The sequence below is a fragment of the Actinacidiphila sp. bgisy167 genome (assembly GCF_057707665.1).
The window spans coordinates 56,356-113,128 of sequence record NZ_JBYIQP010000005.1 but is presented as its reverse complement, the minus strand read 5'-3'; the positions used below and the strand labels follow the sequence as shown (position 1 = coordinate 113,128).

The following is a 56,773-nucleotide window of genomic DNA, read 5'->3' as shown; positions in this document are numbered from 1 at the left end:
GAGCCGCAGGCCACGTGGACCACCGACGGCTCGACAGGCCCCTCCAGCCGCGTGTCGAGGCGCGCGGCGATGCCCTCGTTGCCCAGCACCTCCACGATGCGGGACGCCGGGCCGTGCCCCTCGGTGACGAAGACGACCCGCCAGCCGTCGGCCAGCCAGCCCTTGGCGTCGGCGAGCGCCCGGGCGGTGTCGCCCCGGTAGACCTCCGGGGCGTGCATACCGAGCTTGAGGGTGTCGGCGTCCAGCTCGTCATCGGCCGCGAACGGGCTCACCGACCACCAGGGAACGCCCAGCTCGCGGGCGCGCTCCCGCACGTCGGCGATGCTCCACAGCGATGCCGCGCCCAGGTCGATCGGCGCCTCGCCGCCCCCGGCGGAGGCGGCCCAGGAGGCCTCCAGGAACTCCCTGCTGGTCGCCACCAGGTCTGCGGCCCGGGTACGGACCCGCTCGGGGTCGCAGACCACGGTCAGCGACCCGGCCGGCAGCACGTCCAGCAGCAGCTCCATGTCGTCCACGAGCACCGGGGCGAGGGACTCCATGCCCTCCACGGCGATGCCCTGGGCGATCTTGTCCAGCAGTTCCCGCAGCTGCGGGTGCTCCTCCGCCAACTCGGCGGCGCGGGCCTTGACCTCGTCGGTGAGCAGCAGCTCCCGGCAGGGCGGCGCCCACAGGCCGTGCTCGGCGACCTCCAGCGAGCGCTGGTCGGCCACCTTGAAGTAGCGGATCTCCTCGACGTCGTCGCCCCAGAACTCCACCCGCAGCGGATGCTCCTCGGTGGGCGGGAAGACGTCCAGGATCCCGCCCCGCACCGCGAACTCGCCGCGCTTCTCCACCAGCTCCACCCGGGCGTACGCGGCGGCGGCGAGCGCGTCGACGACGTCGTTCAGATCGGCGGTCTGCCCGGTCCGCAGCGCCACCGGCACCAGGTCTCCCAGGCCCTTGACCTGCGGCTGCAGCACGGAACGGATGGGGGCGACCACGACCCGCACCGGGCCGGCGGTCGGGTCGTCCGCGCTGGGGTGCGCCAGCCGGCGCAGCACGGCCAGACGGCGGCCCACGGTGTCCGAGCGGGGGGAGAGCCGCTCGTGCGGCAGCGTCTCCCAGGCCGGGTACTCCACGACGGAGTCCTCGGGCAGCAGCGACCGCAGCGCCGCCACCAGGTCCTCGGCCTCACGGCCGGTCGCCGTCACGGCCAGCAGCGTGCGGCCGGTGCGGGCCGCGAGCGCCGCCAGCGCCAGCGGCCGGGCGGCGGGCGGACCCACCAGGTCGACATGCGGGCGGTTGCCGTCCGCGGCACCGCGGACCGCCTCCGCGAGCGCGGGGTCGTCCACGACGACGTCGAGCAGACCGTTGAGGCTCATGTGGCTTTCCGTCCCAGGGGCAGACATGCGGGTCAACGCGAACAGCCCGACACGTCGAACGAGCCGGGGTGTCCCAGCGTACGACGCTCCGCGGGTGGGCGGTGCGTGACGTTGTGTGCGGCGCCGTTGCGGCTGGGTCTGCGGTTGTCTCCCCGCCCGCCCTCCCCAGCCTTCGGCCGGGGGACCGCCACCCCGAAGGGCAGCCGGAGGGGGTGGGGTCGTAGGGGTGGATGTTCTGGACGATGCGGCATATCTGTGTGCGGCATCCGGGGCACAACACATACCGCCCGCACGCACGGAAACATGCCAGTCCAGGATGTCCAGCCCAGGAGGCCCCGCCCCCGGCCCCGGCCCCGGCCCCCAGGGAACGTGCGAGGCGGCCACTGAACGCGCGGGCGCCGGGTGGGAGGGAGGGAAAGCACCCACCCCCACCACCACGGCGCCGCACACACCGCGCGCTCCGCGCGCTACTCCGTCGCGATCGCGCCCAGCACATTCATCCGGGCCGCCCGGAACGCCGGCACCAGCGCCGCGACGAGTCCGACGAAGGCCGAGCCGATGAAGACGGTGATGATCGTCGGCCAGGGGATCTCCAGGACGCCGAGCCCCTGGAGCGCCAGCAGCTGCTGGGCGGAGGCCCCCCAGCCCATGCCGAGGCCGAGGCCGAGCACCGCGCCGAAGAGGGCGATGACGATCGACTCCAGGCGGATCATGCGTCGCAGCTGCCGCCGCGACATGCCGATCGCCCGCATGAGGCCGATCTCCCGGGTGCGCTCCACCACCGACAGGGCGAGGGTGTTCACGACGCCCAGGACCGCGACGATGATCGCCAGGGCCAGCAGGCCGTAGATCAGGTTGAGCAGCTGGCCCATCTGGTCCTTGAGCATCTGCTTGTAGTCGGCCTGGTTGCGGACCTGGACCTGCGGGAAGTCGTGCAGCGCCTTCTTCAGCCCCGCGTAGGCCGCGTCCTGCCGCCCGTCCTTGGCGGCGGCGAACATGATGTCGTTGACCGGCATCCGGTCGGCCGGCACGTAGCGCGCCGCGGTCGTGATGCTGGTGTACATCGCGCCCTGGTCGAAGACGGTGTCCGCGGAGGTGATGGCGGCGACCGTCAGCCTGGCGGTCTGCCCGTGCTCGAAGTGGACGGAGAGCGTGTCGCCGAGCCCCACCTTGTGCTTGTCGGCGAAGCTCTCGCCGACCGACATCGCGTTCGGGCCGTACGCGGCCGACAGCTCGCCGGCGACCGTCTTGGCCTGGAGGTCCTCCGCGTACGTCGGGTCCGCGGCCGTCAGGGAGGTGTCGGACACCGACCCGTCGGGGGCGGTGAGCTTGACGTCGAGGGACTTGTAGTCGGTGACGTGGGCGAGGTCGGGCGCGGCCTTGATGGCCCGCTCGATCTGCGGGGTGATCGGCTGACCGCTGTTGGACTCGATGATGAAGTCCGCGCCGACCGACTTGTCGAGCTGGTCGGTCGCCGAGGCCACCAGTGAGGAGCCGACCACCGACAGGCCCGCGACCAGCGCGAGGCCGATCATGAGGGCGGCGGCGGTGGCGCCGGTACGGCGCGGGTTGCGGAGCGCGTTGCGCTCGGCGAGGCGGCCGACCGGGCCGAACCCACGCAGGACGCCCGCGCTGATCACCCGGACGACGACGCCGGCGAGCAGCGGCCCGACGACCACGAAGCCGACCAGGGTGAGCAGGACGCCGAGGCCGAGGAACATCGAGCCGTCCGCGGCCTTGGTGGCCTGCACGGCGGCGAGGAGCGCGGCGCCGCCCGCGAGGGTGAGGACCAGGCCGATCGCGGCGCGCACCCTGCCGGCCCGGCCGTCGGCGGGGGTGCCGGCGTCGCGCAGCGCGGCCATCGGCGAGACCTTCCCGGCCCGCCGGGCGGGCAGGTAGGCGGCGAGCACGGTCACCACGACGCCGAGGACGAGCCCGATGACGGGCGTCGTGGCCTTGATCGTCAGGGACGAGGTGTCGAGGTTCATGCCCACGCTGCCCATGAGGTTCATGAGCAGCACGGCGAGCCCGACGCCGCCGCCGATGCCGAGCACGGAGCCGACCACGCCGAGCAGCAGCGCCTCCACCAGCACCGAGCGGTTGACCTGGCGGCGGCTGGCGCCGATCGCCCGCATCAGGCCGATCTCCCGGGTGCGCTGGGCGACCAGCATCGAGAAGGTGTTGACGATCAGGAAGACGCCGACGAGGACGGCGATCCCGGCGAAGCCGAGCATCGCGTACTTGATGACGTCGAGGAAGCCGGCGATGTCCTTCTGGTTCTCGGCGGTCCACTCGGCCTGGGTCTGCACCGTGTAGCCGGCGGTGGCGCCGAGGGCGGCGGTGACGTTCTTCTTCAGCTGCTCGTCGGTGACCCCGGGCTTCGCGGTCAGGCCGACGCTGCTGAAGACGTCCTTGGCGCCCAGCAGCCTGGTCTGGATGGTGGGGGTGTCGAAGTAGAAGATCGCCGCGCCGGGGTTGGTGACCTTGAAGGTGGCGATGCCGCTGATCCGGGCGCGGAACTCCCCGGGGATGGCGATGACGCGCAGCTCGTCGCCGATCTCGAGGTGCTTCTTGCCGGCGGTGTCGGCGTCGACCATCACCTCGGTGGGGCCGCGCGGGGCGTGGCCGGAGGTGACGTCGACCGAACGCAGCTCGGTGGCGTCCCAGTTGGTGGCGATGGTGGGGGCACCGGAGGTCGGGCCGAGGTTCTCGCCGGCGGCGTCGGTGACGGTCAGGGTCTGACTGCCCGCCTCGCCCGTCGCGGACTTGACGCCGTCGACCTCGCGCAGCTTCGCGACCGTGGCGGCGGGCATGGTGGCCGCCTTGGCGGTCGTCTGCAGTTCGTCGTCGCTCGGCGCGCCCTTGGGAGTGACCGTGACGTCCGACGCGGTGGCGGCGAAGAGCTTGTCGAAGGTGGAGGTCATGGTGTCGGTGAAGACGAGCGTGCCGCAGACGAAGCCCACCGACAGCAGGACGGCGACGGCGGACAGCGCCATACGCCCCTTGTGCGCCAGGAAGTTGCGCATCGAGGTCTTGACGACGGTCACGACGTCCTCCCGCGCGCGTCGAAGTCCTTCATGCGCTCGAGGACGGATTCGGCGGTCGGGTCCCGCATCTCGTCGACGATCCGGCCGTCGGCGAGGTAGAGGACGCGGTCGGCATAGGAGGCGGCGACCGGGTCGTGGGTCACCATGACGATGGTCTGGCCGAGTTCGTCGACGGAGCGGCGCAGGAAGCCGAGGATCTCGGCGCCGGCGCGCGAGTCGAGGTTGCCGGTCGGCTCGTCGCCGAAGATGATCTCCGGGCGGGCGGCGAGGGCGCGGGCCACGGCGACGCGCTGCTGCTGGCCGCCGGAGAGCTGGCCGGGCCGGTGCTTGAGGCGTCCGGCCAGACCGACGGTCTCCACGACGCGCTGCAGCCACTGGGGGTCCGCCTTGCGGCCGGCGATGTCCATGGGCAGCGTGATGTTCTCGGACGCGTTGAGGGTCGGCAGCAGGTTGAAGGCCTGGAAGATGAAGCCGATCTTGTCCCGCCGCAGCTGGGTGAGCTTCTTGTCCCTCAGCGTGGTGATCTCGGTCTCACCGACCCAGATCCGGCCCTCGGTCACCGTGTCGAGACCGGCGAGGCAGTGCATCAGGGTCGACTTGCCCGAGCCGGACGGCCCCATGATCGCGGTGAACCGGCCGGCGTCGATGTCGACGTCGACCGCGTCCAGGGCCACGACCCGGGTCTCCCCCGAGCCGTACGCCTTGGTGACCTGACGGGCCCGGGCGGCCACGGCCGTACGTTCTCCGCTGCCCCCGGACGTGGGGATCGTTACTGCCGTTGTCACTGACCTGCTCCTGTCGGGTGTGTGGTCGCCGCCGTCTCGGGGCGTGCTGCGTCGCGTACCAAGACTGGTGTGGGGGAGGGGGCTGGAACGATGGTGCGGGTCTCCGTATCGGCCCGGGGGTTAGCCCCACCAGAAGGTTAGGGAGCGCGGGAGGGCCCCCTCGTCCTCCGCCGGTACGAACCTGGAGTCGGTGGAAGTCGGGTGCGTCCCCTAAGGGGTCTGCGCCTTTCGATGGACCCGGCTCGGGGTCGGGAGCGGGCCGCGCGGTCCGGGGTGCTTCTGCCCGGCCGTCCGACCTGCGGGAACCGTGCGCGCGGAAGCCGGGCATAATCGTGCGTTGTACACACAAACACCAGGGGGGACCCGTGGAGCGCACCGAGCAGACCGCGACCGCCGCCGCCGCACCGTCGTCGGCCGACGGGCCGCGGCGGCGCGGCCCGGTGGTCGCCGCGCTGATGCTGGCCATGGCGCTGGCGGCGATGGACTCCACGATCATCTCCACCGCGGTGCCGCAGATCGTCGGCGAGCTGGGCGGCTTCTCCGTGTTCTCCTGGCTCTTCTCCGGCTACCTGCTCGCGGTCACGGTGACCCTCCCGGTCTACGGCAAGCTGGCCGACACCTTCGGCCGCAAGCCCGTGCTGCTGGCGGGCATCGGGATCTTCCTGCTGGGCTCGGTGTTGTGCGCCGGGGCGTGGAACATGGCCGGCCTGATCGCCTTCCGCATCGTGCAGGGGCTCGGCGGCGGCGCCATCCAGGGGACCGTGCAGACCATCGCCGCCGATCTGTACCCGCTGAAGCAGCGCGGCCGCATCCAGGCGGCGATCTCCACGGTCTGGGCGGTCTCCGCCGTCCTCGGCCCGCTGTGCGGCGGGCTGCTCGCCGGGTACGCCAGCTGGCGCTGGATCTTCCTCATCAACCTGCCGATCGGCGCGGTCGCGCTGCTGCTCATCTCCCGCCACCTGCGGGAGCGGCTCGGCGAGCGCACCCGGCACCGCATCGACTGGCCCGGGGCGCTGCTGCTGTTCCTCTCCGGCGGACTGCTGATCACCGGCCTCGTCCAGAGCGGTCCCGCCCGGTGGTGGCTGCTCGGCGGCAGCCTCGTCATGGGCGGCTGCACCGTGTGGGCCGAGCGCCGGGCCGCCGAGCCGATCATCCCCGGCTGGGTGTGGCGGCGCCGGGTGATCGTCGCCGTCAACCTGGCCCTCGGCATGCTCGGCGTCCTGATGGTCGCCCCGACCGTGTTCCTCCCCACGTACGCCCAGACCGTGCTCGGCCTCGGTCCCATCGCGGCGGGCTTCGTGCTGTCGGTGATGACGCTCAGCTGGCCGGTCTCCGCCGCCCTCAGCAACCGCGTCTACCTGCGCATCGGCTTCCGCAACACCGCCGCCCTGGGCATGGCCGCCGCCACCGTCGTCCTGGTGGTGCTGGTGCGGCTCCCCTACGCCGGGCCCGCCTGGCAGCCCGCCCTGGTGATGCTGCTGCTCGGCGCCGCCCTCGGCCTCTTCCAGCTGCCGCTGATCGTCGGCGTCCAGTCCACCGTCCCTTGGAGCGAACGGGCCACCGCCACCTCGTCGATCCTCTTCTGCCGCCAGGTCGGCCAGAGCGTGGGCGCGGCCGTCTTCGGCGCCGTCGCCAACGCCACGCTCGCCACCTGCCTGCACGGCTCCGGCACCGACCTCGACTCCGTCGCCGGCGCCGCCCACATCGACGACCAGGTGCGCCGCGCCGTCGCGGCCGCGGTCGACCACGTCTACGTCGGCGCTGCCGCCGCCGCGGCCCTGTCCCTGGCCGTCGTCCTGCTGGTGGCCCCCCGCCGCTTCCCCGTCCTGGAGGAGGACCCGGCGGTACGGTGAGCCCGTGGACGCGAAGACCTACGCGCGTATGCGGGCCCTCGCCATGGAGTTGCTGGAACGTGGGGACGCCTGGGCCGTGGAGATCGGTGAGGGTGTCGTCACGATGACGATGTCGCCGGTCAACCGGCACGAGCTGATCTCCCTGCGGCTGCGCCGGCAGATCGAGCGGCAACTGTCCGACGATCCGGACTGGGCCGGTCACGTGGCCCACAGCGGTCCGGAGATCAAAGTGCCCGCCATAGGGCGTATGCGTCGCCCCGACGTGGTCGTCGTGGCGGAACAGGCCCTCGACACGCCCGGCTTCCTCGACCCCTCGGACGTCGCCCTGGTGGCCGAGGTCGTCTCGGCGTCGAACCCGGACAACGTCTACCGCGAGAAGACCCGGGACTACCCCGCCATGGACATCCCGCTCTATCTGATCATCGATCCGCGGGACAAGACGCTCGCCGTCCTCTCCGATCCGGCTCCGGGTGACGACGGCCCGCGCTACCGGGCCCGGCACGACTACGCCTTCGGGGACGCCGTCCCCGTGGGCCCCTGGATCGTGGAGAGCGGGGAGTTCCCCTCCTACGACGGTTCCTGATCGTCCCCCGGAGACGGGGCGGGCACATCGGGGGTAGCGGGGCCGGGGGCGGCGTCCTCGGTCCCGGTCCCGGTCCCGCTCCCGGCACCGGCCTCCGGCAGCGCGCGGCCGGTGAGGGCCGCCAGGCTGCTGCGGACGTGGGCGAGGTGCTCGCGGATCTCCTCCCGCCGGACCTCGTGCTCGCGCAGTTCGCGTTCGGCGGCGAGACGGATACGCTCCTCCCTCACCCGGGCCTGGGCGAGCAGAGCGGCGGCCGTGGCGTCGGCCTCCTCCTGGCGGCGCCGGGCGGCCTCCTCCGTCTCCGCCAGGGCCCGGCGGGCTTCGTCCAGCATCGCCTCGGCGTACGAGGTGAGTTCGGCCAGCCGGGCGTCGACCCCGGCCTCCGCCTCGGCGAGTTCGTGCTCCTGGGTGTCGAAGCGCTCGTGGTGCTGCCTGTCCTGCTCGGCAAGCACGTGTGCACTCTCCCGCCGGGCGGCGTCGAGCTCCCGGGCGGCCTCGTCCCGCAGCCGGCCGGCCTCCTCGCGGGCGGCGCCGAGGACGCTTCCGGCCTCGTCGCGGGACTGTTGCAGCTGCTGCTCGGCCTCCTCGTCCGCGGCGGAACGGCGGGCCTGGGCGGCGGCGCGCGCCTCGTCCATGAGGGTGCGGCGGGCGGCCTCCGCCGCGTCGTGCGCGTGCCGGGCCTCCTCCTCGGCCTGTTCGCGCACGGAGGCGGCCTCCTCCTCGACCAGCCGCAGCAGTTCCAGCGCGTTGTTCCCGAGCGACTCGTACGTGGGCGGCGAGAGGGAGGAGACCACGTCGCGCAGCGCCGCGCACTCCGCGGCCATCTCGTTCGCCAGGACGGTGAGCCGCGCGGCACGCTCCCAGGCGGCGTCGCGGTCCTCGGACAGCGCCTCGAGGAAGCGGTCGACCTGGTCGGTGCGGTACCCGCGACCGCGGACGGTGGCGAAGTCGCGGCCGTCGCGGGGGTGTGCCGTGCTCATACCCCCATTCTCGGGGATTTGCCTGATTTACCCATATCGCGACACTCCGACCGGCCCTCGACGGCCGTCCTCCGCCACGAGGGCCTGCCGGGGCCGTCCGGGGTGGGACACTCAGAGCATTCCGTCCCACATCTGCTCGACGAGCACCGGCCACCAGTGCTCCGGCGAGGCCACCGCCGCCGGGTCGAGCGCGGCCAGCTGGTTCTGGAAGTCGACCGTCCAGCGGCCCGCCTGCTCCGGCGTCAGGCCCAGCCGCCAGCGCCACATCGTGCCGAGCAGCGCCAGGCAGCGGACGAACTCCGGCAGGCCGGTGTTGACGAACTGCGGCACCGCCGCCGTCCCGCCCGGCCCGGCCTCCAGCGGCACCGCGACGATGTGCGCCGTGCCGTACTGCACGCACAGCTGACGGCCGAAGTCGTTGCCCATGACCAGGTACGAGCCCGCGTCCGGGGCCGGCTGCGCGCCCCGCTCGACCGCCAGCTCGGCCAGGGTCGGCACCGGCCGCCCGGGCTGGGCCTGGGCCCAGAAGAACGGGCCGAAGTCCACCGGCAGCCCGCACCAGGTGAGCGTCTGCGCGACGAGGTCCGGGACGCCCTGGCGGGCGACCGCCCGCTGGTCGAAACGGAACACGCCCTGCGGCCCGAAGGACTGCGCCAGTTCGTGCCCGATCGCGTCCAGCGGGACCGGGGGGACCCGCTGGATCCGGTGCGGCTCGGGCATCGGCACCCGCTGCGGGTGGGCGTGCGCCGGGGCGCTCGCCACCTGGTGCAGCTCACCGAGGTGGGTCAGCAGGTGCTGGACGCCCGCGCGACGGCTCGCGTGGTCCGTGCCATAGGGGGCGGTGCTGCTGATCCGCACCTGGGGCCAGGTCTCGCGGATCATCCGGGCGCAGTAACCACCCGGCAGATCGCACGACTCCAGCTCCGTGTGCAGTTCCAGCACCGCCTGCGGAGGCACGCCGAGGGCGCGCAACTCGTGCAGGATCTGCCACTCCGGGTGCGGTGTGCCGGGCGCGGAGCGGCGGATCAGCTGCTGCTCGGAACCGTCCGGCGCGCGGTAGCGGAGCACGGCCAGGTAGCCGGGGCCGACGGTGGGCACCCCGGTGGGCGGCAGCGGCTGCGGCGGGTGAGGGTAGCCGTACGCGGGCGGCTGCGCCGCCGCCGGTCCGGGCGCCACCGGTCCGGGCGGCGGGGGCGGAGGCGCGGTCCGGCCTCCCGCGTCCGGGCGGGACAGCACTGTCGCGGCGTGGTGCACGTCGCCGGCTGCCGGCTTCGGCGGTGCGGGCGGGCCGGGCGGGTCGTTCGCTGGCAGTGCCTGCACGAGCTGCGTGGGCACGTACCCGGCGGCCGGGGTGCCGGGCACCCCCGGGCCGGGCGGCGGCGGGGGCGGCCCGGGCGGGGCCGCCTTCACGGTCTCGGCGGCGGCCAGGTCGGCGGCGCCGGCGTTCGGCCCGGGCGCCGGCCGGGGCGGCGGGGGCGCGGCGTCCGGGCGGGACGGCATCGCCGCGGCGTGGTGAGCGTCCCCTGCCCCGGGCCGCGCGGGTGCGGACGGCGCGGGCGGCGGCGGGGGCGGGCCGCCGAACGGCGCGGGCGGCGGGGGTGGGGGCGGAACCGCTGTCCCGGCGCCGGGGTGGCCGTGACCGCCCTGTGTCCGGGGCTGCGGCAGCGGTGTCCCGGTCCCGGACACCCCCGGCAGCCGCTCGGTGCCCGCGTCGGCGTTCGCCGTGGCCGACGGGGTGTGGGCGTCGTCCGAGTCGCTGATCGGCGGCGCGTACACGGTCGCCGGCGGCGGCACGGACGCGCCGGCACCCCCGCTGTCGTTGGCGTCCCGCCACACCGCGGGCGGCGGGGTCGGCGCGCCGCTGTACGGAATCGGGGCCGGGGTCGGGGTCGGGGTCGGGACGTACGGCTGAGTGGGCGTCGCCGGCCCGGGCGCGGTGACGGGGGCCGGGGCGGGCGCGGGCGGCGGCGTGGTGACCGGCGTGGCGGCGGTGCCGCCGAAGGCGGCGTCCGCTCCCCCGCGGCTGCCGGGGATGCCGAGGCGGTCGGCGGCGTCCTGCAGCCACTGCGGCGGGCTCAGCAGGAAGGACGTCGCCTCCAGGTCGATCCGCCGGGGCGGCTCCGGCACGGCGTCGGCGATCGCGTCGGCCGCGGTGCCGTAGGCCTCCTCCCAGCGGCGGACGATCTCCCCCACGGGCAGTGCGGGCCAGAGCGTCGCCTCGCCGCTGTCGCGTGCGATGACGATGCGGACCTCCCCGTCGTCCGCGGTCGGACCGTCCTCCCTCGGCTCGGACCACACCACGAAGCCCCGGTCGAACTCCCGCACCCGCACCTCGCGCGCGAGGTGGCCGGGGACGCCGGCGTTGATCCACTCCTCGGCGCGCTCCTGCGCCTGCGCGAACGTGACCATCTGCCGCCTCACCCCTCCACCGGGACGGCGCGGGCGAAGCCGCCGTCCACCATCAGGCGCGCCACCGTAGCCAGCTCCGGCGGATCGCCCGCGAGCGCGGCCAGGAAGGCGTCGAAGTCCTCGCCGCAGGGCAGCAGGAGCACGGCGGCCCGCTCCTCGGTGGAGCCGAAGGCGCCCTCGGCGTCCCGCACGTCGTCGTACGGGCACAGCCACATCGAACCCCGGTCGGCGCCCTGCGCCTTCACCGCGAGCACACCGCCCTGGACGTAGGAGATCGCCAGGTAGTCCTTGGTGAGGTGGTCACGCAGGCATTTGTTGACGTAGACCAGGTCGTTGGCGGCCGCCTCGTCCCGCACGGTGAAGAAGGGCTGGTCGATGAGGAGTCCCAGCATGGGGAGCAGGGCCACACCGCGCGGCGCGCTGCCGCCCGCCGCCTTGAGGAAGGTGCGGTACGCGCCGGGCAGCCGGTAGCCGAGCTCCTCCTCGACGTCCCGCACCTGCTGCTCGGTGACGGCGACCGCGTCCTTGCGCAGGCCGAAGTGGACCGGGCGGGTCTCCTGCAGCGGCCGGGTGCCGCGCTTGTCGTGGTCGGCGGAGGCAGTGGTGGCCAGGCCGCCGTGGTGCCGCAGCAAGGACTTGACCTCGGCGGGGATGAGTTCCAGACGGCGGCTGCCGGCGACGTGGTGCCAGGTCCACCCGTGCGGAGTGGCGACGGGGGAGAGGCTGTCCCACAGCTCGTGACCGGCGGCGTGCAGCGCGGCGTTGGCCGACACGTAGTCGGTGAGCCGGAGTTCGTCGATGCCGAAGCCGTCCGGCGGCTCGGCGATCTCGGCCGCCGCGCGGGCGTAGGGCGAGAAGTCGGGGTAGCCGCGCTCGTCCACGCGTACGCCCTGCGGGTGGCGGGCGCGCCGCACCGGGTCCGGGAAGTGCACGATCTGACCGGCGTAGGCCGCGTTCGGTGGCGCGACCCGGTAGCCGGGCCGACCTGTCGTCATTGCGGATGCCCCCATGCTGAATGCGGTGTTGGGCACAGCCTAGGGGGTGTGCACAAGGTACTTCCCCTGGTTCCGGCACGGAAGGGGGCGAGCTCGGTCGCGTTCTGCGGGCGGCGCGGCCACGCGGTCGACGGGGCCGCCGACTCACCTGTGAGAGCGCGCACGTGAGTCGTCGGCAGCAGGCGGCGGTGGCCGTGTCCCGGCCGGTCCGCTGGGGGCCTCGGCGCTCCTCCCGCCCACGCCGGCGCTACTATCCGTAGAACCACAGGCCAACGCAAGGAGTATCGCTCGCGGGAGTTCGTTACCTGTGTCTCCCAGATGCCATGACATCTGGCACAAAATAAACCTCTCACCTCACAACCGACTTCCGTAACGCCTTGTCCGTTTGGCAGTCTTACGCGCATAGGGGGGCATCCTCCCCGTGAGGACGGATCGGAGGGCCGTACGAAGATGCTGACGAGGGATGCCGCGGACCCGCGGCTCAACTGGGCGCCAGGCGAGGCGCCCCCGCCACCGGTGCTGCGCCACCGGCGCGACGGCATCCTGCCGGCGGTGGCCGCCGCACTGTCCGTCCGGGGCGAGGTCCTCACCTGCACGGGCGTCAAGGCCGACCAGCCGCCCCCGCTGCACCCGCTCGTCCAGGACGTCCTCGACGCCCTCCCCCGCGCACAGCGTGAGCGCTTCGCCGGGCGCTGTCCCGAGCCGGTACTGCTGTCCCGCCACCTCACCACCGTCGACGGATCGCGCAGCAAGCGCGCCGCGCGCAAGCCGCTGACGAACGGCGAGGCCCGCAAGGCCCTCAAGGGCGCCGAGCTCACCGCCCGCCGCATACGCGAGGACGGCGACCCCGCCCACGGCGCCTACGCCCCGCCCTGCCGCTCCTGCCAGGCGCTGCTCGCGCACTTCGGCGTCCGTGCCTTCGACCCGGGAGCCCGCACCGCATGACCTCGGCACGTTTCCCCGCCGGTGTGGCCGCCGCCCTGCGCTCCGCCGGCTGGCAGCCCGGCCGCTGGGACATCCGCCAGGCCGAGGTCTGGGCCGACACGCTCCGCGCCTACGTCTCCCCCGGCGGACACCGGCACAGCGTCTTCCCGGCCGCCGTCGAGGCCTGGGCCGAGTTCGGCGGCCTGACCGTACCGGCCGCCCCCTCCCCCGGCCGCCCCATCGCGCCCGTCGCGGTCCACGTGGACCCGCTCCACGGGCTGCACATGGCCCGCACACTCGGCGACCTGGGCAGGGCGCTGGAAACGGAAGTCGCGCCTCTCGGGGAGGAGTCCGCCGGACAAGGGCAGTTGGCGATCGACGCGGAGGGACGCGTCTACTGCATCGACCACACCGGCGACTACTACATGGGCCCGAGCATCGACGCGGCGCTGGAAGCCCTCACGACGGGCTCGCGCCCGCACCGCCTCACGACCTGACCGCAGGGCGGGGCAGAGCGGCGGCCGGGACAGGTCGGCAGTGCCGGTGGTTCGGCTGCGGCGGCACGCCCACCGCTTCGCACCCCCAGGCACGAGAAACCGGCGGTGGCCGGGGCACGCGCGGCGGCATCCCGCCTGCCCGTGCCGAAGCCTGACGCCGGTGTGAACCGGACGGACGGCAGGTGGACGACGTAGACGGCGACGGACCCGCGAGGGGTGCGGACGGTGGCGCGCAGGGCGCGCGGCCGCCGGGCGCGATGGCGACCGCGCGGGCGCCGGTCAGGGGGAGCGGCCCCACAGGCCGACCGTGTCTGCACCACGTGACGGGGATGGTCGACGCGCAGCGCCGCGTCGTACGCCGGTGCGTTGTCGCCCTGTCCCTCCAGGGCCACCGGCCCCGGAGGCCGCACCCACCGGCAGCACGCCCACCGGGCCCTCACTCCACCAGCCCACTCGCCCCATCCGGCCCATCCGGCCCATCCGCCCACCAGGCCGACCCGGCCCCGGCCACCCCCGCCGCGGCGTCACGCGGGAAGCATCGCGGAGACGCGGAACCCGCCCTCGCCCGTCGCGCCGGCGGCGAACCCCCCGCCCAGCGCGGTGACCCGTTCCCTCATGCCGACCAGTCCGTTGCCCCCGCTGGGCAGCACGAGCGCGGGCTCCCCGTCGGAGGGCCCGTTCTGCACCAGGACCGCGACCTCCGCCTCGCGGTAGGCGAGGCGGATGCGGGCCCGCGCGCCGGGCGCGTGCTTGCGGACGTTGGTGAGCGCTTCCTGCACGACGCGGTAGACCGTGGCCTCGACCCGCGCCGCCAGGGGCCGCTCCTCCCCCTCCACCGTGAGGTCGACGTCCATCCCGGCGGCCCGCGACTCGTCGAGCAGCCCGCTGAGCTCCGCCAGGCACGGCCCCTGCTCGTCGTTCCCCTCGGCGTCCGCGGGCCGGCCCGCGGACGCGCCCGGCGACACGGGCGAGATCCTCACCGTCCCGTCCCGCGCGTCCCCTGCCTCCGCCGCGTCCGCCGCCGCCACGTCCACGCCCACCGGCGCGCCCGCCGGCGCCGCGGCCGTGGCCGGCTCGGCCCGCAGCACGCCCAGCATCTCGCGCAGTTCGTCGAGCGCCTGGCGCCCCATGTCCCCCAGCAGCTGCGCGCTGCCCGAGGCCTTCACCGGGTCCTTGACGGCGATCGCCTGGAGCGCGGCGGCGTGCACGACCATGAGGCTCACCCGGTGCGCGACGACGTCGTGCATCTCGCGCGCGATGCGCGTGCGCTCCTCCATGCGGGCACGCTCCGCTGAGCTCGCGGCCGTCTCGGCGAGCAGCGACAGCTCCCGCTCCAGGCCGTCCGCCCGTTCCCGCAGGCTCTCCACGAGGCGGCGGCGGGCGCCGACGTACAGGCCGAGCAGCACCGGCGGCGCGGTGACACCGACCGCCACGAGCACGGAGGTGAGGACGACCACGGCCAGCGGCGCGTGGTAGGCGGCGGTGCCGAGGTCCCCGTGCATCTCCAGGAAGGTGACGATCAGCATGCCGAGCGTGGTCATCCCCGACAGCACCGCGATGATCCGCCGCGGCACGTCGGAGGCGGCCAGGGTGTAGAGGCCCACGATGCTCAGCAGGAGCCCCATCTGGGCGGGTGTCACAGCGATGGCGACCAGGACGACCAGCACCGGCCAGCGCCTGCGGAGCACCAGCACCGAGCCGACCACGAGCCCGAACAGCGCCGCGACGCCCGGCGAGACCCCGGTCTTCTCCGCGAAGGCCGCGCCCTCCACGAGGCATTCCATGGCCGAGACGAAGGCCAGAACGACATCGAGCACCAGGCTGCGCCGCCTGGGCCACCACCACGGCCCGGCGGACTCCCGGCTTCCTCCGCCGGCCCCGTCCAGTACGTCTTCCCCCGTCGTACTCATACCGGCCAGCCTAGACGCGGGGCTGTCCGCCTGGCGGGCAGCCCCGGTCCGGGCGAAGGCCCCGGCCTATCCTTGGTGCCGTCGGACAGCGCGGTCCGGACATTGCCGCCGACCATCCACTGCACGAGGAGCCGCACCTGTGAGCAGCGCCGACAACACCACCGGCAGCGCCCCCCTCCGCGCGGACATCCGCCGCCTGGGAGACCTTCTCGGCGGGACACTCGTCCGGCAGGAGGGCCCGGAGCTCCTCGATCTGGTCGAGAAGGTGCGGGCACTGACCCGCAGCGACGGCGAGGCCGCCGCCGCCCTGCTCGGCGAGACCGATCTGGAGACCGCGGCCAAGCTGGTACGGGCGTTCTCCACCTACTTCCACCTCGCGAACGTCACCGAGCAGGTGCACCGCGGCCGTGAACTGCGCTCGCGCAGGGCGGTCGACGGAGGGCTGCTGGCCCGTACGGTCGACCTGCTCAAGGACGCCGACCCGGAGCACCTGCGCCAGACGGTGCGCAACCTCAACGTGCGCCCCGTCTTCACCGCGCACCCCACCGAGGCGGCCCGCCGCAGCGTGCTGAACAAGCTGCGGGTGATCGCCGCCCTGCTGGAGGAGTCCAGCACGGCCGGCGGCGACCGCCGCCGCAGCGACCTTCGGCTGGCCGAGAACATCGATCTGCTCTGGCAGACCGACGAACTGCGGGTCGTGCGCCCCGAACCCGCCGACGAGGCGCGCAACGCCATCTACTACCTGGACGAGTTGCACGCCGGCGCGGTCGGCGACGTGCTCGAGGACCTGGCGGTCGAGCTCGACCGGGTCGGCGTGCCGCTGCCCGCGGAGACCCGCCCGCTGACCTTCGGCACCTGGATCGGCGGCGACCGGGACGGCAACCCCAACGTGACCCCGCAGGTCACCTGGGACGTGCTGATCCTGCAGCACGAGCACGGCATCACCGACGCCCTGGCGCTGGTCGACGAACTGCGCGCGGCGCTGTCCAACTCGATCCGCAACTGCGGCGCCTCCCCCGAGCTGCTGGCCGACCTGGAGGAGGACCTGCGGCGCCTGCCGGAGATCAGCCCCCGCTACAAGCGGCTGAACGCGGAGGAGCCCTACCGCCTCAAGGCCACCTGCATCCGGCAGAAGCTGCTCAACACCCGGGAGCGGCTGGCCGCCGGCACACCGCACGTGCCCGGCCGCGACTACCTCGGCACCACCGGCCTCCTGGCCGATCTGCGGCTGCTGCAGGACTCGCTGCGCGCCAACCGCGGCGAGCTGATCGCCACCGGCCGGCTGGACCGGACCATCCGCACGATCGCCGCCTTCGGCCTGCAACTGGCCACGATGGACGTCCGCGAGCACGCCGACGCCCACCACCACGCCCTGGGCCAGCTCTTCGACCGGCTGGGCGAGGAGTCCTGGCGGTACGCGGACATGCCGCGGGACTACCGGCGCAAACTGCTCGCCAAGGAGCTGCGGTCGCGGCGTCCGCTGGCGCCCTCCCCCGCGCCGCTGGACGCCGCGGGGGCGAAGACGCTGGGCGTCTTCCACACGGTGCGGGAGGCCTTCGAGCGGTTCGGGCCGGAGATCGTCGAGTCGTACATCATCTCCATGTGCCTGGGCTCCGACGACGTCTTCGCGGCGGCGGTGCTGGCCCGTGAGGCCGGGCTGATCGACCTGCACGCGGGCGTCGCCAAGATCGGCATCGTGCCGCTGCTGGAGACCACCGACGAGCTGAAGGTCGCCGACCGGCTGCTCGACGAGATGCTCTCCGACCCCTCCTACCGCAAGCTCGTCTCGCTCCGCGGCGACGTGCAGGAGGTCATGCTGGGCTACAGCGACTCGTCGAAGTTCGGCGGCATCACGACCTCGCAGTGGGAGATCCACCGGGCGCAGCGCCGGCTGCGCGACGTGGCGCACCGCCACGGGGTGCGGCTGCGGCTGTTCCACGGCCGCGGCGGCACGGTCGGCCGGGGCGGCGGCCCGACGCACGACGCGATCCTGGCGCAGCCGTGGGGCACGCTGGAGGGCGAGATCAAGGTGACCGAGCAAGGCGAGGTCATCTCCGACAAGTACCTGATCCCGTCCCTGGCGAGGGAGAACCTGGAACTGACGGTCTCGGCCACGCTGCAGGCCTCGGCGCTGCACACCGCGCCCCGGCAGTCCGAGGAGGCGCTGTCGCGCTGGGACGCGGCCATGGACGTGGTCTCCGACGCCGCGCACGAGGCGTACCGGCGGCTGGTGGAGGATCCGGACCTGCCGGCGTACTTCTTCGCCTCCACCCCGGTGGACCAGCTGGCCGAGCTGCACCTGGGCTCGCGCCCCTCGCGCCGCCCGGACAGCGGGGCCGGCCTGGACGGGCTGCGGGCCATCCCGTGGGTGTTCGGCTGGACGCAGTCGCGGCAGATCGTGCCCGGCTGGTTCGGCGTGGGATCAGGCCTCAAGGCCGCCCGCGAGGCGGGCCTGGAGGCGGACATCGCCGAGGCGTACGAGCAGTGGCACTTCTTCCGGAACTTCCTGTCCAACGTCGAGATGACGCTGGCCAAGACGGACCTGCGGATCGCCGGGCACTACGTCGACACCCTGGTGCCGGACGAGCTCCGGCACGTCTTCGACGCGATCAAGGCCGAGCACGAGCTGACGGTCGCCGAGGTGCTGCGGATCACCGGTGAGGACGCGCTCCTGGACGCGCAGCCGGTGCTCCAGCAGACCTTCCGGATCCGGGACGCCTACCTGGACCCGATCTCCTATCTGCAGGTGGCGCTCCTGCACCGGCAGCGCGAGGCCGCCGCGCGGGGCGAGGAGCCCGACCCGCTGCTCGCCCGCGCGCTGCTGCTGACGGTCAACGGCGTGGCGGCGGGGCTGCGCAACACCGGCTGACCTGGCCCCTCTGGACACGGCGAGGGCGGTGCCTCCCCGCAGGGGGAGGTACCGCCCTCGCCGTCGCGCCGGGGCGTCGCCCGCGACGGCGTCAGTTCTTGCGGTGGCCGATCAGGCGGGGCCTGGGCTCCAGTCCGGACAGCCCGTTCCAGGAGAGGTTCACCAGATGGGCGACGACCTCCGCCTTCTTGGGCTTCTGGGCGTCCAGCCACCACTGCCCGGTGAGCGCGACCATCCCGACCAGCGCCTGCGCGTAGAGCGGGGCGAGCTTGGCGTCGAAGCCGCGCTGCTTGAACTCCATGCCCAGGATGTCCTCCACCTGGGTGGCGATGTCACTGATCAACGAGGCGAAGGTGCCGGTCGACTGGGCGACCGGCGAGTCCCGGACGAGGATCCGGAAGCCGTCGGTGTCCTGCTCGATGTAGTCGAGCAGGGCGAAGGCGGCCTCTTCCAGCAGTTCCCGGGGGTGGCCACCGGTCAGGGCACCGGTGACCATGTCCAGCAGGCAGCGCATCTCACGGTCCACGACGACGGCGTAGAGGCCTTCCTTGCCGCCGAAGTGCTCGTACACGACCGGCTTGGACACGCCCGCCTTGTGGGCGATCTCCTCGACGGAGGTGCCCTCGAAACCGCGTTCGGCGAAGAGCGCGCGCCCCACGTCGAGGAGTTGCTCGCGGCGTTCCTTGCCCGTCATGCGCACCCGCCGGGTACGCCGCGACGGTGCGCCGTCGCTGCCCCTGCTGCTACTTCTGCCGTCGCTCACCCGCCCATCATGCCGCTTCGCCGACGTCCTCCCGGCGGCGGGCCGCGATGCGGTCAGCGCTCGGCCACCGTACGTCACTGGCCCAGCCGAGGAGTTCGAACCAGCGGATGATGCGGGCGCTGGAGTCGATCTGGCCGCGCAGCACCCCGTGCCGGGCAGCGGTGGGGTCGGCGTGGTGCAGGTTGTGCCAGGACTCGCCGCAGGACAGCACGGCCAGCCACCAGACGTTGCCCGACTTGTCGCGGGAGCGGAAGGGGCGCTTGCCGACCGCGTGGCAGATCGAGTTGATCGACCAGGTGACGTGGTGCAGCAGGGCCACGCGGACCAGGGAGCCCCAGAAGAAGGCGGTGGCCGCACCGGTCCAGGACATCGTCGCCAGGCCGCCGATCAGCGGCGGGAGCAGCAGGGAGACCGTCGTCCACAGCCAGAAGTCGCGGCTGATCCGGCGGATCGCCGGGTCCTTGATCAGGTCGGGGGCGTACTTGTGCTGGGGGGTCTGCTCCTCGTCGAACATCCATCCCATGTGGGCCCACCACAGGCCCTTGAGCAGGGCGGGGACGGTCTCGCCGTACCGCCAGGGGCTGTGCGGGTCGCCTTCGGCGTCGGAGAACTTGTGGTGCCTGCGGTGGTCGGCGACCCAGCGCACGATCGGCCCCTCGACCGCCATCGACCCGGCGATGGCCAGGGCGATCTTCAGCGGGCGCTTGGCCTTGAACGAGCCGTGCGTGAAGTGCCGGTGGAAGCCGATGGTGATGCCGTGGCAGCCGAGGAAGTACATCCCCACCATCAGCCCGAGGTCGAGCCAGCTCATGCCCCATCCCCAGGCGAGCGGGACGGCCGCGACAAGGGCGAGGAAGGGGATGCCGATGAAGAGTCCGAGGGTGATCTGCTCGAGCGACTGCTTCTTGTCACCACCGAGGGTGGCGCGGGGAGCGGGGGCCCCGCCGCCGGCACCGGGGTCCGGGGACTCGGTGATCACGTCGGTCTGTGTGGTCATGGTGGTCCCTCAATGAAGGTCGGGGGCTACGCCACCGTAACTTACGGCTTCGTAAGTATGGCAGCGCTAAGTTGCGGACGGCCAGAGCGCGCGTGTCGACGCTATGCGGCTCTTGTGAGATGTACCCACGTTCGTGGAGGGACAGCACCGGTCTTTCTCGTCGCACGGGAGGCGGCCAGTGCGGCATAGTGGTGGGGGCCGGCGGGGCAGGTGGACGGATATCCTGCTCGGCCGGGGCGTCCATCCGCTGTGGTGTAACGGCAGCACTGAGGGTTTTGGTCCCTTAAGTCCGGGTTCGAATCCTGGCAGCGGAGCGCGGGTGGAAGGGTCGCGGCGAGCGCCGCGACCCTTCCGCGTTCACCGCCCGAAACGCCCCGGTATCCTTCGGGTGACCATCACCCCACGCCGAGGAGCCCTTCCGTGAGCGCCCACCGCCCGGCTGCCGTCATCGTCCTTGCCGCGGGTGAGGGCACCCGTATGAAGTCCGCGACTCCCAAGGTCCTGCACGCGATCAGCGGCCGGACACTGGTCGGGCACGTCGTGGCGGCGGCCCGCGCGCTCGAGCCCGAGCACCTGCTGGTCGTCGTCGGCCACGCCCGCGAGCAGGTGACCGCCCACCTGGCCGAGACCGACGCGTCGGTCCGCACCGCCGTGCAGTACGAGCGGAACGGCACCGGCCACGCCGTCCGGGCCGGCCTCGCGGAACTCCCGGAGCTGACCGGCACGGTGGTGATCGCCGCAGGCGACACCCCGCTGCTCACCCCGGACACCCTGCGCGCGCTGGTCGAGGCGCACGCCGCCGACGGCAACGCCGTCACCGTGCTGACCGCCGAGGTGCCCGACCCGACCGGCTACGGCCGCATCGTCCGCGGCGACGACGGCTCGGTGCTCGCCATCGTCGAGCAGAAGGACGCCACCGACGAGCAGCGGGCGCTGCGTGAGATCAACTCCGGGGTGTACGCCTTCGACGCACAACTGCTCGCGGAGGCGCTGGCCAAGGTGACCACCGACAACGCCCAGGGCGAGGAGTACCTCACCGACACCCTCGGCATCCTGCGCGAGGCCGGCCACCGCGTCGGCGCCTCGGCCGCCGAGGACCACCGGGAGATCGCCGGCATCAACAACCGCGTACAGCTCGCCGAGGCCCGCCGCATCCTCAACGACCGGCTGCTGAACCGGGCGATGCTGGCCGGCGCGACGATCATGGACCCGGTGTCGACCTGGGTGGACGTCACGGTGGAGTTCGCACCCGACACCCTTGTACTGCCGAACACCCAGCTCTACGGCACGACCCGGCTCGCCCCGGGCGCCGAGGTCGGCCCCAACTGCACGCTGACCGACACATCGGTCGGCCCCGGCGCGACGGTGAGCAACACCGTGGCCGTGGGCGCGGAGATCGGCGAGGCCGCCACGGTCGGCCCCTACGCCTATCTGCGCCCGGGCACCCGGCTCGGCCCGAAGTCGAAGGCCGGCACCTACGTCGAGATGAAGAACGCCACCGTCGGCGAGGGCACCAAGGTGCCGCATCTGTCGTACGTCGGCGACGCGACGATCGGCGACCACACCAACATCGGCGCCGCCAGCGTCTTCGTGAACTACGACGGGCAGCACAAGCACCACACCACGATCGGCTCCCACTGCCGCACCGGCTCCGACAACATGTTCGTGGCCCCCGTGACAGTCGGGGACGGCGCCTACACCGCCGCGGGCTCGGTGATCACCAAGGACGTGCCGGCCGGTTCGCTCGCCGTCGCGCGCGGGCAGCAGCGCAACATCGAGGGCTGGGTGGCCAGGAAGCGGCCCGGCAGCGCCGCGGCCCACGCCGCCGAACAGGCCGCCCAGGCAGCCCCGGAGGTCTGACCGGCCACGCGGCTGACGGGGAGCGGAGGCGAAGTGGCCTTCCCCACGTGCGCGGTCGCGCCATGCAGCGCGTACCGTGTGAGGTGCACACAATTCCGCCAGCTCCCCTGACCGAAGGCGAAGCTGCGTTGAACACCAAGGAGACGGTGCAGTGACCGGGATCAAGACGACCGGTGAGAAGAAGCTCATGCTCTTCTCCGGCCGCGCACACCCCGAGCTCGCGGAGGAGGTGGCACGTGAGCTGGGCGTCAACCTTGTGCCGACGAAGGCCTTCGACTTCGCGAACGGCGAGATCTACGTGCGCTTCGAGGAGTCGGCGCGCGGCTCGGACGCCTTCGTCATACAGAGCCACACCGCTCCCATCAACAAGTGGCTCATGGAGCAGCTGATCATGATCGACGCGCTGAAGCGGGCCTCCGCCAAGCGCATCACCGTGGTCGTGCCCTTCTACGGCTACGCCCGCCAGGACAAGAAGCACCGCGGCCGCGAGCCGATCTCGGCCCGCCTTGTCGCCGACCTGATGAAGACCGCGGGCGCCGACCGCATCCTCACCGTCGACCTGCACACCGACCAGATCCAGGGCTTCTTCGACGGCCCGGTGGACCACCTGTTCGCGCTGCCGATCCTGGCGGACTACGTGGCCGCGAAGGTCGACCGCTCGAAGCTGACCGTCGTCTCCCCCGACGCCGGCCGGGTGCGCGTGGCCGACCGCTGGTGCGACCGCCTGGGTGCGCCGCTGGCGATCGTCCACAAGCGGCGCGACCCGGACGTCGCCAACCAGGTCACCGTGCACGAGGTGGTCGGCGATGTGCGCGGCCGCATCTGCGTCCTGGTGGACGACATGATCGACACCGGCGGCACCATCTGCGCCGCGGCCGACGCGCTGTTCGCCAACGGCGCCGAGGACGTCATCGTGACCGCCACCCACGGCGTCCTGTCCGGCCCGGCCGCGGACCGGCTGAAGAACTCCCGGGTCAGCGAGTTCGTCTTCACCGACACGCTGCCGACGCCGGGCGAGCTCCACCTGGACAAGATCACGGTGCTGTCGATCGCTCCGACGATCGCCAACGCGGTCCGCGAGGTCTTCGAGGACGGCTCCGTGACCAGCCTCTTCGAAGACGGGCACTGACACGGGCGCCCACCGCGCACCACGGTCGCGGGCCGCGTTGCGCGCCCACTGATCGATTTCCGGGGCGGCCTCCCCGCCGGGTAGACTCAGCGAGTTGCTCGGCGAGGGAGGCCGTCCGCGTCTGTGCGGGCCCTCCGTTATCGACGCGCTCCTCGCAAGTGGAACGGCCCGTCGTGGGCTGGGCGACCGACACGAGTCCCGTCGTCTCCACGAGGAGTGTGATCCCCATGTCCGAGGTCCAGATCACCGCGCAGGTGCGTACCGAGTTCGGCAAGGGCGCGGCCCGTCGCGTCCGCCGTGCCCACCAGGTCCCCGGCGTCATCTACGGCCACGGCGCCGAGCCCAAGCACGTCACCCTGCCCGGCCACGAGCTGCTGCTCGCCCTGCGCACCCCGAACGTCCTGATCAGCCTGGACATCGAGGGCGACGGCAAGGAGCTGGTCATCCCCAAGGCCGTCCAGCGCGACCCGCTGAAGGGCTTCCTGGAGCACGTGGACCTGCTCGCGGTCAAGCGCGGCGAGAAGGTCACCGTCGAGGTCGTCGTCAGCACCGAGGGCGAGCTGGCCCCGGGCGGCAACCTGCTGGAGCACGTCCTGAACTCGCTGCCGGTCGAGGCCGAGGCGACCCACATCCCCGACGGCGTCACCGTCTCCGTCGAGGGCCTGGAGGCCGGTACCTCCATCCTCGCCAAGGACATCCCGCTGCCCAAGGGCACCACGCTGGCCGTCGACGAGGACACCGTCGTCCTGCAGGTCGTCGCCGCCCAGGCCGAGGCTCCCGCCGAGGGCGAGGGCGCCGAGGGCGAGGGCGCCGAGGCCGCTGCCGAGTAAGAGGTCGCACGCGCTTCCCGGCCGCCGCCCCACTCCGCGAGGAGCGGGGCGGCGGTCCTGTTGAATGGACGGCATGAGCATGAGCGCAGCGGAAAGCGCCCCCGAGGGGCCCTGGCTGGTGGCGGGTCTGGGCAACCCCGGACCGGAGTACGCCGGCAACCGGCACAACATCGGCTTCATGGTCGCCGATCTGCTCGCCGAACGGATCGGCGGGCGCTTCAAGACCCACAAGAGCCGGTCCCAGGTCGTCGAGGGACGCATCGGCGGCCGCCGCGTCGTGCTGGCCAAGCCGATGACGTACATGAACCTCTCCGGCGGCCCGGTGACGGCGCTGCGCGACTTCTACAAGGTGCCGCTCGGCAACCTCGTCGCGGTGCACGACGAGTTGGACATCGACTACGCCACCCTGCGGCTGAAGATGGGCGGCGGCGACAACGGCCACAACGGCCTGAAGTCGATCACCAAGGCGCTCGGCCCCGAATACCTGCGGGTGCGCTGCGGCATCGGTCGCCCGCCGGGCCGGATGCAGGTCGCGGACTTCGTCCTCAAGGACTTCTCCTCGGCCGAGCGCAAGGAGCTCGAGTGGTTCGTGGACCGCGCGGCCGACGCGGTCGAGTCGCTCATCCGTGAAGGCCTGGAGAAAGCGCAGAGCACCTACAACGGGTGACCGGAGCGCGAGTTGACCGAGTGCCGGGCGATGGCCAAGGATCGCCCGCATGGTCAAACGGAGTCTTGCCCGCCGCACCGCCGAAAGCGTCCGGGGCCTGCTGCTGGTCGGCCGCATCGTCCTGCTGGGCGCACTGGTCCTGATCATGTTGGCGGCCGGAGTGTGGACCTCGTGGAAGACCGCCCAGCACGTCATGCTCACCAAGGGCCGCGAGCAGGGCACCATGACGGTCTCCGCCTGCGGCCCCGGCACCTGCACCGGGCCCTTCGTGCCCGAGGGCCTCGGCTCGCCCCGGGACGAGGTGACGATCGACAAGGCGGTCACCCACCGCACCGGCGAGCGGATACCGGTGGCGGTCAAGCCCGGCACGGACGACGTCGTGCGCAGCGGGCTCCCCGGCGTGCTGCACGCCTGGATTCCGCTGGGCGGCGCTCTCCTGCTGGCCGCGCTGGTCCTGGCCGGGGGTCTGCGCTGGCCGCGCACTGCCTGGACCGCCGCCGCGGCCGGCGCCGCGCTCCTCGGGGCGGCCTTTCTCACCTCGTGAGGGCGGGTGGCCTGATCGTTATCCCGCATCCATGGGGCATAGGGGACGCCGTGTGATCAATGGGCACGGAGCTTTCTTGACGTGTCGGTGATCGACAGAGGAATCTGGGCACCTCCCCCCGCATTCCGTCTTTCACACCTTGAAGGTGGTATGCCCATGCGCGCCCTCACCACGGCGTGCGCGGCGACGGTGGCCCTGGCAGCGTCCGCGCTGTTCGCCCCCGCCGCCCTCGCGCACAACGCTCCCGGCGACAACGGCAATGTGAAGATCCACGACGCGAAGACCGGCGAGGAGCTCCACCAGAACGAGCCGCACGTCTGCACCTTCTATCTCGACGGCTTCCGCTTCGACGGCGCCCAGCAGGCCGACTGGCACATCGAGCGGTGGTCCCCGACCGGCGGTGACAAGGGCGAGACGGTGAAGTCCGGCTCGCTGGCCCTCGACGGTTCCGGACACGAGCGCACGGAGGACCAGGCCCTCCCGGACGGCCACTACAAGCTCTTCTGGAACTTCGACGGGGAGCACGGCAAGGCCAAGCACAAGGTGTTCTGGGTCGACTGCGCGGACGACGGCGAAGGCGACGGCGGCACCGGGACGCAGCCTCCGGGCTCCGCCTCGCCGACCGCCTCGCAGCCGCCCACCGGCTCGGCGTCCCCCACGGCCCCGCAGCCGCCCGCCGCTTCCGGGGCGCCGTCGGCGTCCGCTCCGGGAACCGGTGAGCAGCCGAACGGCTCGGCCCCCGCCACCGCGGCCCCGTCCGGCACGGACTCCACCCCGGCGGGCTCCCCCGGCGCCTCCGACACGTCCGGCACGGAGGGCGGCGGGTTGGCCGAGACCGGCGCGCAGGTCGGCGGCCTCGCCCTCGGCGCGCTGCTGCTGGTGGGCGCGGGCGCCGTGCTGGTGACGCGCCGCCGCAAGGGCGCCGCGCAGCACTGACCGGGCGGATACGCGCCGGCCGCGCCGGTCCCCCGCAGGGGACCGGCGCGGCCGGCGCTTCACACGGCGCCGACGGGCTCGAGGAACTCCAGACGGTTGCCGCACGGGTCGTCGGTGTAGAAGCGGCGGTGTCCCGGCAGGGCGCCGTCCCAGACGACCACGGCGCCACGGGCCTCCAGCCGGTCCGCGTAGGCCTCGATGCCGCTGACCCGCAGGCCCGGATGGGCCTTCCGCGCGGGGCGGAAGTCCTCCTCGACGCCGATGTGCAGCTGGACCGGGCCGGCGGCGAACCAGCAGCCGCCGCGGGCGGCGAGTACCGGCGGCTTGGGGACCTCGCTCATCCCCAGGACCCCCGCATAGAAGGCGCGCAGGGTCTCCTCGGAGCCGGGCGGGGCGGCGAGCTGGACATGGTCGAGGGCGGTGATCACCGGGGTCATCTCGCTTTCCGTGCCACGGCGAAGATCCGCCGGAAGGGGAAGACGGTGCCGTGCGGCCCCGCCGGATAGGCCTTGCGCAGCAGGTCCCGGTACTGGTCGAGGAACTCGGCGGTGGCCTCGGGGTCGGCCTCCAGGGCGGTCAGCACAGGGCGCAGCGCCGTCCCCTTGGTCCATTCGAGGACCGCGTCCTCGCCCTGCAGGAGCTGCACATAGGTGGTCTCCCAGACGTCGACGTCCACCTCGATCTCGGGGATCTCGATCAGCCGTTCCAGGTAGTCGGCGGGCTGGAGGATGTGGACATAGCGCCGGCCGTGGCCGTCGCCGAGGCGGTCCCGCCAGGCCGGGGAGTCGCAGAGGTCGCCCAGCAGCGCGTGACTGGGCGAGGTGAAGTTGCCGGGGACCTGGAAGGCGAGGACGCCACCGGGGGCGAGGTGCTCCACCCAGAGGGGGAAGCGCTCGGCGTGGCCCTCCACCCACTGCAGGGCGGCGTTGGAGACGATCAGGTCGTAGGTGTCGTCGGGTGTCCAGTGGGCGGCGTCGGCGGCACGGAAGGTCAGGCTGCCGCCGCCGGGGGTGGGACCCTCGTGGGCGCGTGCCGCCTCCAGCATCTCGGCGGAGCTGTCGAGACCGGTGATGCGGGCGCCGGGCCAGCGCTGCGCGAGGAGGGCGGTCACATTGCCCGGGCCGCAGCCGATGTCGGCTATCCGCGGGCCGGCCGAGGGGAGCTCGGGTATCCGTGCCAGCAGATCGTGGAAGGGCCGGGTGCGGTGGGTGGAGTGACGCAGATACTGCTGGGGGTCCCAGTCTGTTGCTGTGGACATGTTTCGAACTCCCTGGCGAGGACGCATCTCTTCTGCCGCCGACCTTGCCCACAAGCTCGCCGGGCTAATCTCTTGACATCAAGAGACTTCATGTCGACACAACCACTACACTGATCCTCATGGAGGACGAGGTCGATCGGCTGGTCGCTGCGTGGCGCCGGGAGCGCCCTGACCTCGACGTCGAGCCACTCGAGGTGCTCAGCCGGGTCAGCAGGCTGGCGCGGCACCTGGACCGGGCCCGCAGGCTCGCGTTCTCCGAGCACGGTCTCGAGCCCTGGGAGTTCGACGTGCTCACCTCCCTGCGCCGCGCGGGGGCGCCCTACCAGCTCTCCCCCGGAGCGCTGCTGACCCAGACGCTGGTCACCTCCGGCACGATGACCAACCGGATCGACCGGCTCGCCAAGAAGGGGCTCGTGGAGCGGCTGCCCGACCCGTCGGACCGGCGCGGTGTCCTCGTACGGCTCACCCCGGAGGGGCGGGACCGCGCAGACCAGGCCCTGGCGGGCCTGCTGGCCCAGGAGCGGGCCATCCTCGCGCAGCTCACCGGCCGCCAGCGCGGGGAACTCGCGAATTTGCTCCGACAGTTGACCGCGCCGTTCGACAACATCCCCGGCTGACGCCCGGCGACGCGGCGTGACGCCCCTGGGAATGATCACGGACGGCCACGCTCCGCCACCAGTTGCGCACACAAAGTGGCGCACTTAGCGTGATGACCGTGAACGCCGCATAAAGGCTCAAATGGGCACATGTGCGGCTGCCGGCGCACCACATTCCGACAACGTCAAGTGGAAGGCGGTCGGGGCGCGTCCGGCTTCCATTTCCCTGGACCCCGCCGGGTCCCGCTCCACCTTGGAGATGCAGATGACTCTGCACACCCGCGCAAGCAAGATAGCCGCAACCGCGGTGACCGGCGCCTTGGCCGGCACCCTCGCCATCGGCACCATGGGCACTGCCTTCGCCACCGACGGCCGGCCTGCCGCCGGGGTGCCTGCCGCTCCGGGACCGGACGGCCAAAGTGAACTCGTTTCCCCATCGGAGCGTCTCCGCGACCTGTCCCGTGAAGTGGCGGTGTCCTCCGCACGCTCCCCCCACGCGGCCCTGTTCCAGGGCCGCGTCGTCGCCCGTACGGGGCTGCGCGTCCGCAGCGGACCGGGCGTCCAGTACCCCAGCGTCGGCGTCATCCCCTACAACGCCCTGGTGGCCATCGTCTGCAAGTCCATGGGCAGTCCCATCGCCGGCAACCCACGCTGGTACCAGCTGAGCGGCAACTACTGGGCCTGGTCCTCGGCCCGCTTCGTCGCCAACGTCGGCCCGGCGCCGGGCTGGTGCAGCGGCGTCGGAGGCGTCGGTGGCGTCGGAGGTGTCGGAGGTGTCGGAGGCGTCGGAGGCGTCGGAGGCGTCGGCGGGATCGCCGGCCCCGGCATCGTGGGCGTCCCCGGCGTCATCGGTGGGATCGGTGGCGTCGTCTGCCGCGACAACGGGCGCGGCGGCCGCGATCACGGCCGCGGCGACCAGCGCTTCAACGGCGTGGACGACCCGTTCCGCGATGCCGACCGTGCCGAGGAGGCCCTGGACAGCGTCGCCCTCGCCAAGCGCAGCGACGGCCCCGGCGGCAACGGCCGCGGTGGCGTCGGCGGAATCGGCGGGCCCGGCGTCATCGGTGGGCCCGGCGTCATCGGTGGGCCCGGCATCGTCGGCACTCCCGGCGTCGTCGGCGGCGTGGGCGGAGTGGGCGGAGTGGGCGGCCCCGGCGTCGTCGGCGGCCCCGGCGTCGTGGCTCCCGGTGGCGTCGGAGGCGTCGGCGGGATCGCCGGCCCCGGCTTCGTCGGCGGTCCCGGTGGGATCGGCGGCGTGGGCGGAGTGGGCGGCCCCGGCTTCGTCGGCGGCCCCGGCATCGTGGCTCCCGGTGGCGTCGGAGGCGTCGGAGGCGTCGGCGGGATCGCCGGCCCCGGCTTCGTGGGCGCTCCCGGCTTCGTGAGCGGCCCCGGCTTCAACGGCGGCTTCAACGGCGGCTTCAACTGCCGTGACAACGGCCGCGGCGGCAACGGCCGAGGCGACAACCGCGGCGACAACGGCCGCGGCGGCAACGGCCGGGGCGACAACCGCGGCGACGACAGCCGCGACCCCTTCGACGAGGCCGGTGACAGCCGCCGGGGCGACAGCAGCCGCGACCCGTTCGACGGCCTCAATGACCGCGGTCAGGACAACGGTCAGCATCGTGACCGTGCCAACGACCGTGACACCAGCCGCTCGACGCCGGCCAAAACCGACGTCGGCGGTGAATAACCGCGGGTATCCGCGGTGACCCGGCGGGTCGCTCTCCCCGATAGCGGGGAGAGCGATCCGCCGTTCACCGGGCCGTCAGACGTGCTGAACGGAGGGCGGTGACCCCACCCGTCCACTCTCCCCGTCGGCCGGCGGCACCCCGGCCCGCCGGGCCAGCGCCACGGCGGCCAGCGTCGAGTGCACGCCCAGCTTGCCGAGCACGTTCTGCATGTGGGTGCGGACGGTGTGCGGCGACAGGTACAGCCGTTCCGCGACAGCCTTGCGGCCCAGGCCGGCCACCATGCAGCGCAGCACCTCCTGCTCGCGCGGAGTCAGCGACTCCACCAGCCGCTCGCTCTCCGTACGGTGCCGGCGGGCGGTGGTCAACTCCCGCAGCACGCCGGTCAGCAGCGCGGGCGGCAGATGCGTCTCGTCCCGCAGGACGCCGCGCATGACGGCCAGCAGCCGGGACAGCGAGCAGTCCTTGGCGACCCAGCCGGAGGCTCCGGCCTGCAGGGCGCGGGCCGCGCGGCGCGCGTCGTCCCGCTCCGCCAGCACGACAGTCCGGGTGCTCGAGTGGTCGGACCGCACCCGTTCCACCAGGGCGATGCCGTCGAGGCCGGTTTCTGCGGCGCTGTCGGACGCGGACGGCGGGGCGGCCCTCGGCGCGCCCGGCACGCGGCCTCCTGCGGCGGTCGCCGCCCCGAGGTCGGCGTCGACCAGCAGCACGTCGTAGCGGCGGCCGTCGGAGGCCGCGCGTTCCAGGCAGCGCTGGGCGGCCGCCCCGCTGCCCGCGGCCGAGACGTCGACGTCGGGTTCGGCCGCGAGGGCGGCCGCGAGCGATTCGGCGAAAATGCGGTGGTCGTCGACGACGAGAACGCGGATTCGTCCCACGGGCCCCACTCCCGGAATTCGGCACTTACCCCCACGGACGAGGTCGATGGCACGGAGGGCCGGTACCTGGCACGGACGCCGCATGCCGCCGGTCCGGCAGCCGCCCCCAACCAGGTGCCGACCCCTGTGTCTCGCCCCCTGATGCCGCCGGCCCCCACCGGCGTTGCCAAAAGCGTAGGGGCAGCGGCAGACATAGGCGCGCGAATGGAGAAACTGGCGGTTCGGACTTCCCTGGGATCGTGCCAGGCCGTGCCCCCAGGTGCCGTTTTCCACAGCGGTGGACGATGAACGGCGCGCGGAGCTCCGGCAGCGGCTGCGGGCTTCCCCACGGCGGAGGCACCCGCGCTCGCGTCGATGCGCGGCACGGGACGCGGATCGTGACTCCCCGTCCATGTCCATGACGTGGCCGAGGGAGGGGGTGACCTGCGGTCTCGCCGTGTGGGATCTCATCCGTCGTACCACGGCAGCTCAGCGCTGACCACCGTCGATCTGGCCACGGGGGAAGGCGGTCGCCTCGACGCACGCCGGTAGCATCCGAAGTAGGATAAAGGGCATGAGTGAGCCCACCCAGAAGTACTCGATCACGATGCCCCGGGACATCGCCGAAGCCGCCCGCGCCCGCAGCGGCCCCTCCGGCCTGTCCGCCTACGTCGCCGCCGCCGTCGCCCGCCAGATCGAGCGTGACAATCTCAACGACCTCATTCAGGTCGCCGAGGCAGAACACGGTCCCATCACCGAGGACGAGGTGCAGGCGCTGCGCGACCAGCTCCACGAGGCACGCGCACAGCAGACCGGCGACGAGGCGAGCGCGGCGTGACACGCTCCGCCCCGGGCGGCACGCTGGTACTCGACAGCGAGGGGCTGGCCAAGGCCGTGCTGCGCGACCGCACCGTCACCGCTTGGCTCGCCCTGGCACGCGCCGACGACCTGCGTGTGATCACGTCAGCGGCCACCCTGGTGGAAGTCGTCCACCCGGGCATCAACCGCCCGGCGCTGGAGTGGACACTCTCCCGCCTCGTCGTGGAGCCGGTCACCGACGCAGTCGCGCGCCATGCCGCCGCCCTGCTCACCGATGCCGGCCTGCACGGGCACAAGTACGCCGTCGACGCCATGCTCAGCGCGACCGCCCTCACCGCCCCGGGGCCCGTCACCGTGCTCACCTCCGACCCGGAAGATCTCACGGCCCTCTGCGGAACACGCGCCACTGTCATCAAGGTCTGAAGCCCAGGCACGGAATGACAGGCACGGAATGAAGGGCCACGCAAGGAGGCGGACCGCGGACGGGAAGGGTTGGGCCGGGCCCCTTGGGCAGGTGCGGCCGAGTTCGCAGCCGGGGTTCAGGCGCCGGGACCGCACACCGCCGAGAAGCGCAGCCCCACCGCCCCTCCCCGGCCGCAGCCCGCGTTCGCGCGCCCGAAGGGCGCGAGACGGCGGGAGAGCCGAACCGCCACCGCCGCCGCAGCACTCCGCCCCGCCCACCCGGCCCCACCGGCCCGGCTGTCGGCAGGCAGCGCTGCGCGCCCCGAAGGGCGGGAGAGGACGGGAGGCCCGGTACGGACCCCCCGCCCCCTCACGTGCTCACACCAGTCGGCGTGCTCCCGCGGACGGCACCGCGGTGAAGACCCGCGGCTCGCGGTGGCCGGCCGTGGCGAAGGCGGCGGCGATCGCCTCGGCGGTCTTCTCCGCCGCGGACTCCTCCACCAGCACGATCGCCGAACCGCCGAAGCCGCCGCCGGTCATGCGCGCGCCGAGGGCGCCCGCCTCCACCCCGGCCGACACCACGAGGTCGAGCTCAGGGCACGAGACCTTGAAGTCATCGCGCAACGAGGCGTGGCCTTCGGTCAGCACCGGTCCGATGGCGCGGGCGTCGCCCGTCTCCAGCAGTTCCACGACCCGCTCGACCCGGCGGTCCTCGGTGACCACGTGCCGCACCAGCGGCCGCAGTTCGGGGTCCTCCAGGCGGGCGAGGGCGTCCTCGAGGCCCTCGTAAGGGATGTCCCGCAGCGCGTCGACGCCGAGCTGCGCGGCCGCCTGCTCGCAGCCTGTGCGGCGCTTGCCGTACTCGCCCTCGCTGTGGGCGTGGGTGACCCGGGTGTCGACGACCAGCAGCCGCAAACCCTGGGCGGCCATGTCGAAGGGGATCTGACGCTGCGCCAGGTCGCGGGTGTCGAGCCACAGGGCGTGCCCCTCGGTGCAGCACGCCGAGGCGGTCTGGTCCATGATCCCGGTGGGGGCGCCCACATAGACGTTCTCGGCGCGCTGGCAGAGCCGGGCGATCCGCCACCGTTCCAGGCCGAGGCCGTAGAGGTCGTTCAGAGCGACGGCGGTGACGACCTCCAGGGCGGCCGAGGAGGACAGCCCCGCGCCCGTGGGCACGGTGCTCTCGAAGTGGATGTCGGCGCCGGTGATCTCGTGCCCCGCGTCGCGCAGCGCCCAGACGACGCCCGCCGGGTAGTCGGCCCAGCCGGCTCCGCCGCCGGGCGCGAGTTCGTCGACGTGCAGTTCGACGACACCGGCCGGGACGTCCGGCGAGCCGGAGTGCAGCCGCAGCCGTCCGTCGGCGCGGCGGGCGACCGCGGCGACGGTGGCGTGCGGCAGCGCGAACGGCATGACGAAGCCGTCGTTGTAGTCGGTGTGCTCACCGATCAGGTTCACCCGGCCGGGGGCGGCCCAGACGCCCTCGGGGCCGGTGCCGTATGTGGCGCGGAATCCGTCCTCGCTCACTTGCTGCCCTCCCGGTTCTGCAGTTCCTGTGCGAAGGTCCAGGCGTCGCGGACGATGCCGTCGAGGTCGGTGCGCGAGGGGCGCCAGCCGAGGCGCTCCTTGGCCCGCTCGGCGGAGGCGACCAGGACGGCCGGGTCGCCTCCGCGGCGCGGAGCGACGACCTCGGGGATGGGGTGACCGGTGACCCGGCGGACGGTCTCGACGACCTCGCGCACGGAGAAGCCGTTGCCGTTGCCGAGGTTGCAGATCAGGTGCTCTCCGGGGGCCGGAGCGTCGACGGCGAGCAGATGCGCCTCGGCCAGGTCCGCGACATGGATGTAGTCGCGCACGCAGGTGCCGTCGGGGGTCGGGTAGTCGTCGCCGAAGATCGAGATCGCCTCGCGGCGGCCCTGGGCGACCTGGAGCACGAGCGGGATGAGGTGCGACTCGGGCGTGTGCCGCTCACCGAACGCCCCGTAGGCGCCCGCGACGTTGAAGTAGCGCAGGGAGACCGCGGCCAGGCCGTGGGCGACCGCCTCGCTGGTGATCATGTGGTCGACGGCGAGCTTGGACGCGCCGTACGGGCTGGTCGGCAACGTCGGGTCGTCCTCGGTGATCGGGACGGACTTCGGCTCGCCATAGGTGGCGGCGGTGGAGGAGAAGACCAGTCGCCGCACCCCGGCGTCGCGCATCGCCGTGAGCAGTTCCAGCGTGCCGACCACGTTGTTGCGCCAGTACTTCTCGGGGTGGACGACGGACTCGCCGACCTGGGAGCTGGCGGCGAAGTGCAGCACGGCGTCATAGGTGGCGTCGAGCACCTTCGCCGCGTCCTGGACGCGTCCCTCGACGAAGTCGGCGCCCCCGGGGACGCCGTCGCGGAAGCCGGTGGACAGGTCGTCCAGGACGGTGACCCGGTGTCCCGCCTCCAGCAGATGGGCGGCCACGATGCTGCCGACGTAACCGGCGCCTCCGGTGACCAGAACCTTCTTGGTACGAGGGTCGCTCACGGGGTCACAGCCTTTCTCGGGTTCGACTCGGGGCCACGGTAGCCGGACGAGGTGAACACTCGCCTGCGGTGCGGCGCCGAGGAGATCGCGGGGGTTCCGGTCACGGGGTGGCGACCTCCCTCAGACGGCCGGCGGCGGCCTCCGGCGGCACGTCGTTGATGAAGACGCTCATGCCGGACTCCGAGCCCGCCAGGTACTTGAGCTTCCCCTGGGTGCGGCGGATGGTGAACAGCTCCAGGTGGAGCGCGAACTCCTCGCGCAAGGGGCTGCTGAACGGGGCCTGGTGCCAGCCGGAGATGTACGGGGTGGGCGGCTCCGCCGGGGCCCCGGGACGGTACGGGCCCTCGGGGCCGAAGATCCGGTCGAAGCGGCGCAGCAGTTCCAGGTAGATCACGGGGAACTCGGCGCGGGCGGCCTCGTCCAGGCCCGTCAGGTCCGGCACCCTGCGGCGTGGGTAGAGGTGCACCTCGTAGGGCCAGTGCGCGGAGTACGGCACGAACGCCGTCCAGTGCTCGCCCTCCAGGACGATCCGGCTGCCGTCCTCGCGCTCGCGCGCCACCAGGTCGTCGAAGAGGTTGCGGCCGCCGGTGGCCTCGCGGTGGCGCTCCAGCGAACGCAGCATCAGCTCGGTGCGCGGGGTGGCGTGCGGGTAGCCGTAGATCTGGCCGTGCGGGTGGCCGAGGGTGACGCCGATCTCCGCGCCGCGGTTCTCGAAGCAGTAGACCTGCTCGACGCCGGGCAGCCGGGAGAGCTCGGCCGTGCGGTCGGTCCAGGCGTCCAGGACCAGCCGCGCCTGCTCGGGGGTGAGCTCGGCGAACGACCTGTCGTGCGAGTCGGTGAAACAAACGACCTCGCAACGGCCATGTTCTCCGGTGAGCGAGGGAAAGCGGTTCTCGAACACGGCCACGTCGTAGTGGTCGTCAGGGATCTCGCTGTACCGGCCCTCGCGCGACGGGCACAGCGGGCACTCGTCCGCGGGCGGGTGGTAGGTGCGCGTCTGGCGGTGGGAGGCGATGGCGACGAAGTCACCGAGCAGCGGGTCGCGGCGGATCTCCGAGGCGCTGGTCACCGGGTCCAGCGGGCGGCGGTCGACGGCGTCGCGGGACTCGTCGTCGCGAAGGTCGTAGTAGATCAGCTCGCGCCCGTCGGCGAGCCGGGTCGATGTCTTCTTCACCCTGCGGGCTCCTTCACACCACACCAACAAACACAACTAAACACAATGAACCACAACACAACAGCAACGTCAACGGAGGCCCCATGGCGGGGAGTGATCAAACCATGCAAAACCTGGCAGAAGGGCTACGGCTCCCCACGAACGCGCTTGACTACTCGATCCTCGCGATCTACTTCGTCGTCGTCCTCGGCATCGGCTTCGCCGCCCGCCGCGCTGTCCGGACCAGCCTCGACTTCTTCCTGTCCGGCCGCTCGCTGCCCGCATGGGTGACCGGCCTGGCGTTCATCGCCGCCAACCTCGGCGCCACCGAGATCCTGGGGATGGCCGCCAACGGCGCGCAGTACGGCGCGTACACGGTGCACTGGTACTGGATCGGCGCCATCCCGGCCATGGTCTTCCTCGGCCTGGTGATGATGCCCTTCTACTACGGCTCCAAGGTCCGCTCCGTGCCGGAGTTCCTGCTGCACCGCTTCGGGCCGTCCTCGCACCTGCTCAGCTCGATCATCTTCGCGGTCTCCGCACTGCTGATCGCGGGCGTCAACCTCTACGCCATGGCGATCGTGCTGGAGGCGCTGATCGGCTGGCCGCAGTGGGTGGCGATCCTCGTGTCCGGCTGCTTCGTGCTCTTCTACATCACCCTCGGCGGCCTGTCCTCGGCGATCTACAACGAGGTGCTGCAGTTCTTCGTGATCCTCGCGGCGCTGATCCCGCTCACCGTCGTCGGCCTGAAGCGGGTCGGCGGCTGGTCGGGGCTGACGGACTCGCTCACCGACTCGCGCGGCGCCGCCTTCCTCTCCGCCTGGGACGGCACCGGCATCGGCTCGCCCAACCCGCTGGGGGCGAACTGGCTCACCATCGTGCTGGGGCTCGGCTTCGTCCTCAGCTTCGGCTACTGGACGACGAACTTCGCCGAGGTGCAGCGCGCCCTGTCCGCGAAGAACCTCTCGGCTGCCCAGCGCACCCCGCTCATCGCCGCGTACCCCAAGATGTTCATCCCGCTGATCGTGGTGCTGCCGGGGCTGATCGCTCTCGTCATGGAGCCGGACATCGGCAGGCCGGGCAGCGGGCTCCAGTACAACGACGCGATCCCGGTGCTCATGCGCGACCTGCTCCCCAACGGCGTCCTCGGCGTCGCGATCACCGGTCTGCTCGCCGCCTTCATGGCCGGCATGGCGGCCAACGTCTCGTCCTTCAACACCGTCTTCACCTACGACATCTGGGGCGCCTACGTACGCCGCGGCCGGCCCGACGGCTACTACGTCACCACCGGACGCGTGGTGACCGCGATCGGCGTGGTGATCGGCATGGGAACCGCCTTCATCGCCTCGTCCTTCAGCAACATCATGAACTACCTGCAGACCCTGTTCTCGTTCTTCAACGTGCCGCTCTTCTGCGTCTTCATCCTCGGCATGTTCTGGAAGCGCTCCACCGCCGCGGCCGGCTTCTGGGGGCTGCTGAGCGGCACGGTCGCCGCGATGATCAACTACTTCTGGTTCTACAAGGGCGGTCTGATCTCGATCCCCAGCGACCAGGGCGCCAACTTCGTCTCCGCCATCGCCGCCTTCGTCGTCGGCGGTGTGGTGATGGTCATCGTCTCGTGGTTCACCAAACCCAAGCCCGTCGAGTCGCTGGCCGGCCTCGTCTACGGCACGACCTCCCCCGGCATGGCCGAACCGCCCGCCCGGGGCGACGACGCCTGGTACCGCAGGCCCGCGCTGCTGGGCTGGGGCGCCGTTGTCCTCGCCGCGCTGTGCTACATCCCCTTCTCCCTGTGAGGTGACCCGACATGAGTGAGTACGGCGACGAGTCGGACTTCCAGCACCACGTCGAGGAACTGGAGCACACGTCGGCCTCGGCGGCGCGGCTCTTCGACGTGCGCCGGGTCATCGGCGGCCTCTTCGTGGTCTACGGGGTGATCGTGACCATCGCCGGGTTCACGGTCTCCGACGCGGACCTCGCCAAGGCCCAGGGCATCAACATCAACCTCTGGACCGGGATCGGCATGCTGGTGCTGGGGCTGCTCTTCCTCCTGTGGATGAGGCTCAGCCCCCCTCCCGCGCCGCCCGCGCCCCAGGAGACGCCTGACCGGGAACCGCACCGCCCGGGAGATGACGGGTGACCTGGTCCAGCAGCCCCGTCCGGGCCGCCAGCGCGGCGGCCTCAAGCCGGGACCCCACTCCCAGCTTCATCAGCACCCGCTGCACATGCGTCCGGGCGGTGCTCGGCGCGATCCGCATGCCGGCCGCGATCAGCCGGGTGTCCTCGCCCTCGGCGACCCGTGCCAGCACCTCCACCTCGCGCGGAGTGAGCATCTGCAGCAGCCTGGTTCCTTCGTCGTCCGGCTCGACCACCGGGTTGAGCAGTTCGGCGAAGGCGCCCTGCAGCAGTGCGGGCGCCACGGCCACCTCACCGGCGCGCGCCTTGGCCATCGCCCGCTCGACGCCCTCGATCCGCTCGTCGTGGCGTACGTAGCCGGACGCGCCGGAGGCGAAGGCGGCGGCGATGCCCCGCGGGTCGGGCACCGGTCCGAGGACCAGCACCGCCACCCCCGGCCGCTCTCGCCTGATGCGCACCACCGCGTCGAAGGCGCCCGGCTCGGCCGGCGCGGCCGTCCCGATCAGGCACACCTCGGGCGACCTGCTCAGCACGAGCTCCGCCGCGGCCGACGCGGGCGCGGCCGCGGCGAGCACCCGGTGCCCGCGCAGCCTCAACGCCGAGGCGAGCGCCTCGGCCAGCAGACGATGGTCGTCGACGACGACGAGCCGTACGCCCATGGGCGTCCCCCTCATCCCCCCATGGACTGGTGCCGACCTGCCCACCGAGTCCAAGCCGGTCCCCTTTCCCATGCCGTGGCGGAGGCCGTCCGGCATACCGCCCGGGCCCCGCGCGGGCCCCGGGCCATGCCCGGGAAGGTACACGCTTGTTCGACGCTTTGCGCCACCTACACGACAGAAGCCTCCCTTAAATCCGCATTGTCGCCAAGTACGGCTCACCGGAGCCCCGTTGGGCGCGTCCTGACGAGGCGTCCGTCCGCGTGGCTCCGGGGCCGTCAGCCGAAGGCGACGATCGAGCGGTCCGACAGGGTGGTGGAAGCGGAGACGCGGTCGGAGGTCAGGAAGAAGCGGTCCCGGTACAGCCAGCAGCCCGAGGTCATGTCCAGGAAGTCGTTCTCGATGTCCGTGCCCGCTTCGGGCAGGTGCATGAGCGGCGTCAGCTCGCGGCTCGCGGGGGTGAGCCGCAGCAGGCTGCCCGGCTGGTCGTAGGTGTTCCGCTGGTAGACCACCACCTCGCCGTTCCTGATGCCGACGATCCTGAGCTCGCGCTCCTGGTCGGGCTCGGCGAGCCATTTCCGCTTGCCGGTGGCGAGGTCGAGCGCCGCGACCTCGTTGGTGCGCCTGGAGGCGTCGCCGCTGCCCGCATGCAGCTTGGTGGTCAGGTAAATGGTCGTGCCGTCGACGGCGACGTTGGTGCACCGGTTGTCCTCGCAGCGGATCCGGTAGGTGGCCTCCGCGCCGCCGGCGCCCAGCGAGATGCGGCTCTTCATCCTGCCGCCGTCCAGGTACACGATGTCGGTCATCAACGAGCTGCCCGCCGAGAGCCCCACGACCACCGGGTCCACGGAGATGACGCTGTGCACGCTGCTGCCGTTCGGCACCTGCCAGGACCACTTCTTGGCGCCGCCCTCGCTCAGGCCCTGCACGTACGCCTCACCGCCGTAGCCGCCGCACTCGACGACCGCGATCAGCGCGGTGCCGCCCTGGTAGCCCTTGTCGACGCAACGCGAACCGGCCTTGGGCTCCCACAGCACCGCGCCGGTGCTGATCCGGTACGCGACCGAACCGCCGATCCAGGAGACGGCGGCGGTGTCGCCCGTGAGCGCGATCTTCGAGTAGAGGTGCGTCGTCCGGCCGTTCGGGCTGGGCAGCTTCTTCGCCCACAGCTTCTCGCCCCGCGCGATGTCGACGGCGAGCACGCTGTCGCAGCCCTTGCCGTACTGCAGGACCAGGCGGTCGTTCGCCGCCGACCCCGGGCCCGGGCAGGAGTCCCCGGGCAGCGGGATCGACCAGTTCTCCTTGCCGCTGTCGATGTCGAAGGAGCGCAGTGCGTCCGGCATCGTCTTCACGACCGAGTCGCCGGTGAACCAGGCCTCCGCCACCTGGGCGGTGATCTCGGACTTCGGGGGCCGCACCGCCCTCTTGTCCCACAGCACGCGGGCCGTGCGCGGGCCGTCGCCCGCCGACGGGCCGGCTGCCGACGGGCTGCCGCCGTCCTTCCCCGGGGCGTCCGAAGGCGCGTCGTCGCCGACGGTGGCCAGGAAGACCCCCGCGCCGGCGACCAGGACGGCCGCGACCACCGCCGCCACGATCCCGACCACCGCGCCCTTGCCCCGCTTCGGCGGCTGCGGGTACCGCGGATACGGCTGGTGCCCGTATCCGGGCAGCGGCTGCGTCGGAGCCTGCGCGTACGGGTTGTAGCCGTGCGGGCCCGGCCCGTACGGCCCCGGCGGCGAAGGCGGCGGCTGCGCGCCCGGCGGCTGCGTCGGCGCCTGGGCGTAGGGGTTCGGCGCTTGCGGCGGGTAACCGTACCGAGGCGGCTGCTGACCGGACCCGGGCTGGTCGCCGGGGGGAGGCGGCTGCGACATCAGCGGCACCTTTCGGGCAGGCGTACGGACGGACGGCCGCCCTCTTTGTAGCACTGGTGACGCGGCGTTCCGCCTCGCGCCCGAGGACCGTTACGGCACTGCTACTCGTCCTCTGCCAGTTCCAGCCAGCGCATCTCCAGTTCCTCGCGCTCGGCTGCCAGCGACCGCAGCTCCAGGTCGAGTTCGGCCACCTTCTCGAAGTCGGTGGCGTTCTCGGCGATGGCGGTGTGCAGCGTGGACTCCTTGTCGCTGATCTTGTCCAACTGGCGCTCGATGCGCTGCAGCTCCTTCTTGGCCGCACGGCTGTCGCCGCCGCCCTTGGGCTTGGCCGGGGCGGGCGCGGGGGCGGCGGCCTCCACAACAGCGCGGCGTCGCTCCAGGTACTCGTCGATGCCGCGCGGCAGCATGCGCAGCGTCGCGTCGCCGAGCAGGGCGAAGGTGCGATCGGTCGTCCGCTCCAGGAAGTACCGGTCGTGGGAGATGACCACCATCGAGCCGGGCCAGCCGTCCAGCAGATCCTCGAGCTGGGTCAGGGTCTCGATGTCCAGGTCGTTGGTGGGCTCGTCGAGGAAGAGCACATTGGGCTCGTCCATCAGCAGCCGCAGCAGCTGCAGCCGGCGCCGCTCGCCGCCGGACAGGTCGCCGACCGGGGTCCACTGCTTCTCCTTGGTGAACCCGAACTTCTCGCAGAGCTGACCCGCCGTCATCTCCCGGCCCTTGCCGAGGTCGACGCGCCCGCGCACCGACTCCACGGCCTGCAGCACCCGCGTCGCCGGGTCGAGTTCGGCGACCTCCTGCGACAGGTAGGCCAGCCGCACCGTCTTGCCGACCACCACCTTGCCCGCCGCGGGCTGCTTCTCGCCCTCGCTCGTGGCGGCTTCCGCGAGCGCCCGCAGCAGCGAGGTCTTGCCCGCGCCGTTGACGCCGACCAGGCCGACCCGGTCGCCGGGGCCCAGCTGCCAGGTCAGGTGCTTCAGCAGCACCTTGGGCCCGGCCTGCACGGTCACGTTCTCCAGGTCGAAGACGGTCTTGCCGAGCCGGGTCGTCGCGAACTTCATCAGCTCGGCGTTGTCGCGCGGCGGCGGCACGTCGGCGATCAGCTCGTTGGCCGCCTCGATGCGGAAGCGCGGCTTGCTGGTGCGGGCGGGGGCGCCGCGGCGCAGCCAGGCCAGCTCCTTGCGCATCAGGTTCTGCCGCTTGACCTCCTCGGTCGCGGCGATCCGCTCGCGCTCGGCCCGGGCGAAGACGTAGTCGCTGTAGCCGCCCTCGTACTCGTGGACGTCCCCGCGCTGCACGTCCCACATGCGGGTGCAGACCTGGTCCAGGAACCAGCGGTCGTGGGTCACGCACACCAGGGCGGCGCGGCGCGCGCGCAGGTGGCCGGCCAGCCAGGAGATGCCCTCGACGTCGAGGTGGTTGGTGGGCTCGTCGAGCACGACCAGGTCCTGCTCGGCGATGAGCAGCTTCGCCAGCGCGATCCGCCGGCGCTCGCCGCCGGACAGCGGCCCGATCACCGTGTCCAGCCCCTGCGGGAAGCCGGGCAGGTCCAGCCCGCCGAAGAGCCCGGTGAGCACGTCGCGGATCTTCGCGTCGCCGGCCCAGTCGTGGTCCGGGCGGTCGCCGACCACCTCGTGCCGGACGGTGGCGTTCGGGTCGAGGCTGTCGTGCTGAGTCAGCACGCCCAGGCGCAGGTCCGAGGTGTGCGTCACCCGCCCGGTGTCCGGACCCTCCAGCTTGGCGAGCATCCGGATCAGGGTCGTCTTCCCGTCGCCGTTGCGCCCGACGACACCGATGCGGTCGCCCTCCGACACGCCGAGCGAGATCCCGTCCAGCAGGGTGCGTGTTCCGTACACCTTGCTGACGGACTCGACGTTGACCAGGTTGACGGCCATGGGACTCCTGTCACTACGAGAGAACGACCTCCCAGGGTAGTGCGGCCGCGTCACCCGCTCGGTCCGGCCGCCCCTCGGGGCATCCCTGCGGGTGGGGCCCCGGCGGTGCGGCCCCCGCAGAGCCGCGGGAGCGGCGAGGGGCGCTTGCCTGAGCCCTGCGTGGATGCGTGAGCTCGCCACCGTACACAGACGCAGGTATGTACAGTTCACGCATGGAGACGTATCCGCTCGTGGAGGCCCGCAATCAGCTCGGGCAGCTCGTCGGCCGAGTCCGGCACGGGCACGAACACATCGTGATCAGCGAGTACGGCAAACCCGCCGCGGCTCTCGTCCCGATAAGCGAACTCGAGGAACTGCAGCGTCTGCGCGACGCGGCGGACGTCGCCGAGGCGGCCGCCCGCGAATCCGCATCCTCGGGCCCGGCGATGACGCATGACGAGTTCATGGCGCGGTTGGAGGACGAGGACCGTCAGGCCGAGGCCTCATGACCCACACTGTCGTCTGGCAGCACCGGGCCATGGACGAATTCCGGCGGCTGCGGTCCCTTGACCTGGTGGGCGCCAAGGCATGCGCGGCTGCCGTCCGGGACCTGGCCGAGGATCCGAGTCCTCGAGCGGCCCGCGCCCTGGGGGGCTCCGGATACTGGCGGTTGTCCGTGGGCGACTGGCGTGTTCTGTACCGACCGGACACCGGGACCGTCACCGTCCTCGTCCTGAAGGTCGGCCGTGTCGGCTGACGTTCGGCCCGGAATCGGACGCCCGCCGGGCCCCGCGTACGCGCGCGCTCAGACCACGGTCGCGCCCCGCGCGGGGCCCGTGGTCACCCGGACCGCGCGGCACGTGCCGGACACGGCGAGGGCATCGGCGACGGCGCGCGCGGCCTCGGCGTCCTTCGCGAGGAAGGCCGTCGTGGGACCGGAACCGGAGACCAGGGCGGCCAGCGCGCCGGCCTCGGTGCCCGCGGCGAGGGTCTGCGCCAGCGACGGCCGCAGGGACAGCGCGGCCGGCTGCAGGTCGTTCGCCAGCGAGGCGGCGAGGGCGCCGGCGTCGCCACTGCGCAGCGCGTCCAGCAGGGCCGGGGACGCCTCCGGCTCCGGCACCGCCGCGTCGCCGCGCAGCCGGTCGCACTCGCGGTAGACCTCGGGGGTGGACAGACCGCCGTCGGCGACGGCGAAGACCCAGTGGAAGGTGCCGCCCGTCTCCAGCGGCTCCAGCAGCTCGCCGCGGCCCCGGCCGAGGGCGGCCCCGCCGACCAGGCTGAAGGGGACGTCACTGCCGAGCTCGGCGCAGATCGCGAGCAGTTCCTCGCGGCTCGCTCCGGTGCCCCACAGCGCGTCGCAGGCGACGAGGGCGCCCGCCGCGTCGGCGCTGCCGCCGGCCATCCCGCCCGCGACGGGAATGTCCTTGGCGATGTGGATGTGGACGCGCGGCTCCAGGCCGTGTTGTGCGGCGAGCGCGACGGCGGCGCGGGCGGCGAGGTTGCTCGCGTCCACCGGGACCTGGGCGGCGTCCGGTCCGGCGACCGTGATCCGCAGTTGCTCGGCGTGAGTGACGGTGACCTCGTCGTACAGGCCGACGGCGAGGAAGACGTTCGCCAGGTCGTGGAAGCCGTCGGAGCGGGGTCCGCCCACCGCGAGCTGGACGTTGACCTTGGCGGGGACGCGGACGGTCACGGACGCGGATCGGCGGGTCACTGGCGCGGTTCTCCTCGGTGCTTCGGGTCGTGCGGCGTGCGGCGCGCGCCGCGTGCCGAGGCCGGAACGGGACCCGCCCGGCAGGGCGACGCCCCCATTGTGCCCGCTGCTACCTCCGGGGGGCGGCGGCCCCGCCGTGCTCGGCGATCGCCGCGAACTGCTCCACCGTCAGCGACTCGCCGCGCGCCTGCGGTGAGATCCCCGCGGCCACCAGCGCCTCCTCCGCCGCGGCGGCAGAGCCCGCCCAGCCGGCGAGCGCCGCCCGCAGCGTCTTGCGGCGCTGTGCGAAAGCGGCGTCCACGACCGCGAAGACCTGCTCGCGGGAGGCGGTGGTGACGAGCGGCTCCTTGCGGCGGACCAGCGACACCAGCCCGGAGTCCACGTTCGGGGCGGGCCAGAAGACATTGCGGCCGATGGCGCCGGCCCGCTTGACCTCCGCGTACCAGGCGGCCTTCACCGAGGGCACCCCGTACACCTTGGAGCCGGGACCGGCGGCCAGCCGGTCCGCCACCTCGGACTGCACCATGACCAGGGTGCGCTCGATGCTCGGGAAGGTCGCGAGCATGTGCAGCAGTACGGGGACGGCCACGTTGTAGGGCAGATTCGCCACCAGCGCCGTGGGCGGCGGGCCGGGCAGCTCCTGCACGCGCAGCGCGTCGCTGTGCACGAGCGAGAAGCGGTCCGCGAGCACAGGCAGGCGGGCGGCGACGGTCGAGGGGAGGGCCGCGGCCAGCACGTCGTCGATCTCGACCGCGGTGACGCGCTCGGCCACCTCCAGCAGCGCCAGCGTGAGCGAGCCGAGCCCGGGACCGACCTCGACGACCACGTCGTCGGGCCGGACGTCCGCGGTGCGCACGATGCGGCGCACCGTGTTCGCGTCGATGACGAAGTTCTGGCCCCGCTGCTTGGTGGGGCGGACGCCCAGCGCGGCGGCCAGCTCACGGATGTCGGCGGGGCCGAGCAGGGCGTCGTCGGCGGGACCGGAGTGGTCGGTGGTGCTCACCGCTCAAGGGTATCCGGGCCCGGCGGGGCCGCCCGCGGCCTGTGCGTGCGGTGCCTCGGCCGCCGGTGCCTGCGGCGCCTCCCGCAACCTAGGAGTGCAGCTTGCGCCCGCACACCGGCCAGGGGCTGGCGCCGCGCTGGATGTACAGCCGCTTGGCGCGGTACGTCTGCTCCTTGGCCGAGGCGTCCTGGGGCCGGCCGCGGCCGCCGAGCTTGCGCCAGGTGCGCCGGTCGAACTGGTAGAGCCCGCCGTAGGTGCCGGAGGCGTCCACCGCGTTGGGCCGGCCGCCCGCCTCGCACTGGCCGAGGGCCTTCCAGTTGAGGTGGTCGGCGCCCTTGACGCTGTTCGGGAGCGGCTTGGTGCCGACGCGCACGATCTGCCGTACTGGCTCGCGCAGCAGCTCCTCGGCGATGCGCCGGGGCTTCTGCCGGACTCCGTCGACCGTCCGGTACGCGTACGTGACGCGGCGCAGCCCGTTCTTGCCCCGGGTGTCGACGACGGTGGTGCCCTCGAACAGCGAGGGGTCCTTCTTCCGTACGACGGGGAAGGGCACCGGCTCCTCGTGGACCTCGTCGTGGCCGCGGATGCGCTTGACGGAGATCGTCTGGCCCTCGCGGGGGAAGGTGTCGGGGTCGACGGAGGCGGCGTCCATGCCGCGCAGCACGATGCCGGCGTCGCGCAGCGCCTCGCCCACGGTGGCGGCGTTGGTGCGGAAGGGGCGTTCGCGGCCGTCGGCGAGGAAGGTCACCTGGCGTTCGGTGCGCACGTCCAGCTCCAGCCCGTGGCGCCCGATGGCCTCGCCTCGGGACGCGGACAGGTACGCGCCGTCCGCGCGCACGCCCAGCTGGCGCAGGGCGCCGTCGACGGTGCCGGCCGTGGTCCAGATCCGCCGGGGCCGGCCGTCGAGGGTGAGGGCGATCGGCCGGCCGTAGCGGACGGCGACGGTGTCGCCGTCCTTCAGCGCCGTGTCGGAGCCGGGGGCGACGATGTCGTGGTCGCCGACCCGCACGCCATGGCGCTGCAGCAGTTCCCCGACGCTCCCGGCGAAGGTGTTGAGGGTGCGCGGCCGGCCGTCCACGCTGAGCTGCACGACCTTGCCGCCGGCCAGGTAGGCGGTGCTGCTGCCCGCCAGGCAGGCGACGACCAGCGCCCGGGGCAGCAGCCTGCTCAGCATGTCGGGGCGCTTGGCGGCGCGGCTGTGCCGCGCGGCCGCGCGCCCCGGACGGGGTGCGGCGTCCTCGGTGGCGGGGGCCCCACCCGGTGTCCCGCGGTTGCGGCCCTCCGCGTGGGAGTGCCTTCCCGCCCGCGTCGCCCGCGTCGTGCCCGCCTTGCTCCTGTTGCCCACGGCGTACCTCCGGCCCGGTCCGATATAAGACCGAACCGGGACCATAGCGGAGGATTCACCACTCCCCCAAGCGGAACGATCACGCTCCGTGAGCGGACGCGGTCCTTGGGCGCCTCGCGAGGGCACGCTCAAAGCGCTCCGGCCCCGGTTGGGGCGGCTTCCGCCGCGACCCGTCGGGCGTCCGCAACCGGGCGCGTGCTGTTACGCCGACCGCGCGACGCGCGTGAGGCGGCGTCAGTATCCGAAGGCGCGGGCCGTGTTGTGCGCTACGGCCGCGGCCAGTTCGTCCTCCGCGGCGCCGCGGACGGCGGCCATGGCCCGCAGGGTGACCGGGATCAGATACGGGGCGTTGGGGCGGCCGCGGTGCGGGACGGGGGTGAGGAAGGGCGCGTCGGTCTCGACGAGCAGCAGCTCGGCGGGGGCGACGGCGACCGCGTCGCGCAGGCTCTGGTTGGACTTGTATGTGACGTTGCCCGCGAAGGACATGAAGTAGCCCTTGTCGGCGCAGACTTTGGTCATGTCCGCGTCACCGGAGTAGCAGTGGAAGACGACGGTGCCGGGTGCGCCCTCCTCGTCGAGGATGCGCAGCACGTCGGCGTGGGCCTCGCGGTCGTGGATCACCAGGGCCTTGCCGTGCCGCTTGGCCATGTCGATGTGGCGGCGGAAGGAGTACTGCTGGGCTTCCAGGCCCTCGGGCCCGGTGCGGAAGTAGTCCAGTCCGGTCTCGCCGACGCCTCGCACCTGGGGCAGCGCGGCGAGGGCGTCGATCTCCTCGAGGGCGGCGTCGAGGGCCGCGCGGCCGCCCGCCTCACGGGCGCCCTGGCGCGGCCCTCCTCCCCCGGGCTCGCCGTGGACGAGCCGCGGGGCCTCGTTGGGGTGCAGCGCGACGGCCGCCCACACGGCGTCGTACGCCGCCGCGGTGCGCGCCGCCCAGTGGGAGCCGTCCACGTCGCAGCCGACCTGGACCACGGTCGTCACACCGACGGACGCCGCCTTCGCCAGCGCCTCCTCGACGCCGCCCTCCTGCATGTCGAGGTGGGTGTGCGAGTCCGCCACCGGGACCGCGAGCGGTTCGGGGAGGGGCGGTGCGGACACGGCCTTCTTCGGGCGCTGGCTCTGGTTCTGCTCGGGCATGGACCCGATCCTAGGCGGGGGCTGCGAGGCCCTGCGCCGGGCGTCGCAGCCAGTGCCGGGCAGTACGGCTACTGCCCGCCGCGCCTGCGGTGCAGCAGGTTGCGGGGCGACCAGTGCCGCGCTCGGTGCTCCGCACCCTCCACGGCGGAGGACACCGGGACCCGGCGCATGTCGGAGGCCGCGGGCAGGGGGCCGGCGGCCGCGGTGCCCGTCCAGGAGCCGGCGACCCCGGAGACCTGTCCGGCCTGCATGATGCGGACCTTGTGGCTCTCGCACTCCACGCACGTCGGCCTGGTGAGCGGGGACGGCACGCGCTTGCCGTCCGCCATGTACCAGACGACCTCGCGGCCCTGTGCATCGACGTGGTGCTCGATCTCGTACGCCTGCTCCCACCCGCGGCCACAGCTGATGCAGACGAAGGCGTACGCCTCACGGATCGTGCCATCGGTTCCGACGGTCTCGCTCATGGCAGCTCCTGATGCCCTCCGGACGAGGCGTCCGGAGCGGGACTTCCCTGTACCAGCGAACGCCCGCAAGGGCGTCGGCGACAGAAGGGGTGCCCTTTCTTGAGCCAGTTTTGGGGTGGCGGTGACCGAGGGCCGGGCAGGCGGCCCCAGGTCTTTCCCTCTCCCACGATAGGACTTTGCCCCGCGCCGTGTTTAGAGGCGGTGCGGATAGGCGGGGTGGAGAAGGGAGCGGGTCGAGGGCCGAGTTTGGCAAGGCGGAGAAGGGAGACGCAGCGGAGCTGCGGCGACCGACGACAACGCCGCCAGGCGAGAGCCATCGACCCGCGACGCCGGCCCGCCTATCCGCGCGGCCTCCTAGAGGCGGTGCGGTCAGATGGGGCGGTGCAAGGTGCGGGTCGCGGGCCGGGGCCGGCGAGGCGGGGAAGGCGCACGCAGCGGGGCTGGTGCGGCCGACGACAACGCCGCCGGGCGAGCCGTCGCCCGCAGGGCGTTCTCCCGCACGGCTTTCTCCCGCACGGCGTTCCGGGACCGCGTTCAGCCCGCCGCGGAGGGGTTCGCGGCGTGCTTCGCGGACACCACCGCGTCGAAGACCTCCCGTTTGGGCAGTCCCGCCTCCGCCGCCACGGCGGCGATCGCCTCCTTGCGGCGCTCACCCGCCTCCTCGCGGAGGCGGACCCGGCGCACCAGCTCGGCGGCGTCAAGCTCCTCCGGCCCGGTCTCCGGAGCACCCTCCACCACGACCGTGATCTCCCCGCGGACCCCTTCGGCGGCCCAGGCCGCCAGCTCCTCCAGGGTGCCGCGCCTGACCTCCTCGTAGGTCTTGGTCAGCTCGCGGCAGACGGCGGCCCGGCGTCCGCCGCCGAAGGCCTCGGCCATGGCGGCGAGGGTCTCGGCGAGGCGGTGCGGCGCCTCGAAGTACACCAGGGTGCGGCGCTCGCCGGCGGCCTCGCCGAGCCGGGCCCGCCGCTCCCCGGCCTTGCGCGGCGGGAAGCCCTCGAAGCAGAAGCGGTCCACGGGCAGCCCGCTGAGGGCGAGCGCGGTCAGCACGGCGGACGGGCCGGGGACGGCCGTCACCCGGATGCCGCGCTCGACGGCCGCCGCGACCAGCCGGTAGCCGGGGTCGGAGACCGAGGGCATCCCGGCGTCGGTGACGAGCAGCACCCGGGCGCCCGCCTCCAGCGCCGCGACGAGCTCCGGGGTGCGGGCTGACTCGTTGCCCTCGAAGTACGACACCACCCGGGCAGTGGTGGTCACGCCCAAGGACTGGGTGAGCCGACGCAGCCGCCGGGTGTCCTCGGCGGCGATCACGTCGGCGCCGGCCAGCTCCGAGGAGAGCCGGGGCGGTGCGTCGGCCACGTCCCCGATGGGGGTCCCTGCGAGTACGAGTACGCCTGCGGCCGGTGCTGCGGAGCTAGTCACCGCCCCAGTCTCCCACCCGTCGCGCCCCCGGCCCGGGCCGGTGCTGCCCGGGGCCGCGGCGCACGGCGGGGTGCGCCCGGTTGGCGCGGCCTGCGCGCTTCCGCAGGCGGTGTCCCTACGATGGCCCGGTGACCAGTGACACCGCGACGCACCCGCACCCGGTCGAGGACGCGCCGATGGCCGTACAGGAGCAGAACCCCTGGCAGCGCCGGCTGCGCCGGTTCGGCTACGCGGACCGTCCGCGCCCCGGCGTGCGCGAGCGCCTGGTCGCGCCGTTCCCGGAGCCGGGGACGCGGGTGTGGGCGGCGCTCGGTACGGGCCCGGTGACGGCGTCCCGGCTCGCCCGCTGGAGCGGCTGGGGCGGCCCGCTGCTCGTGGCGCTCTTCGCGGGCCTGCTCCGGTTCTGGAACCTGGGCAGCCCCCACGCGGTGATATTCGACGAGACGTACTACGCGAAGGACGCCTGGTCGCTCCTGCAGTACGGCTACGAGGGCAGCTGGCCGGAGAAGGCCAACGACCTGATCCTCGCCACCCCGCCCTCCGTGCCGCTCTCCGACGCCCCCTCGTACGTGGTGCACCCGCCGGTGGGCAAGTGGGTGATCGCCTCCGGCGAGTGGATCTTCGGCTTGAACCCCTTCGGCTGGCGCTTCGCGATGGCGGTGCTCGGCACGTTGTCGGTGCTGATGCTCTGCCGGATCGGCCGCCGGCTCTTCCGCTCCACGGCGCTGGGCTGCCTCGCGGGCGGCCTGATGGCCGTCGACGGACTGCACTTCGTGATGAGCCGCGTCGCCCTGCTCGACCTGGTCGTGATGTTCTTCGTGCTGGCCGCCTTCGGCTGCCTGCTGATCGACCGCGACCGGGCGCGGGCCCGGCTCGCCGCGGCCCTGCCCGAAGACCGTCCGAACGACCGCGTCGCCTCCCTCACCTGGCTGGGCTTCCGCTGGTGGCGGATCGCGGCCGGGGTCTGCCTGGGCCTGGCCATCGGGACCAAGTGGAACGGCCTGTACGTGCTGGCGTTCTTCGGCATCCTCACCGTGCTGTGGGACGCCGGCGCCCGCCGGGTGGGGGGGGGACGCCACCCCCGGCTCAGCGCGTTCTGGCTGGACGGGCTGTGGGCGGCGCTCAGCATGGTCGGCGTCGCCGCCGTCACTTATCTGCTGTCCTGGCTCGGCTGGTTCACCAGCGGCAAGGGCTGGGACCGCAACTGGGCCAAGGGCGACGGCGGCTTCCTCTCCGACGCCTGGGCGTCCCTGCGCAGCCTGTGGCACTACGAGTCGCAGGTCTACGACTTCCACGTCAACCTGCACTCCCCGCACACCTACCAGTCCAACCCGTGGAGCTGGCTGGTGCTGGGCCGCCCGGTGTCGTACTTCTACGAGTCCCCCAAGCTCGGCGAGGACGGCTGCACCGCGGCCGGCGGCTGCGCCCGCGAGGTGCTCGCCCTCGGCACCCCGCTGCTGTGGTGGGCCGGGTGCTTCGCCCTGCTGTACGTCCTGTACCGGTGGATCTTCCGCCGCGACTGGCGCGCCGGCGCGATCGCCTGCGGCGTCGCGGCCGGGTACCTGCCGTGGTTCCTCTACCAGGAGCGGACGATCTTCCTGTTCTACGCGGTGGTCTTCGTGCCGTTCCTCTGCCTCGCGGTCGCGATGATGCTCGGCGCGATCCTCGGTCCCCCCGGCTCGAGCGAACGCCGCCGCATGTGGGGCGCGGTCGGCGCGGGCACCCTTGTGCTGCTGATCGTCTGGAACTTCATCTACTTCTTCCCGCTCTACACCGGGCAGACGATCCCCATGGACGCCTGGCGCAACCGCATGTGGCTCGACACCTGGATCTGACCGCCCGAGGCGGAGCGGCCGGACCTGGTCTGCGGCCGTCGGCCGGGCAGCCGCCGTTTGCAGGGGCGCGGGTGCACACTTAGCGTGAGCCCCGAGGGAATGTCACGAATGTCCGCTCCCGATCCCCGCGTCCCCGGTCAGGCGTCGGCGCTCGACAGCGTCGGCGCGGCTCTGGCGGTCGTCGACGCGCGGGGCAGACTCGTCCGCTGGACCGAGGTCGCCACCCGGCTGCTGGGGTACGCGGCGGCGGACGTGCTCGGCAGACCGGTCTCGACGCTGCTCGACGGGCCGGACGGCGCGCCGCCGGACCTCACCTGCGAGTGGGCGGGGCCCGCCGCGCTGCGGCACCAGAGCGGCGGGCTGGTGGACGTGGACCTCCGAGTGACCGGGCTGCCTGGGCCGGCGGGCACGTTGGACTGGCTGGTCTCGACGGCCGGGGTACCTCCTTCCGTCCTGGAGTCGGCCGCCGAGCTGAGCCCCTTCCCGATGGCGATCTGGGACAGCGACCTGCGCACCATCTGGCTGAACCACGCCCTGGCCGAGCGATTCGACCTCTCCCGGGAGGAGCGGCTGGGTCGGCACCTGGAGACGTCACCGCTCTACGAGAACGCCGAGCAGGTCACGTCGCTGCTGCGCGAGGTACTGGAGAGCGGCGTCCCGGTGATCGACCGGGAGCTCAACCAGCTGGACCCCCTGCACCACCGGGCGTACGCACTGTCCGTCTTCCGGATCGAGGACGTCCGGGGCGGCCTGCCGGGCGTCTGCTCGGTCAACGTGGACGTCACCGAGAGCCGTCGGGCCCGGGACCGCATGACCCTGCTCGGCCGGGCGGCCACGAGCATCGGGACCAACCTGGACGTCTGGCAGACCGCGCAGGACCTCGCGGACCTGCTGGTGCCGCTGATGGCCGACTACGCGACGGTCGACCTCGCGGAGTCGGTGGGGCTCGGCGACGCTCCGCTCACCCGGCTGGGCCCGTTGGAGGACGGCAACGTCCCCGCCTTCCACCGCGCGGGCATGGCCTCCATCCACGACGACTTCAGGGAGTCGCTCTTCGCTCGCGGCACCCCCGTCTTCGTCCCCCCGCACTCGCCGTTCGTCGAGGTGCTGAGCTCCGGACGGACGCACATGGAGCCGCGGCTGGACACGGAGCCCGGCACGTGGCTGGAGGAGGACCCGCAGCGGCTGCGGATGGTCCTCGAACAAGGGATGCACAGCCTGCTGATCCTGCCGGTCCACGCGCGGAACGAGATCCTCGGCATCACCGTGCTCGTCCGCACCGACAACCCCACGCCGTTCGACGAGAACGACCGGACGCTCGCCGAGGAACTGGTCAGCCGGGCCGCGCTGAGCCTGGACAACGCCCGCCGCTACACACGCGAGCACACCATGGCGCTGACGCTGCAGCGCAGCCTGCTCCCCCGCAACCCGAACGCCGGGTTCTCCCTGGAGACGATCTGGCGCTACCTCCCGGCGGACACCCAGGACGGCGTGGGCGGCGACTGGTTCGACGTGATCCCGCTGTGCGGCGCCCGGATCGCCCTGGTCGTCGGGGACGTCGTGGGGCACGGGCTCAACGCCGCCGCGGCCATGGGCCGGATCCGCACGGCGGTGAGCACCCTCGCCGGCCTGGACCTGGCCCCCGAGCAGCTGCTGTCCGCCCTGGACGACCTCGTCGTCCGGCTGGGCTACGAGGACGACGACGACGCGCCCACGGCCAACATCCTCGGCGCCACCTGCGTGTACGCCGTCTACGACCCCACCGAGGAGCGGCTGACCGTCGCCCGGGCCGGGCATCCGCCGCCGGCGGTCATCGCTCCCGACGGCACGGTGGACTTCCCCGAGGTCCCCTCCGGGGCGCCGCTCGGCGTGGGGCTGCGGTCCTATACGTCGGTCGACCTCGAACTGCCCGCGGGCAGCGTGATCGCCCTGTACACCGACGGGCTCGTCGAGAGCCGGGAGGGCGACATCGACGACGGGCTGGAGCGCCTGCGGGCCGCGCTCACCCGGCCGCCGGGCACCCCGCTGGAGGACCTGTGCTCCGCGGTGGTCGAGCTGCTGCCCGACAAGGGGCAGGACGACGACGTGGCGCTGCTGATCGCCAGGGCCTGCACCTTCGATGCCGACCGGGTGTTCACCGTCCAGGTGCCGGCCGATCCGGAAGCGGTCGGACGCGCGCGGGCCGAGGCGGTCCGGCAGCTGTCCGCGTGGGGGCTGGACCGGCTCGGGACGGCCGCCGAGCAGATCGTCGGGGAGCTGCTGGCCAACGCCGTACGGCACGGGGCGGGGCCTGTGCGGCTGCGGCTGATCCGGCACTGGAAGCTGGCCTGCGAGGTCTTCGACGCCGGTCCGGGTCCACCGTTGCCGCGCCACCCCGGACCCGACGACGAGGGCGGCCGGGGCCTGGTGATCATCGGAGGGATCGCCGCCCGGTGGGGTTCCCGCCGACTCAAGGAAGGCAAGATCGTCTGGGCGGAGCTGCCCCTGACGGACGAGGAACGGCTTCTGGACGGGCCGGACTGCGTCCTGCCGTGAGACCGGTCGCAGGCGGCGCGTTTTCCCGGTCCATGGCACAGGTGTGGTGAAGCCGTGACCGGGGGGACGGCCCCGGGTTCGTCCGCGTCCCGTAGAGTGCGCTTGCGCCGCCAAGATTTTGAACATGTTCAAAGGGCCAACGGGAGGGTCGGTGTCATGCGCCGAGGAGTGAAGCTGGGGATCGTTGCCGCACTGACCACCGGGCTGGTGGGGACCGCCGGGTACGGGGCGTACAACATCTACAACGGGCTGACCGGAGGCAGCGGGTTCGGCGGTTCTTCCGCACAGGCAGCTCCCGTCGAGACCGGGCCACCGACCGCGGCAGAGGTGAAGAAGACGGCCGCCGAGTTCCTGGCCGCATGGGCCAAGGGGGACACCGCCGCGGCGGGGGCGCTCACCAATGACGCGGCGACGGCTTCCGCGGCGCTGACCGCGTACCGGCGGGACGCGCACGTCACCCGGGTACGGCTGGCCCCCGGCGCGGCCAAGGGGGACGTCGTGCCGTTCAAGGTCACGGCCTCGCTCTCCTACAAGGGCAAGTCCTCCACGTGGACGTACTCCTCGGCCCTCACCGTCTTCCGCGGCGAGACCACCCACCGCCCCCTGGTCGCCTGGAAACCGTCGGTACTGCACCCCCAGCTGACGGCCGGCCAGTCACTGGAGACCGGTGAGGCCGCCTCCCCGCAGGTGATCGTCGTGGACCGCAACGGCAAGGAGCTGGACGCCGACGACTACCCGTCCCTGGCCTCCGTCCTGCCCCAGCTGCGGGAGCGCTACGGCGCCGAACTCTCCGGCGGCAAGCCGGGCGTCGAGACCTGGGTGAACGGGGGCGACGGCCCCGGGCAGACACTGCACGTCATCGCCAAGGGCACGCCCGCGAAGCTGCCCACCACCCTGGACGCGCGCCTGCAGAAGGCCGCCGAACAAGCCGTGGGACGCAGCGCCCAGTCGTCGGTCGCGGCGGTCAAGGCGAGCACCGGCGAGATCCTCGCCTTCGCCAACAACCCGTCGACGGACAACAACAACGCCTTCAACGCGCAGGTCGCCCCCGGCTCCACCTTCAAGGTCATTACCGCCACCGCCCTGCTGGAGAGGGGCGTGAGCCCGGGCACCCCGGCCCCGTGCCCGGCGACCGCGAACCACGACAACGGCAAGATGTTCCACAACGTGGAGAGCTCCTCCGACCTCTCGGCCACCTTCCAGCGGGACTTCGCGATCTCCTGCAACACCGGCTTCATCAAGCTCGCCGACCGGCTCGACGATTCCTCGGTCCCCTCGGTCGCCCAGCGCTACTACGGCTTCGGCCAGACCTGGAACGTCGGCGTCCCGGCCTGGGACGGACGCGTTCCCGGCGGTTCGGGCGACGAGATGACCGAGGAGATGATCGGCCAGGGCCAGATACAGATGAGCCCGCTGAACATGGCCTCCGTCGCCGCCACCGTGCAGAACGGCGTGTTCCGCCAGCCCCGGCTGGTCGCCGCCGGCCTGATCGACGGACCCCTCGCGAAGGCGAGCAGCGGCCTGCCGTCCGGCGTGCGGGGCAACCTCAAGTCGATGATGCGGCTGACCGCGTCGAGCGGCACCGCCACCACGGCGATGCGCGGGGTCTACGGCGACGTCGGGGCCAAGACCGGCTCCGCGGAGGTGGGCGGCCAGGAGCAGCCCAACGGGTGGTTCGTCGCCTACCGCGGTGACGTCGCGGCCGGCGGGATGGTGCTGGAGGGCGGGCACGGCGGCGACTCCGCGGGGCCCATCGTGGCGGCGGTGCTGAAGGCCTCCTCGTGACCCGTGTGGCCACGGCCCCCGCCCCGGAAGACCGGGAGGGCGGTGCCGCATGGCACCTCTGACAGCGGCCGCCGTCCTGCTCGCGGCGGTCACCCACGCGGCGTGGAACGCCATCGCCCACAGCATCCGGGACCGACTCGTCGCGTTCACCCTCGTCGGTGGCGGCGGAGCGATCTGCGGAGCGGTCGCCGCCGGCTTCGCGCCGCTGCCCGCGGCGGACGCGTGGCCCTACCTGGCGTCGTCGGTGGGAATCCACATGGCCTACATGTACCTGCTGACGAAGTCCTTCGCGCTGGGCGACTTCGGGCAGGTCTACCCCATCGCGCGCGGCGTCGCCCCCTTGGCCGTGACCGTGCTGGCGGCCCTCTTCGTGGGCGAGGTGCCGGCTCCCCTGCAGACCGTCGGCGTCCTCGTCGCCTCCGCCGGGCTCGGCGGGGCCGCCCTCTGGAGCGTGCGCGGTCGCCGCCGTGAGGACTGGCCGGCCGTCGGCGCGGCCGTGGGCACCGGCCTTGCCATCGCGGCGTACACCGTCGTCGACGGCGTCGGCGTCCGCGCGTCCGGCACCGCCCTGGGGTACGTCGCCTGGCTCCTGCTCATCCAGGGCGTCCTGCTCGCCTGCTGCGCCCTCGCGGCGCGCCGTGCGGCGCTCCTCGGACAACTCCGCCCGGTCGCCGGCCGCGGGCTCCTCGGCGGGGCGCTGTCCATGTCCGCCTACGGCCTGGTCCTGTGGGCCCAGACGCGGGGCGCCCTCGCGCCCATCGCGGCGCTCCGGGAGACCTCCATCATCGCGGGGGCGGTCATCGGGGCGGTCTTCTTCAAGGAGCAGTTGGGGCGTTCGCGGGTCGTCGCGGCGTTGGTCGTGGTGGCGGGGATCGGGCTGATGCTGCACGCCTGACGCGGGCTCCGTGTGCGGCGCCGTTGTGGCTGGGGTCGCGGTTGCTTCCCCGCCCCTCCCTCCCGGCGCTTCGAATGGTTGGTGAGGGGTGTGCGCTGGGGGGCCGGGGTCCCTGCGAACCTGCGCGGCCCGGGCCGACCGCGCCGGGCACCGGGTGGGGGCTGCAAAAAACCACCCCCGACACGTGCGGCGCCGCACAACCCGCCGCCGACCCCTCGCATCCCTACCCGCGCGTACCGTAACGTGCCCCCACACCCAAGGGGCAGCGGAAAGGCACGCCATGGCGCTGGACGCGGACGTCATCGTTGTCGGAGCGGGGCTGGCAGGTCTCGTCGCGACGGCCGAACTGGCCGACGCCGGCCGGAAGGTGCTGCTGCTCGACCAGGAGCCGGAGAGCAACCTCGGCGGCCAGGCGTTCTGGTCCTTCGGGGGGCTGTTCCTCGTCGACTCGCCCGAGCAGCGCCGGATGCGCATCAGGGACAGTCGCGAACTCGCCTTGCAGGACTGGATGGGGACCGCCGGGTTCGACCGCGCCGAGGACCGCTGGCCGCGCGCGTGGGCCGAGGCGTACGTGGACTTCGCCGCGGGCGAGAAGCGGGCCTGGCTGCATGCGCAGGGGATACGTTTCTTCCCGGTGGTGGGGTGGGCGGAGCGCGGGGGCAGTCTCGCCACCGGGCACGGCAACTCCGTGCCGCGCTTCCACATCACCTGGGGTACGGGCCCGGGCGTGGTCGCGCCGTTCGAGCGCCGGGTGCGGGAGGCCGCCGCCAGGGGCCTGGTGGAGCTGCGCTTCCGGCACCGTGTGACGGCGCTGACCTCGACGGGCGGCGCGGTGGACGGCGTGGCCGGCGAGGTCCTGGTGGACAGCGACGCCGAACGCGGCCAGGC

48 protein-coding genes and 1 tRNA gene (2 of these 49 running past the window's edge) are annotated in these 56,773 nt (G+C 72.9%); 25 read left to right on the top strand and 24 right to left on the bottom strand.

Going from position 1 to position 56,773, the window contains the following annotated elements:
* The 3 genes from mfd to AC3ET4_RS03435 form a co-directional block, all read right to left on the bottom strand.
* A protein-coding gene (gene mfd / locus AC3ET4_RS03445) for a transcription-repair coupling factor (RefSeq protein ID WP_431945690.1) crosses the window boundary here: on the bottom strand, window positions 1–1,361 show its beginning. It extends 2,176 nt beyond the left edge of the window; the window shows 1,361 of its 3,537 coding nt (coding positions 1–1,361); it begins with the start codon at window positions 1,359–1,361; the stop codon falls past the left edge of the window.
* A 467-nt stretch (window positions 1,362–1,828) separates the two neighbouring features.
* Window positions 1,829–4,408, bottom strand: a complete 2,580-nt coding sequence (locus tag AC3ET4_RS03440; protein WP_431945688.1) for an ABC transporter permease — start codon at window positions 4,406–4,408, stop codon at window positions 1,829–1,831.
* Entirely contained in the window at window positions 4,405–5,193 is a 789-nt protein-coding gene (locus tag AC3ET4_RS03435) for an ABC transporter ATP-binding protein (protein ID WP_431945686.1), read from the bottom strand. Before AC3ET4_RS03435 ends, AC3ET4_RS03440 begins: the two co-directional genes overlap by 4 nt.
* 365 nt (window positions 5,194–5,558) lie before the next feature.
* On the opposite strand from AC3ET4_RS03435, the gene AC3ET4_RS03430 reads away from it, so the two are divergent.
* Window positions 5,559–7,046 carry an MDR family MFS transporter gene (locus AC3ET4_RS03430; protein ID WP_431945684.1) on the top strand — a complete coding sequence of 496 codons (1,488 nt, stop codon included), beginning with the start codon at window positions 5,559–5,561 and terminating at the stop codon, window positions 7,044–7,046.
* 4 nt (window positions 7,047–7,050) lie between these two features.
* A complete protein-coding gene (locus AC3ET4_RS03425) occupies window positions 7,051–7,629 on the top strand; it encodes a Uma2 family endonuclease (RefSeq protein WP_431945682.1) in 579 nt (192 codons plus the stop codon).
* Here AC3ET4_RS03425 and AC3ET4_RS03420 read toward each other — a convergent pair.
* The 3 genes from AC3ET4_RS03420 to AC3ET4_RS03410 all read right to left on the bottom strand — a co-directional run bounded on the left by AC3ET4_RS03420 (window position 7,614) and on the right by AC3ET4_RS03410 (window position 12,013).
* Window positions 7,614–8,609, bottom strand: coding sequence for a coiled-coil domain-containing protein (locus AC3ET4_RS03420; RefSeq protein WP_431945680.1), 996 nt, complete (start codon window positions 8,607–8,609; stop codon window positions 7,614–7,616). The genes AC3ET4_RS03425 and AC3ET4_RS03420 overlap by 16 nt on opposite strands.
* Before the next feature lie 111 nt (window positions 8,610–8,720).
* Window positions 8,721–11,018, bottom strand: a complete 2,298-nt coding sequence (locus tag AC3ET4_RS03415; protein WP_431945679.1) for an SUKH-4 family immunity protein — start codon at window positions 11,016–11,018, stop codon at window positions 8,721–8,723.
* Between the two features lie 8 nt (window positions 11,019–11,026).
* Window positions 11,027–12,013 carry an HNH endonuclease gene (locus tag AC3ET4_RS03410; RefSeq protein WP_431945677.1) on the bottom strand — a complete coding sequence of 329 codons (987 nt, stop codon included), beginning with the start codon at window positions 12,011–12,013 and terminating at the stop codon, window positions 11,027–11,029.
* Between the two features lie 450 nt (window positions 12,014–12,463).
* On the opposite strand from AC3ET4_RS03410, the gene AC3ET4_RS03405 reads away from it, so the two are divergent.
* Both AC3ET4_RS03405 and AC3ET4_RS03400 read left to right on the top strand, forming a co-directional pair.
* Window positions 12,464–12,958 carry a YwqJ-related putative deaminase gene (locus AC3ET4_RS03405; protein ID WP_431945675.1) on the top strand — a complete coding sequence of 165 codons (495 nt, stop codon included), beginning with the start codon at window positions 12,464–12,466 and terminating at the stop codon, window positions 12,956–12,958.
* Window positions 12,955–13,434, top strand: coding sequence for an SUKH-3 domain-containing protein (locus AC3ET4_RS03400; RefSeq protein WP_431945673.1), 480 nt, complete (start codon window positions 12,955–12,957; stop codon window positions 13,432–13,434). The genes AC3ET4_RS03405 and AC3ET4_RS03400 overlap by 4 nt, the downstream gene beginning before the upstream one ends.
* A gap of 524 nt (window positions 13,435–13,958) precedes the next feature.
* Here AC3ET4_RS03400 and AC3ET4_RS03395 read toward each other — a convergent pair.
* Window positions 13,959–15,344 (bottom strand): sensor histidine kinase, encoded by a 1,386-nt coding sequence (locus tag AC3ET4_RS03395; protein WP_431945671.1) that lies wholly within the window; start codon window positions 15,342–15,344, stop codon window positions 13,959–13,961.
* A 139-nt stretch (window positions 15,345–15,483) separates the two neighbouring features.
* On the opposite strand from AC3ET4_RS03395, the gene ppc reads away from it, so the two are divergent.
* Window positions 15,484–18,213: a phosphoenolpyruvate carboxylase gene (ppc, locus tag AC3ET4_RS03390; protein ID WP_431945669.1), complete on the top strand. Its 2,730-nt coding sequence runs from the start codon at window positions 15,484–15,486 to the stop codon at window positions 18,211–18,213.
* 91 nt (window positions 18,214–18,304) lie between these two features.
* Here the strand turns inward: ppc and AC3ET4_RS03385 are convergent, their stop codons facing one another.
* Together AC3ET4_RS03385 and AC3ET4_RS03380 are read right to left on the bottom strand one after the other, a co-directional pair.
* Complete coding sequence (locus tag AC3ET4_RS03385) at window positions 18,305–18,907, bottom strand: TetR family transcriptional regulator (RefSeq protein ID WP_431945749.1); 603 nt, start codon at window positions 18,905–18,907, stop codon at window positions 18,305–18,307.
* A 76-nt stretch (window positions 18,908–18,983) separates the two neighbouring features.
* Window positions 18,984–19,973, bottom strand: a complete 990-nt coding sequence (locus AC3ET4_RS03380) for an acyl-CoA desaturase (RefSeq protein WP_431945667.1) — start codon at window positions 19,971–19,973, stop codon at window positions 18,984–18,986.
* Between the two features lie 243 nt (window positions 19,974–20,216).
* Here AC3ET4_RS03380 and AC3ET4_RS03375 point away from each other — a divergent pair.
* The 7 genes from AC3ET4_RS03375 (at window position 20,217) to AC3ET4_RS03345 (ending at window position 25,939) form a co-directional block, all read left to right on the top strand.
* Window positions 20,217–20,287: transfer RNA gene (locus AC3ET4_RS03375), tRNA-Gln, on the top strand.
* 106 nt (window positions 20,288–20,393) lie between these two features.
* A complete protein-coding gene (gene glmU / locus AC3ET4_RS03370; RefSeq protein WP_431945665.1) occupies window positions 20,394–21,833 on the top strand; it encodes a bifunctional UDP-N-acetylglucosamine diphosphorylase/glucosamine-1-phosphate N-acetyltransferase GlmU in 1,440 nt (479 codons plus the stop codon).
* A 151-nt stretch (window positions 21,834–21,984) separates the two neighbouring features.
* On the top strand, window positions 21,985–22,962 hold the full coding sequence (locus tag AC3ET4_RS03365) for a ribose-phosphate diphosphokinase (RefSeq protein ID WP_431945663.1): 978 nt from the start codon (window positions 21,985–21,987) through the stop codon (window positions 22,960–22,962).
* A 227-nt stretch (window positions 22,963–23,189) separates the two neighbouring features.
* Window positions 23,190–23,792, top strand: coding sequence for a 50S ribosomal protein L25/general stress protein Ctc (locus AC3ET4_RS03360; RefSeq protein ID WP_431945661.1), 603 nt, complete (start codon window positions 23,190–23,192; stop codon window positions 23,790–23,792).
* A 64-nt stretch (window positions 23,793–23,856) separates the two neighbouring features.
* Entirely contained in the window at window positions 23,857–24,459 is a 603-nt protein-coding gene (gene pth, locus AC3ET4_RS03355; protein ID WP_431945659.1) for an aminoacyl-tRNA hydrolase, read from the top strand.
* 49 nt (window positions 24,460–24,508) lie between these two features.
* Entirely contained in the window at window positions 24,509–25,003 is a 495-nt protein-coding gene (locus AC3ET4_RS03350; protein WP_431945657.1) for a hypothetical protein, read from the top strand.
* 156 nt (window positions 25,004–25,159) lie between these two features.
* Complete coding sequence (locus AC3ET4_RS03345; protein WP_431945655.1) at window positions 25,160–25,939, top strand: LPXTG cell wall anchor domain-containing protein; 780 nt, start codon at window positions 25,160–25,162, stop codon at window positions 25,937–25,939.
* Between the two features lie 59 nt (window positions 25,940–25,998).
* Here AC3ET4_RS03345 and AC3ET4_RS03340 read toward each other — a convergent pair whose 3' ends face one another.
* Window positions 25,999–26,367, bottom strand: a complete 369-nt coding sequence (locus AC3ET4_RS03340; protein ID WP_431945747.1) for a VOC family protein — start codon at window positions 26,365–26,367, stop codon at window positions 25,999–26,001.
* A 5-nt stretch (window positions 26,368–26,372) separates the two neighbouring features.
* Window positions 26,373–27,197 (bottom strand): trans-aconitate 2-methyltransferase, encoded by an 825-nt coding sequence (locus AC3ET4_RS03335; protein WP_431945653.1) that lies wholly within the window; start codon window positions 27,195–27,197, stop codon window positions 26,373–26,375.
* Between the two features lie 119 nt (window positions 27,198–27,316).
* Here AC3ET4_RS03335 and AC3ET4_RS03330 point away from each other — a divergent pair, with 119 nt between their 5' ends.
* Both AC3ET4_RS03330 and AC3ET4_RS03325 read left to right on the top strand, forming a co-directional pair.
* Complete coding sequence (locus tag AC3ET4_RS03330; protein ID WP_431945651.1) at window positions 27,317–27,814, top strand: MarR family winged helix-turn-helix transcriptional regulator; 498 nt, start codon at window positions 27,317–27,319, stop codon at window positions 27,812–27,814.
* 244 nt (window positions 27,815–28,058) lie between these two features.
* On the top strand, window positions 28,059–29,483 hold the full coding sequence (locus AC3ET4_RS03325) for an SH3 domain-containing protein (RefSeq protein ID WP_431945649.1): 1,425 nt from the start codon (window positions 28,059–28,061) through the stop codon (window positions 29,481–29,483).
* Window positions 29,484–29,558: 75 nt separating this feature from the next.
* Here AC3ET4_RS03325 and AC3ET4_RS03320 read toward each other — a convergent pair whose 3' ends face one another.
* Window positions 29,559–30,356 (bottom strand): LuxR C-terminal-related transcriptional regulator, encoded by a 798-nt coding sequence (locus tag AC3ET4_RS03320; protein ID WP_431945647.1) that lies wholly within the window; start codon window positions 30,354–30,356, stop codon window positions 29,559–29,561.
* A 553-nt stretch (window positions 30,357–30,909) separates the two neighbouring features.
* Between AC3ET4_RS03320 and AC3ET4_RS03315 the strand changes: the two genes are divergently transcribed.
* Together AC3ET4_RS03315 and AC3ET4_RS03310 are read left to right on the top strand one after the other, a co-directional pair.
* On the top strand, window positions 30,910–31,173 hold the full coding sequence (locus AC3ET4_RS03315; RefSeq protein ID WP_289935391.1) for a CopG family transcriptional regulator: 264 nt from the start codon (window positions 30,910–30,912) through the stop codon (window positions 31,171–31,173).
* The gene (locus tag AC3ET4_RS03310; protein ID WP_431945645.1) at window positions 31,170–31,577 is read left to right on the top strand and encodes a PIN domain-containing protein; all 408 of its coding nucleotides are present in this window, start codon (window positions 31,170–31,172) and stop codon (window positions 31,575–31,577) included. Before AC3ET4_RS03315 ends, AC3ET4_RS03310 begins: the two co-directional genes overlap by 4 nt.
* A gap of 357 nt (window positions 31,578–31,934) precedes the next feature.
* Here AC3ET4_RS03310 and galK read toward each other — a convergent pair whose 3' ends face one another.
* The 3 genes from galK to galT form a co-directional block, all read right to left on the bottom strand.
* Window positions 31,935–33,080, bottom strand: a complete 1,146-nt coding sequence (galK, locus tag AC3ET4_RS03305) for a galactokinase (RefSeq protein ID WP_431945643.1) — start codon at window positions 33,078–33,080, stop codon at window positions 31,935–31,937.
* A complete protein-coding gene (gene galE, locus AC3ET4_RS03300; RefSeq protein WP_431945641.1) occupies window positions 33,077–34,066 on the bottom strand; it encodes a UDP-glucose 4-epimerase GalE in 990 nt (329 codons plus the stop codon). Before galE ends, galK begins: the two co-directional genes overlap by 4 nt.
* Window positions 34,067–34,166: 100 nt before the next feature.
* Complete coding sequence (gene galT, locus AC3ET4_RS03295; RefSeq protein ID WP_431945639.1) at window positions 34,167–35,240, bottom strand: galactose-1-phosphate uridylyltransferase; 1,074 nt, start codon at window positions 35,238–35,240, stop codon at window positions 34,167–34,169.
* Window positions 35,241–35,344: 104 nt separating this feature from the next.
* Here galT and AC3ET4_RS03290 point away from each other — a divergent pair, with 104 nt between their 5' ends.
* On the top strand, window positions 35,345–37,015 hold the full coding sequence (locus AC3ET4_RS03290; protein WP_431945638.1) for a sodium:solute symporter family protein: 1,671 nt from the start codon (window positions 35,345–35,347) through the stop codon (window positions 37,013–37,015).
* A gap of 11 nt (window positions 37,016–37,026) precedes the next feature.
* Window positions 37,027–37,359: a hypothetical protein gene (locus AC3ET4_RS03285; protein WP_431945636.1), complete on the top strand. Its 333-nt coding sequence runs from the start codon at window positions 37,027–37,029 to the stop codon at window positions 37,357–37,359.
* Here AC3ET4_RS03285 and AC3ET4_RS03280 read toward each other — a convergent pair.
* The 3 genes from AC3ET4_RS03280 to AC3ET4_RS03270 all read right to left on the bottom strand — a co-directional run bounded on the left by AC3ET4_RS03280 (window position 37,283) and on the right by AC3ET4_RS03270 (window position 41,774).
* Entirely contained in the window at window positions 37,283–38,014 is a 732-nt protein-coding gene (locus AC3ET4_RS03280; protein ID WP_431945634.1) for a helix-turn-helix transcriptional regulator, read from the bottom strand. The two genes, AC3ET4_RS03285 and AC3ET4_RS03280, sit on opposite strands and share 77 nt — an antisense overlap.
* 275 nt (window positions 38,015–38,289) lie before the next feature.
* The gene (locus AC3ET4_RS03275) at window positions 38,290–39,882 is read right to left on the bottom strand and encodes an outer membrane protein assembly factor BamB family protein (RefSeq protein WP_431945632.1); all 1,593 of its coding nucleotides are present in this window, start codon (window positions 39,880–39,882) and stop codon (window positions 38,290–38,292) included.
* A gap of 101 nt (window positions 39,883–39,983) precedes the next feature.
* Window positions 39,984–41,774 carry an ABC-F family ATP-binding cassette domain-containing protein gene (locus tag AC3ET4_RS03270; protein WP_431945630.1) on the bottom strand — a complete coding sequence of 597 codons (1,791 nt, stop codon included), beginning with the start codon at window positions 41,772–41,774 and terminating at the stop codon, window positions 39,984–39,986.
* Between the two features lie 212 nt (window positions 41,775–41,986).
* On the opposite strand from AC3ET4_RS03270, the gene AC3ET4_RS03265 reads away from it, so the two are divergent.
* Window positions 41,987–42,262, top strand: a complete 276-nt coding sequence (locus AC3ET4_RS03265; protein WP_431945628.1) for a type II toxin-antitoxin system Phd/YefM family antitoxin — start codon at window positions 41,987–41,989, stop codon at window positions 42,260–42,262.
* Window positions 42,259–42,510: a type II toxin-antitoxin system RelE family toxin gene (locus tag AC3ET4_RS03260; RefSeq protein ID WP_431945626.1), complete on the top strand. Its 252-nt coding sequence runs from the start codon at window positions 42,259–42,261 to the stop codon at window positions 42,508–42,510. The genes AC3ET4_RS03265 and AC3ET4_RS03260 overlap by 4 nt, the downstream gene beginning before the upstream one ends.
* A 48-nt stretch (window positions 42,511–42,558) precedes the next feature.
* Here the strand turns inward: AC3ET4_RS03260 and AC3ET4_RS03255 are convergent, their stop codons facing one another.
* From AC3ET4_RS03255 to rsmI, 6 genes are all read right to left on the bottom strand, one after another.
* Entirely contained in the window at window positions 42,559–43,467 is a 909-nt protein-coding gene (locus tag AC3ET4_RS03255; RefSeq protein WP_431945624.1) for a 4-(cytidine 5'-diphospho)-2-C-methyl-D-erythritol kinase, read from the bottom strand.
* Between the two features lie 109 nt (window positions 43,468–43,576).
* The gene (rsmA, locus tag AC3ET4_RS03250) at window positions 43,577–44,470 is read right to left on the bottom strand and encodes a 16S rRNA (adenine(1518)-N(6)/adenine(1519)-N(6))-dimethyltransferase RsmA (protein ID WP_431945622.1); all 894 of its coding nucleotides are present in this window, start codon (window positions 44,468–44,470) and stop codon (window positions 43,577–43,579) included.
* 88 nt (window positions 44,471–44,558) lie between these two features.
* A complete protein-coding gene (locus AC3ET4_RS03245; RefSeq protein ID WP_431945620.1) occupies window positions 44,559–45,815 on the bottom strand; it encodes a resuscitation-promoting factor in 1,257 nt (418 codons plus the stop codon).
* Window positions 45,816–46,049: 234 nt separating this feature from the next.
* Window positions 46,050–46,949 (bottom strand): TatD family hydrolase, encoded by a 900-nt coding sequence (locus AC3ET4_RS03240; protein ID WP_431945618.1) that lies wholly within the window; start codon window positions 46,947–46,949, stop codon window positions 46,050–46,052.
* Window positions 46,950–47,017: 68 nt separating this feature from the next.
* Window positions 47,018–47,416: a hypothetical protein gene (locus AC3ET4_RS03235; RefSeq protein ID WP_431945616.1), complete on the bottom strand. Its 399-nt coding sequence runs from the start codon at window positions 47,414–47,416 to the stop codon at window positions 47,018–47,020.
* A gap of 534 nt (window positions 47,417–47,950) precedes the next feature.
* Window positions 47,951–48,835, bottom strand: a complete 885-nt coding sequence (gene rsmI, locus AC3ET4_RS03230) for a 16S rRNA (cytidine(1402)-2'-O)-methyltransferase (RefSeq protein ID WP_431945614.1) — start codon at window positions 48,833–48,835, stop codon at window positions 47,951–47,953.
* A 176-nt stretch (window positions 48,836–49,011) separates the two neighbouring features.
* Between rsmI and AC3ET4_RS03225 the strand changes: the two genes are divergently transcribed.
* The 5 genes from AC3ET4_RS03225 to AC3ET4_RS03205 form a co-directional block, all read left to right on the top strand.
* Complete coding sequence (locus AC3ET4_RS03225; protein WP_431945745.1) at window positions 49,012–50,670, top strand: dolichyl-phosphate-mannose--protein mannosyltransferase; 1,659 nt, start codon at window positions 49,012–49,014, stop codon at window positions 50,668–50,670.
* Window positions 50,671–50,778: 108 nt separating this feature from the next.
* Window positions 50,779–53,205: a SpoIIE family protein phosphatase gene (locus AC3ET4_RS03220; RefSeq protein WP_431945612.1), complete on the top strand. Its 2,427-nt coding sequence runs from the start codon at window positions 50,779–50,781 to the stop codon at window positions 53,203–53,205.
* A 156-nt stretch (window positions 53,206–53,361) separates the two neighbouring features.
* Window positions 53,362–54,990 (top strand): penicillin-binding transpeptidase domain-containing protein, encoded by a 1,629-nt coding sequence (locus AC3ET4_RS03215; protein WP_431945610.1) that lies wholly within the window; start codon window positions 53,362–53,364, stop codon window positions 54,988–54,990.
* 49 nt (window positions 54,991–55,039) lie between these two features.
* Complete coding sequence (locus AC3ET4_RS03210; RefSeq protein ID WP_431945608.1) at window positions 55,040–55,885, top strand: EamA family transporter; 846 nt, start codon at window positions 55,040–55,042, stop codon at window positions 55,883–55,885.
* Window positions 55,886–56,165: 280 nt separating this feature from the next.
* Window positions 56,166–56,773, top strand: partial view of an FAD-binding dehydrogenase gene (locus AC3ET4_RS03205; RefSeq protein ID WP_431945606.1) — the start only. The gene runs 1,048 nt beyond the window's last position; the window shows 608 of its 1,656 coding nt (coding positions 1–608); it begins with the start codon at window positions 56,166–56,168; the stop codon falls past the right edge of the window.

What these genes read in the sequence shown, in the direction of transcription:
- AC3ET4_RS03270 (WP_431945630.1), bottom strand. Translation starts at nt 41,774, where the DNA reads ATGGCCGTCAACCTGGTCAACGTCGAGTCCGTCAGCAAGGTGTACGGA.
- AC3ET4_RS03330 (WP_431945651.1), top strand. Translation starts at nt 27,317, where the DNA reads ATGGAGGACGAGGTCGATCGGCTGGTCGCTGCGTGGCGCCGGGAGCGC.
- AC3ET4_RS03345 (WP_431945655.1), top strand. Translation starts at nt 25,160, where the DNA reads ATGCGCGCCCTCACCACGGCGTGCGCGGCGACGGTGGCCCTGGCAGCG.
- AC3ET4_RS03415 (WP_431945679.1), bottom strand. Translation starts at nt 11,018, where the DNA reads ATGGTCACGTTCGCGCAGGCGCAGGAGCGCGCCGAGGAGTGGATCAAC.
- AC3ET4_RS03235 (WP_431945616.1), bottom strand. Translation starts at nt 47,416, where the DNA reads ATGAGCGAGACCGTCGGAACCGATGGCACGATCCGTGAGGCGTACGCC.
- AC3ET4_RS03325 (WP_431945649.1), top strand. Translation starts at nt 28,059, where the DNA reads ATGACTCTGCACACCCGCGCAAGCAAGATAGCCGCAACCGCGGTGACC.
- AC3ET4_RS03260 (WP_431945626.1), top strand. Translation starts at nt 42,259, where the DNA reads ATGACCCACACTGTCGTCTGGCAGCACCGGGCCATGGACGAATTCCGG.
- AC3ET4_RS03335 (WP_431945653.1), bottom strand. Translation starts at nt 27,197, where the DNA reads ATGTCCACAGCAACAGACTGGGACCCCCAGCAGTATCTGCGTCACTCC.
- AC3ET4_RS03380 (WP_431945667.1), bottom strand. Translation starts at nt 19,973, where the DNA reads ATGACCACACAGACCGACGTGATCACCGAGTCCCCGGACCCCGGTGCC.
- AC3ET4_RS03220 (WP_431945612.1), top strand. Translation starts at nt 50,779, where the DNA reads ATGTCCGCTCCCGATCCCCGCGTCCCCGGTCAGGCGTCGGCGCTCGAC.
- AC3ET4_RS03280 (WP_431945634.1), bottom strand. Translation starts at nt 38,014, where the DNA reads ATGGGCGTACGGCTCGTCGTCGTCGACGACCATCGTCTGCTGGCCGAG.
- pth (WP_431945659.1), top strand. Translation starts at nt 23,857, where the DNA reads ATGGACGGCATGAGCATGAGCGCAGCGGAAAGCGCCCCCGAGGGGCCC.
- AC3ET4_RS03350 (WP_431945657.1), top strand. Translation starts at nt 24,509, where the DNA reads ATGGTCAAACGGAGTCTTGCCCGCCGCACCGCCGAAAGCGTCCGGGGC.
- AC3ET4_RS03420 (WP_431945680.1), bottom strand. Translation starts at nt 8,609, where the DNA reads ATGAGCACGGCACACCCCCGCGACGGCCGCGACTTCGCCACCGTCCGC.
- AC3ET4_RS03265 (WP_431945628.1), top strand. Translation starts at nt 41,987, where the DNA reads ATGGAGACGTATCCGCTCGTGGAGGCCCGCAATCAGCTCGGGCAGCTC.
- AC3ET4_RS03240 (WP_431945618.1), bottom strand. Translation starts at nt 46,949, where the DNA reads ATGCCCGAGCAGAACCAGAGCCAGCGCCCGAAGAAGGCCGTGTCCGCA.
- AC3ET4_RS03360 (WP_431945661.1), top strand. Translation starts at nt 23,190, where the DNA reads ATGTCCGAGGTCCAGATCACCGCGCAGGTGCGTACCGAGTTCGGCAAG.
- AC3ET4_RS03225 (WP_431945745.1), top strand. Translation starts at nt 49,012, where the DNA reads ATGGCCGTACAGGAGCAGAACCCCTGGCAGCGCCGGCTGCGCCGGTTC.
- AC3ET4_RS03315 (WP_289935391.1), top strand. Translation starts at nt 30,910, where the DNA reads ATGAGTGAGCCCACCCAGAAGTACTCGATCACGATGCCCCGGGACATC.
- AC3ET4_RS03410 (WP_431945677.1), bottom strand. Translation starts at nt 12,013, where the DNA reads ATGACGACAGGTCGGCCCGGCTACCGGGTCGCGCCACCGAACGCGGCC.
- AC3ET4_RS03285 (WP_431945636.1), top strand. Translation starts at nt 37,027, where the DNA reads ATGAGTGAGTACGGCGACGAGTCGGACTTCCAGCACCACGTCGAGGAA.
- AC3ET4_RS03405 (WP_431945675.1), top strand. Translation starts at nt 12,464, where the DNA reads ATGCTGACGAGGGATGCCGCGGACCCGCGGCTCAACTGGGCGCCAGGC.
- AC3ET4_RS03395 (WP_431945671.1), bottom strand. Translation starts at nt 15,344, where the DNA reads ATGAGTACGACGGGGGAAGACGTACTGGACGGGGCCGGCGGAGGAAGC.
- AC3ET4_RS03290 (WP_431945638.1), top strand. Translation starts at nt 35,345, where the DNA reads ATGCAAAACCTGGCAGAAGGGCTACGGCTCCCCACGAACGCGCTTGAC.
- AC3ET4_RS03385 (WP_431945749.1), bottom strand. Translation starts at nt 18,907, where the DNA reads ATGACGGGCAAGGAACGCCGCGAGCAACTCCTCGACGTGGGGCGCGCG.
- AC3ET4_RS03210 (WP_431945608.1), top strand. Translation starts at nt 55,040, where the DNA reads ATGGCACCTCTGACAGCGGCCGCCGTCCTGCTCGCGGCGGTCACCCAC.
- AC3ET4_RS03400 (WP_431945673.1), top strand. Translation starts at nt 12,955, where the DNA reads ATGACCTCGGCACGTTTCCCCGCCGGTGTGGCCGCCGCCCTGCGCTCC.
- AC3ET4_RS03275 (WP_431945632.1), bottom strand. Translation starts at nt 39,882, where the DNA reads ATGTCGCAGCCGCCTCCCCCCGGCGACCAGCCCGGGTCCGGTCAGCAG.
- AC3ET4_RS03215 (WP_431945610.1), top strand. Translation starts at nt 53,362, where the DNA reads ATGCGCCGAGGAGTGAAGCTGGGGATCGTTGCCGCACTGACCACCGGG.